The organism is Streptomyces sp. NPDC088730, from assembly GCF_044751215.1.
In the GTDB taxonomy this organism is placed as follows: Bacteria; Actinomycetota; Actinomycetes; order Streptomycetales; family Streptomycetaceae; genus Streptomyces.
Genome location: NZ_JBIVLK010000001.1, coordinates 1482484 through 1529758, shown reverse-complemented (window position 1 = coordinate 1529758; position 47275 = coordinate 1482484). Strand labels below are relative to the sequence as shown.

The window sequence follows — 47275 nt, the reverse complement described above, 5'->3', positions numbered from 1 at the left end:
TTCCTTTGTACTCACCGCAGAACATTTTCTGCGACTTTCCTCCGGGCGCTTCCCTTCGGTCTTGCGTTTCCGACTCTATCAGACTCTTTCGTGTCTGATTCCCGGTCGAAGCGGGATTGCTTTCCAGGAATTCGCTTTCGCGCTTTCCCTTTCGGCGTGTTCACTACTTTAGCCGATTCCCCCGGTGACTCATAATCGAGTCAATGGACCGGATTTCGGCATGCCGAAATCCGCACCCGCCGGGGTGAGTCGTAGGTAGTGGTTGGCCGCTTCGAGTTGCCCGGCATCAGGTCCGATGGACCAAACCGTTCGCTGTACCCGTGTCAAGCGGCTCGGACTACATTAGGCGCCCCGGATGGGCGAGTCAAGTTGACCTGCGGCGTGGTGCGTGTGCCCGGTACGGGCTCACGGTGGGATCGCCGTCGACCCAGAAGCGCCACGGGTGGGTGGCTCCGTCACCGCCCACTCCGGTGCGCGGACCGTTGCGTACCTGGTCGCGCGGTGGCGGGGTGCCGTGCAGTACCGAGAGGACGGCGCCCGGGTGGGCGATGGCGTCGGTGCCGTCGAGCGCACGGTCGATGTCCAGCGCGGTCGCGAGCCGGGCCGGCCCTTTGGCCAGTTCTCGGTCGTTGCGGGCCGAGAGTCGACGTTTACGGGTGAGCTCTGCGCCTGTGAGGACGGCACCCGCCCTCAGCAGCACACCGCTCGCCATGCCCTCCGGGCCGCACACCAGGTTGAGGCAGTGCCACATCCCGTAGGTGAAGTAGACGTACGCGTGGCCGGGAGGCCCGTACATCACGCCGTTGCGCGCGGTCCGGCCCCGGAAGGCGTGCGAACCGGGGTCGATCTCCCCCGCGTACGCCTCCACCTCGGTGAGACGCAGCTCGATGGGGCCTTCCGGCGTACTGCGGACCAGCGTCCGGCCCAGCAGATCCGGCGCCACGTCCAGCACGGGGCGGTCGAAGAAATCCCGCGTCAGCGGCGAACGTTCCTGGCCCTCGATCATGAAGTCCGAGGCTACCGGGAACCGGCTACGGTCATGGCGCGTATGTACGGGTCAGGACCTAGGAGGAGAAAACATGGGCTTCAAGCGGCTGCTCGCGAGCATGGGTGCCGGCGGCGCCTCGGTGGAGACGGAGCTGACCGAGCTCAACGTCGTACCGGGTGGGGTCGTCCAGGGCGAGGTGCGGGTCCAGGGCGGCTCCGTGGACCAGCAGATCGAGGGGCTCTCCGTCGGGCTGCAGGCCCGGGTCGAGGTCGAGGGCCAGGAGCAGGAGACCAAGCAGGACATCGAGTTCACCAAGCTGCGGCTCGGGGGCGCCTTCGAGGTCAGGGCGGGCGCGGTGCACGTCGTGCCGTTCGGGCTCGAAATCCCCTGGGAGACGCCGATCACGATGTTCGCGGGCCAGCACCTGCACGGCATGAACATCGGCGTGACCACGGAGCTGGAGATCGCACGGGCGCTGGACTCCGGGGACCTGGACCCCGTCAACGTGCACCCGCTGCCGGCGCAGCAGGCCATCCTGGACGCCTTCGGGCAGCTGGGCTTCGGCTTCCGCAGTGCCGACATGGAGCGCGGCCACATCCGCGGTACGCGTCAGCGGCTGCCCTTCTACCAGGAGATCGAGTTCTTCCCGCCGTCGCAGTACCGGGGGCTCAACCAGGTCGAGCTGACGTTCGTCGCGGACGACCGCGAGATGGACGTCGTGCTGGAGATGGACAAGAAGCCGGGACTCTTCAGTGAGGGCAGCGACTCCTACCGTGCCTTCAAGGTGGGTCTGAACGACTACCAGGGGACCGACTGGGCCGCTTATCTGAACCAGTGGCTCGCCCAGGTCGGCGGTCAGCGCAACTGGCTCTAGGGTCGGTGGGGAGACCTGCCGATACCGGAACCGGAACCGCTACAGGAGAGGTGCTGACGTGACCCAGCCGAAGAGGGCGCCGCTGCCGCACGACTTCCATCCCGAGGTCCCCTCGTTCACCGTGGTGAGCGAGGACCTCGCACCGGGAGCCGTGCTCGCTGACGCACAGGTGCAGGCGGCGGGGAACACCTCGCCGCAGCTGCGGTGGGAGGGGTTCCCGGCGGAGACGAAGAGTTTCGCCGTGACGTGCTTCGACCCGGACGCTCCGACCGGCAGCGGGTTCTGGCACTGGGTGCTTTTCGACATCCCCGCGTCCGTCACGGAGCTGCCGGCCGGTGCGGGCGGCGGGAGGTTCGACGGGCTGCCCGAGGGCGCCGTGCACGTTCGCAACGACTACGGGTCGAAGGACTTCGGCGGCGCGGCGCCGCCGCCAGGCGAGAACCACCGGTACGTGTTCACCGTGTACGCGGTGGACAGCGAGAAGCTCGGGCCGGACAGCGACGCGTCGCCCGCTGTGGTCGGTTTCAATCTGCGCTTCCACACGCTGGGCCGCGCCCAGCTGATCGGTGAGTACGCCGAGCCCGCCTGAAGCCCGCGAAGTCGATAGATCCCCCCTGTTTGCCCTGCCCTGGTCCTGGAGAGATCAGGGCAGGGCACTTTTTATTGCGTTGTCCATTGCGGCCTGCCCGGCCAGAGTTGATCCGGGCCTGCCAGGTGGTGGGCGGCACACGGGAGGTGGGCGGGATGCGGGACACGCTGGTGCTGAATGCGAGCTTCGAGCCGCTGTCGACGGTGACGCTGAATCGCGCGGTGGTGCTGATCCTCCAGGACAAGGCCGTCGTCGAGCAGTCCCATCCCGGCCTCCGCATGCGCGGTGCCGCCGTGGATATTCCGGTGCCCCGGGTGATCAGGCTCTGCCGGTACGTGCGGGTGCCGTTCCGAAGACACGCCCCGTGGTCCAGAAGGGGTGTGCTCATCCGGGACCAGCACCGGTGCGCGTACTGCGGGCGGCGGGCGAGCACCGTCGACCACGTGGTGCCGCGCGCCCAGGGGGGCCAGGACACCTGGCTGAACACGGTGGCCTCCTGCGCGGAGGACAACCACCGCAAGGCGGCCCGTACACCGGAGCAGGCGGGGATGCCGCTGTTGCGGCAGCCGTTCGTGCCGTCCCCCGCGGATGCGATGCTGCTGGCGCTGGGGGCCGGTGACCGGTCGGCGCTGCCGGAGTGGCTGGCGCAGTCCGCGGCGTAGCGGGTCTACGCCGGGTGCGGTAGCCGGGCCCGTCCCCGTACGGAGACGGGCTGCCGCGGATCAGCGGAGCAGCAGCTGGACGATGGCGGCCGTTCCGACCGTGACGATGAGGGCGCGCAGGACGACGGGGCTCAGCCGGCGGCCGACCTTGGCGCCGATCTGGCCGCCGAGCGCGGAGCCGACCGCGATCAGCACGACGGCCGTCCAGTCGAAGTCCGCGACGAAGAGGAAGAACAGCGCGGCGATGCTGTTGACGACGGCGGCCAGGACGTTCTTCACGGCGTTGAGACGCTGCATGGTGTCGTCGAGCAGCATGCCCATCAGGGAGAGGTAGATGATCCCCTGGGCGGCGGTGAAGTAGCCGCCGTAGACGCTGGCGAGCATCAGGCCGATGAAGAGCAGCGGGCCGCCGTCGGGGCGGGCCTGGACGCCGGTGTGTTCGCGGCGGCGCTGGACGGCTTTGCTGATGCGTGGTTGCAGGATGACCAGGACGAGGGCCATGGCGACCAGGATCGGGACGATGGTCTCGAAGGCCGTGGACGGCAGCGCCAGCAGCAGGGTGGCGCCGGTCAGACCGCCGATGAGCGCGCCCACGGCGAGCTTGAGAACGCGTGGGCGCTGCCCTTCGAGCTCCTTGCGGTAGCCGATCGCGCCGCTGATGGAGCCGGGGATCAGACCGAGTGCGTTGGAGACCGTGGCGGTGACCGGGGGCAGGCCGGTGGCGAGGAGCACCGGGAAGGTGATCAGCGTTCCCGAACCGACGATCGTGTTGATCGTGCCCGCGCTGATGCCCGCGGCGAAGACCGCGAGCATCTCCCAGATGGTCATCCCGGATCCCCCGTGGCTGATCGGTGCTTGGTGCCCTGATCATGCCCGAGTGGGTGTACACGTCAGTCGACGGGGGGCTGCTCCCGGCGCTCCTTGCCGGAGTCGCCGGTGTTGAAGCCGGGCATACCGGTACCGAGGTTGCCGAAGGCGCCGCTGAGGCCCTTGAGGGCGTCGCCGATCTCGCTGGGCACGATCCAGAGCTTGTTGGCGTCGCCCTCGGCGATCTTGGGGAGCATCTGGAGGTACTGGTACGAGAGGAGCTTCTGGTCCGGGTCGCCTGCGTGGATCGCCTCGAAGACCGTACGGACGGCCTGCGCCTCGCCCTCCGCGCGCAGGGCGGCCGCCTTGGCCTCACCTTCGGCGCGCAGGATCGCGGACTGCTTCTCGCCCTCGGCGGTGAGGATCGCGGACTGCCGCGTTCCCTCGGCCTGGAGGATCGCGGCGCGCTTGTCACGGTCGGCGCGCATCTGCTTCTCCATCGAGTCCTGGATGGAGGTGGGCGGCTCGATCGCCTTCAGCTCGACGCGGTTGACGCGGATGCCCCACTTGCCGGTCGCCTCGTCGAGGACTCCGCGCAGGGCTGCGTTGATCTCCTCGCGGGAGGTCAGCGTCCGCTCCAGGTCCATGCCACCGATGATGTTCCGGAGCGTGGTGACGGTGAGCTGCTCGATCGCCTGGATGTAGCTGGCGACCTCGTACGTCGCCGCACGGGCGTCGGTCACCTGGTAGTAGATGACCGTGTCGATGTTGACGACCAGGTTGTCCTGGGTGATCACCGGCTGCGGCGGGAAGGGGACGACCTGTTCGCGGAGGTCGATCCGGTTGCGGATCGAGTCGATGAACGGGACGACGATGTTCAGGCCTGCGTTGAGGGTGCGGGTGTACCGGCCGAATCGCTCCACGATCGCGGCGCTGGCCTGTGGGATGACCTGGATCGTCTTGATCAGAGCGATGAAGACGAGCACCACCAGAATAATCAGGACGATGATGATCGGTTGCATCGTTTCCTCGTGCCCTTCGGTTGCCGACGGATCGCGATGATCGAGGTCGAGATCGTGTGAGGGGCCGTGGGTCAGGTCGGTTGTCCTGCCGGTCCGGTTCTCATGATGATCGACATCGAGTCTGACAGAACGGGCTCTGCCGTGTGGGGTGTTCGGTCACATGACGACGGCTGTGGCCCCGTCGATGTCGACGACATCGACCTGTTGGCCGGGGTCGAAGCTCAGTTCCGCGTCCAGTGCGCGGGCCGACCAGATCTCCCCGGCCAGCTTGATGCGACCGCCCTCGCCGGTGACCCGTTCCAGGACGACGGCCTGGCGGCCCCTCAACGCGTCGATGCCGGTGGCCAGATGGGGCCGGTCGGATCGGTGCCGGTTGGCGATCGGCCGGACCACGGCGATCAGCGCCACCGAGACCAGGACGAAGACCAGTACCTGGGCCACGATTCCGCCGCCGAGAGCCGCGACCACCGCCGCGGCGACCGCTCCGACGGCGAACATGCCGAACTCGGGCATCGCGGTCAGGACGAGCGGGATGCCCAGTCCCACCGCGCCGATCAGCCACCACACCCATGCGTCGATGATGTCCACCCGGCCATCGTATGACCGGGAGCACCTCCGCCGACAGGGCGCAAGCGGGCGGGTACGCCCCCGCAGGGTCCGTCAAGTGCCGGGCTGGGCCCGGCGCCTCAGCCGAGCGGCAGGCCGCGGGCGGTGTAGCGGTCGCCCTGGTGCTCGACGACGAGCGGCAGGCCGAAGCAGAGGGAGAGGTTGCGGGAGCTGAGCTCGGTCTCCATGGGCCCGGCGGCGAGCACCTTGCCCTGGCGGATCATCAGGACGTGGGTGAATCCGGGGGCGATCTCCTCGACATGGTGGGTGACCATGATCATGGAGGGGGCGTACGGGTCACGGGCCAGCCGGCCGAGGCGGCGGACCAGGTCCTCGCGTCCGCCGAGGTCGAGACCGGCGGCGGGCTCGTCGAGGAGCAGCAGTTCGGGGTCGGTCATCATGGCGCGGGCGATCAGCGTGCGCTTGCGCTCGCCCTCGGAGAGGGTGCCGAACTTCCGGTCCAGGTAGTCGGTCATGCCGAGCCGGTCGAGGAAGGCTCGGGCGCGGTCCTCGTCGACCTTGTCGTAGTTCTCGTTCCAGGTGGCGGTCATTCCGTAGGCGGCGGTGAGCACCGTCTGCAGGACCGTCTGCCGCTTGGGCAGCTTCTCCGCCATGGCGACGCCCGCGATCCCGATGCGGGGGCGCAGGTCGAAGACGTCGGTTCCGACGCCGCCGAGCCGCTCGCCGAGGACCGTGGCGCTGCCCCTGCTCGGGAAGAGGTAGCTGGACGCGACGTTGAGGAGGGTGGTCTTGCCGGCGCCGTTGGGGCCGAGGATGACCCAGCGCTCCCCCTCCTTGACCGACCAGGAGACGTCTTCCACCAGAGCGCGTCCGTCGCGGACCACGGATACGTCCACCAGCTCCAGTACATCGCTCATGAGCGCGTTGTCTCCCCATGCAGTTTCGTGATCGTCGCGTGCCTGTGGGCACAGCTCCCAGGGAAAACCTACGCCACCGCGGGAGAGCTCCGGGCGCTGGGCCCGTCGTCGCGCGGTCCCCGGCCCGTCCCCGCACCGGGTCCGGGCGGGGTGAGACAGGGGCCGGGTCCGTTCCCTAGGGTGTTGCCATGCTTTCGGAACCACGCTCAGGGCTGCTGGCCGCTTGGGGAAACGCACTGCTGGCCGGACTCGTCTCGCCGGACGACGCGGCCCTCGCCATCGTCGGGGAGGACGCGGTGCACCGCGTCGAGGGGCTGCCGGGGGAGGCGGGGCCGGTGGGTCTCACGCTCGCCCTGGGGCGGCTGCGGGGGCTCGGGGTGACCGGTTTCCGGGTCGCTCTGCCGGTCCCCGGGCATCCGCTGGGGCTCAGCGGTCCCCCGGATTTCAACGCGCGGGCGCTGGAGGCCGAGGAGGCGGTGGTGACCTACGGCGCGCCGTACGGGCTGGTGCCGGAGGTGCGCGAGTCGGGGCCTGCCGGGGATCTGCACGTCGCCGTGGCGTGGCACTGCCTGGCCGTGCGGGAGGCGCCGCCGGCCGATGTGCCCTCGCTGGGCGAGGCGGAGCGGGAGCTCGCGGAGGCGTTGCGCGACGCGACGGCGGCGCTGTCGCGGCTCGACGTGGCGGGCTCAGGGCCGGCGGCAGAGGCGGCGCTGGACGCGTACCGGGCGCGGGCCGAGCAGGGACGCGAAGTGCTTGCCCCGGGGTATCCGCCACGGGCGGTGCGGGTGCTGGCACTGGCACAGCGGGTGGCGCTGCTGGTCGCGCTGGCGTACGAGAACGGCCCCGGCGGGGCGGTGAGCGCCTCGGAGATGGCGGCGCGGGGAGAGGCGCTGCGGCCGGTGGAGCGGGTGGCCAGGCGGGCGCAGGTGGCCGCGTACAACGCGTATGTGGAGGAGCGGGCCCGGTAGCGGGGCGGGGCTCGGGGCGCGGCTGTTGCCCTCGGCCGCTGGACGGCGGGTGCGGCCTGTTCCCTTCGGTCGCCGGGCGGGCGCGACCTGTTGCCCTAGACCGCCGGGCGGGCGCGACCCGTTGCCCTCGATCGGGTCGCCGGGCGGGTGCGACCTGTTCCCCTCGGTCACCCGGTGGATGCGACCTGTTGTCCTCGGCCGCCGGGCGGGTGCGATGTGGCGGGTCACGGGCCGGGCGCGCCTGCGTGAAGGCCCGTCCGGTCGTGACGCGGTATGCGTCGCGTCAGCCGTTCAGGCCGAAGTTGCCGAAGGCCGGGTTGAGCAGGCCGGTCACGTTGACCGTGTTGCCGACCACGTTCACCGTATGTCGCCCGGGACCTGCGCGAGGTTGCCGTCGGCCACGCCCGGCGAGTGGGTCGCGACACCGTGGGCGCCCGCACCGCTGTGACCGGTGGTGGAGGCCGCGCCGGCACCGTCGGCGGTGCTGCCACCGGCGATCATGGTGACGGCCGCGGCCCCCTCAGGTTCGGATACGCCGTTCGAGCGACATGCGCCCGACAGTACGATTTCGGTCCGGTCCCGGACGGCCCGGTCAGCCCGCCGCCCCGTGCCGCACCGCCCAGAGCGCGGCCTGGGTGCGGTCGGAGAGGTCCAGCTTCATCAGAATGTTCGAGACGTGCGTCTTGACGGTCTTCTCCGAGAGGACCAGCGCCCGCGCGATCTCCCGGTTGGAGCGGCCGTCGGCGATGAGGCCCAGCACTTCCCGCTCCCGTTCGGTGAGGGTGCTCCCCCGGCCCGTACCGCTGCCCGGGTCGTCCTGGGCGAGCAGTGCCCCCGCCACTTCCGGCTGGAGCAGGACATGGCCCGCGTACACCGAGCGGATGGCGCCCGCCAGCGCGTCCGGGTCGACGTCCTTGTAGACGTACCCCGAGGCTCCGGCGCGCAGGGCGGGGACGACGGTGCGCTGTTCGGTGAAGCTGGTGACGATCAACACCTTGGCCGGGTTCTCCAGCTCCCGGAGCCTGCGCAGCGCCTCTATGCCGTCGGTGCCGGGCATCTTGATGTCCATGAGCACCACGTCGGGGCGCAGCTCCTCGGTCCTGGCCACCCCCTCGGCTCCGTCGGAGGCCTCTCCGACGACCTCTATGTCGTCCTGGATCTCCAGGAACGTACGCAGACCGCGGCGGACGACCTGGTGGTCGTCGACCAGCAGCACCCTGATGATCCTGTCAGCCACCGGGTACCTCCATCTCGATCGTGGTGCCCTTGCCGGGCGCCGATTCAACGGTGAGGTTCCCGCCGACACCGCTCGCGCGGTCCCGCATCGAGACCAGGCCCAGATGGCGCCCCGCCCGACGGGTGGCCGCCGGCTCGAAGCCGCGGCCGTCGTCGGTGATCCGGAGCACCGTGCCGCCGTCGCCGCCGCGTACGAGGGTGACGCCGACATGCTCGGCCTCCGAGTGGCGCAGGGCGTTGTGCAGGGCCTCCTGGGCCACCCTGAGCAGCGCCTCCTCCTGTGCGGCGGGCAGCGCCCGTACGCCCAGGCTCTCGAAGGTGACCCGGGCCGTGTGGGCGCGGTCCAGGACCTGGATCTGGGTGCGGAGGGTGGCGATCAGGCCGTCCTCGTCGAGTCCGGCGGGGCGCAGTTCGACGACGGCCGCCCGCAGCTCGTCCACCGCCTCCGCCGCGAGGGCGGCGACCTGCTGGAGTTCGCCCTTGGCGCGGGCCGGGTCGCGGTCGACCAGGGTGGCGGCCGCCTGGGCGGTGAGCCGCAGGGAGAACAGTTTCTGGCTGACCGCGTCGTGCAGCTCGTGGGCGAGGCGGGAGCGCTCCTGCGCGATGGTGAGCTCGCGGCTGCGCTCGTAGAGCCGGGCGTTGGTGAGGGCGATCGCCGCGTGCTGGGCGAGGATGCCCAGCAGCTCCTCGTCACCGGCGGTGAATCCGCAGCTGCCCTCGGGCTTCGGACAGCGTTTGTTGGCGAGGAAGAGGGCGCCGATGATCTCGTCGCCGTCCCTGATGGGCAGGCCCAGGAAGTCGGACATGTCGGGGTGGGCGGACGGCCAGCCCTCGAAGCGGGGGTCCTTCCGGACGTCGGCGAGCCGTTCCGGCTTCGCCTCGTGCAGCATCGCGGCGAGGATGCCGTGCTGCCGGGGAAGCGGACCGATCGCCTTCCACTGTTCGTCGCTGACACCGTCGACGACGAACTGGGCGAAGCCGCCGTGGTCGTCGGGGACCCCGAGCGCCGCGTACTCGGCGTCGAGCAGCTCGCGGGCCGAGGCGACGATCGTCTTCAGGACGTCCCGCATTTCCAGGTGCCGGCTCATGGCAAGCAGTGCGGCGCTCACTGCCGCGAGGCCGCCCGCCGGTGGGCGATGGGTCATGGCCTCACCGTACCGGCGGGTCACAGGCCCCGTATCGGCCTGTGGGCGGCCACCGATTAGGGCGCGGGGACTAGGACCTCCGGGCCGAAACGCGGTGCCCCGGCATGGGGCGACAGGCAACCGGAAGCTAACACTCCGGATTGCTCCAGCAACGGTTGGTGAGATCGATACCCGGCCGATGTGAGGCCGCGCATAGGACCTGCGTCACTTACGAAGTCACCTAGTGGACAAATAAGGGCGATACGGGCGAGAACAAGACCGGTTTGTACGGTTCGACCCCGGGCCGGGCGCACTACCCGGCTTCGTACGTCACACCTTTGCCACACCATTTTGCGCTCGCTAAGAATTGCAATCGTCCCCGACGGAGATGCGATGCCGCTTCCCGTCTTCGTCCTCCGTGAGGACTTCCGCGATTCGAAGAGGTACCTGCATGTCCGCGTCCAGCATTCCCGGCCGTCTCCGTCGTATGAACAAGACCCAGAAGCTCTCCGTCGCCGGTATATCCGCCGTCGCCGCCGCTGCGCTCTCGTTGTCGCTGGTGCCCGGAAACGCGGACGCCGAGACCGAGCCGCAGGCCATCTCCGGCGCCCCCGTCGTCTTCGCCTCCGCCGCCGGCGCCTCGCAGGCCAAGACGATCCAGGCCAGCGTCATCGACCAGCACTCCACCGCCGAGCAGCTGATCAAGGCGTCCGACGCCGCGAAGGCCAAGAAGGCCAAGGCCGTCTCGAAGGCGAAGGCCAAGAAGGCCAAGGCGAAGGCCCACGCCAAGGCGGAGAAGGCCGCGGCCAAGCGCGGTAAGCAGGGGGCCAGCCGTTCCGAGTCCCGTAGCCCGGTCTTCTCGAACAACCTGGACGGCTGGATCAAGGAATCCCTGTCCATCATGAAGGCCAAGGGCATCCCGGGCACCTACGACGGACTGCACCGCAACATCATCCGCGAGTCCAGCGGCAACCCGAAGGCCATCAACGACTGGGACGTCAACGCGGTCAACGGTGTCCCGTCGAAGGGTCTGCTCCAGATCATCAAGCCGACCTTCGACGCCTACCACGTCGGCGGCACCCCCCACGACCAGTACGACCCGGTCGCCAACATCACCGCGTCGGCCAACTACGCCGCCGACAAGTACGGCTCGATCGACAACGTCAACAGCGCGTACTGAGTCCACTCCGGTACGCCGTGACACATGCCGAAGGGCGGCACCCCGTGCGGGGTGCCGCCCTTCGGCGTCGTACCGTGCGCGGCCGCGGGGCGGCTACTTGCGCATCACCTCGGGTTCGTGGCGGCGCAGCAGCCGCGCGACCGCGAACCCGCAGATCACACCGAGGAGGACCAGCACCCCGATGTTGATCCCCCACTGGCTCACCGAGTGCTCCCACAGCGGGTCCAGGTCGGTGGGGTTCTTCTGGTCCCACGGCGGCATGAGGTGGGCGAGGTCGAGGGTCGATCCCGCGGCCGCGATCGCCCAGCGGGACGGCATCAGCCAGGCGAACTGCTCCAGGCCCAGCGATCCGTAGACCTGGAAGAGGATGCCGGTGAAGACCACCTGGACGATCGCGAACATGACCAGCAGCGGCATGGTCTTCTCGGACGTCTTCACCAGCGAGGAGATCACCAGGCCGAACATCATCGAGGTGAAGCCGAGCGCGATGATCGTCACGCAGAGCTCGACGGCCGGCGGCATGATCAGGCCCTCCGCCGGCAGATCGCGGGTGGCGAAGCCGATGCCGCAGATGATGACGCCCTGGACGGCCGTGATCAGGCCGAGCACGATCACCTTGGACATCAGGTAGGCGGAGCGGGAGAGGCCGGTGGCCCGTTCCCGCTCGTAGATCACCCGTTCCTTGATCAGCTCTCGTACGGAGTTGGCCGCACCGGAGAAGGTCATGCCGATCACCAGGATCAGCATGATCGTTCCGGCGTCGCTGTTGAACCGGGACGGCGCCTTGGGCGGGCCCAGGCCGAAGTCCGACGGAATGACCACGCTGACCACGCCGAGCACCGCGGGCAGGATCACCATCAGCCCCATGAAGCCCTTGTCGGACGCGATCACCGACAGATAGCGGCGCATCAGCGTCCACAGCTGCGTCCCCCAGCCCTGCGGCTTCGGCGGGCGCATCTGCTGCGGCGGCGGCATGTGCACGGACTGCGCGGCGACGGAGTCGATGTCCGCGGCGTACATCTGGTAGTGCTGCGAACCGCGCCAGCGGCCCGCCCAGTCGTAGTCGCGGTAGTTCTCGAACGCGGAGAAGACGTCAGCCCAGGAACCGTAGCCGAAGAAGTTGAGCGCTTCCTCCGGCGGACCGAAGTAGGCCACGGCACCACCGGGCGCCATCACCAGGAGCTTGTCGCAGATGGCCAGTTCGGCAACCGAGTGCGTGACGACCAGGACGGTACGGCCGTCGTCGGCCAGACCGCGCAGCAACTGCATGACATCGCGGTCCATGCCCGGGTCGAGGCCGGAGGTCGGCTCGTCCAGGAATATCAGCGAGGGCTTGGTGAGCAGCTCCAGGGCCACCGAGACGCGCTTGCGCTGGCCGCCGGAGAGCGAGGTGACCTTCTTGTCCTTGTGGATGTCGAGCTTGAGCTCGGCGAGGACTTCCAGGATCCGGGACTGCCGCTCGGCCTCCGTGGTGTCGGCGGGGAAGCGGAGCTTGGCCGCGTACCTGAGGGCCTTGGTGACCGTGAGTTCCTTGTGCAGGATGTCGTCCTGCGGAACCAGGCCGATGCGCTGGCGCAGCTCGGCGAACTGCTTGTAGAGGTTCCGGTTGTCGTAGAGGACTTCGCCCTGGTCGGCGGGCCGGTAGCCGGTGAGCGCCTTGAGCAGGGTGGACTTTCCGGAGCCGGACGGGCCGATGACGCCGATCAGCGACTTCTCCGGGACGCCGAACGAGACGTCCTTCAGGATCTGCTTGCCGCCGTCGACCGTCACGGTGAGGTGGCGGGCCGCGAAGGAGACCTCGCCCGTGTCGACGAATTCCTCAAGGCGGTCACCGACCAGCCGGAACGTCGAGTGGCCGACACCGACGATGTCGTTCGCGCCGATGAGCGCGGAGCCGGACTTGGAGAGCGGCTGGCCGTTGACGTACGTGCCGTTGTGGGAGCCGAGGTCACGGATCTCGAAGCGGCCGTCGGGCGTCGCGTGGAACTCGGCGTGGTTGCGCGATACCTGGAGGTCGGAGACGACCAGTTCGTTCTCCAGCGCACGGCCGATGCGCATCACCCGGCCGAGAGCCACCTGGTGGAAGGTGGTCGGGCTGCGGTCGCCGTAGACCGGTGACGCCCCCGCCGCGCCGCCGGCCCCGCCACTTCCGGGGTTCTTCGCCGCGCCCTGCTGAGGGACGTGGGGCTGCTGCGGCGTCTGAGGCGCCTGCGGCCAGGCCTGCGGCTGCTGTCCCTGTCCCTGTCCCTGTCCCGGAATCTGCTGCCCGGGATTCTGCTGCTGCCCCGGCCAGCCGGGTCCTGCCTGCTGCGGCGGTGTCTGCCGCGGCTGCTGCGCCGGGGCCTGGGCCCCGGCGGCGGCCTGCCCGCTGTACACACCGGCGCCGGCCGGGGCACCGCTGAGGCTCAGCCGGGGCCCATCGGTGGCGTTGCCCAGGTTCACCGTGGAGCCGGGACCGATCTCCAGCTGGTGGATTCGCTGGCCCTGGACATAGGTGCCGTTGGTGCTGCCGTGGTCCTCGATGGACCAGCCCCGGCCGTTCCAGCTGATCGTGGCGTGCCGCCACGACACCCTGGCGTCATCGATCGTCATGTCGCCCTGCGGATCGCGTCCGAGGGTGTACGACCTGGACGGATCGAGCGTCCAGGTCCTGCCATTCAATTCCAGTACGAGTTCCGGCACTCCGCGCCCCACTAGTTGTCCCCCGATTACCCCCGTCGCAGGGAGTCTAGGGATGCTGAACATCGTGGGGAACTATTCCAGGAGCAGTCCCCGATACGAAAGCCGGGCGGGGGTTTGGCGCTGCCGAGACCTGCACTGTTATGGCTTTGACGCCAACAAAACGGTCATCTACCAACACAACTGGCCATGAACGATTGCGGATCGTGCGGAATTATCTGGTTGGGGGTATCGGGACGGGCTGTCCGGCCCTCGGGACGGACCTTCGGGGGCGCGTCGTGGACCGATACGGTGGGGACACCATGAGCGCATCTCAGCCACCTCAGTCCTCGCCGTCTCCTGAGTCCCCTGAGTCACGTCAGGGCAACGACGCACCGACCCTTCTCGTGAAGATCTTCGGGAAGGACCGTCCCGGTCTCACCGCCGGGCTGTTCGACACCCTCGCCGCCTACTCGGTCGACGTCGTCGACATCGAGCAGGTCGTCACCCGTGGTCGCATCGTCCTGTGCGCGCTGGTCACCGCCCCGGTCGCGGGCGGCACCACGGAGGGTGACCTGCGGGCCACCGTGCACAGCTGGGCCGAGTCGCTGAAAATGCAGGCCGAGATCATCTCCGGCACGGGCGACAACCGTCCCCGTGGCGACGGCCGCTCCCACGTGACGGTGCTGGGGCACCCGCTGACCGCGGAGTCGACCGCCGCCATAGCGGCCACCATCACCTCGACCGGCGGGAACATCGACCGGATCTTCCGGCTGGCGAAATACCCGGTCACAGCCGTCGAGTTCGCGGTGTCCGGCACCGGGACCGAGGAGCTGCGGACCGCGCTGGCCACCGAGGCCGCCGAGATCGGCGTCGACGTGGCCGTGGTCTCCGCCGGGCTGAGCCGCCGCGCGCAGCGGCTCGTCGTGATGGACGTCGACTCGACCCTCATCCAGGACGAGGTCATCGAGCTGTTCGCGGCGCACGCCGGCTGTGAGGCGGAGGTCGCCTCGGTCACCGAGCAGGCGATGCGCGGTGAACTCGACTTCGAGCAGTCGCTGCACGCGCGGGTGGCGCTGCTGGCGGGACTCGACGTCTCCGTGGTGGAGAAGGTCCGCGCCGAGGTACGGCTGACACCGGGCGCCCGCACCCTGATCCGTACCCTGAAGCGGCTCGGCTACCAAGTGGGCGTCGTCTCCGGCGGGTTCACGCAGGTGACCGACGATCTCAAGGAGCGGCTGGGGCTCGACTTCGCCTCTGCCAACACTCTGGAGATCGTCGACGGAAGGCTCACCGGCCGGGTGACCGGGCCCATCGTCGACCGGGCCGGCAAGGCCCGGCTGCTGCGCAGCTTCGCCGCGGAGGCCGGGGTGCCGCTGGCGCAGACCGTGGCGATCGGTGACGGGGCCAACGACCTGGACATGCTGAACACCGCGGGGCTCGGCGTCGCGTTCAACGCGAAGCCGGTGGTCCGCAGGGCCGCGCACACGGCGGTGAACGTGCCGTTCCTGGACACCGTGCTCTATCTGCTCGGCATCACCCGCGAGGAGGTCGAGGCCGCCGACGGTCTCGTCGAATAGGGAGCCGGCTCCGGGGGCAGTGCGCCCGGGACGGCGCCGAGGGCCCCGGTGCGCAAGCGGAAGCCTGCGCTCCGGGGCCCTCTCCACGATCGGTGGGGCGGACAGCCGTCGGCCGGGCCGACGGCAAGCGTCAGCCGTCAGTCGTTCGGGGTCCAGTACTCGGTGAGCTTGCCGACACCGTGCTCGACGCCCTTCCAGGTACCGGGGAACTCGACCACGGCGAACGCGGCGGTCGGGAAGCCGCCGCGGTTCATCCGGGCCAGGGCGTCGCCCTCCGAAGCCGCCGAGAGGGCGTCGGCGAGCGCGTGCATACCCGGGTTGTGCCCGATCACCAGCAGGTCGCGGACCTCCTCGGGCGTCTCGTTGACCAGGGCGATCAGCTCGCCGAGCGAGGCCTCGTACAGCCGCTCCTCGTACACGGTCCTGGGCCGCTCCGGCATCTCGTGCACGGCCAGCTTCCACGTCTCGCGCGTCCTGACGGCGGTGGAGCAGAGGGCCAGATCGAAGGCGATCCCGGAATCGACGAGTTTGCGGCCTGCCACGGGTGCGTCCTTGCGGCCGCGTTCCGCGAGCGGGCGCTCATGGTCGGAGTCCTGCGACCATTCCGCCTTCGCGTGCCTGAGAAGGACAATCCTGCGAGGTGTATCGACGCTCATACAGCTCAGCTTCGCACGAATTGTGCCAGCTGGCGCAGGGTGTTGGAGGCCCGGCCCGGGACGGGCCGGTGGCATCAGCGGGTCAGCAGGTCCACGATTCGCTCAAGCAACTGGCCCACCGCCGAACTGTCCGTCGCCGCGTGCGCCTGCCCCGGTGCGACGACCAGCAGCAGCAGCGCGCCGAAGGCGACAGCGGGCAGTGCGACGGCCCACCAGGGCAGCCGGATCTCGACACCGCCCGCATCCGGACGGGTGGACCGGGTGGGTGTACGGGCCGGCATGTCCGCCTCCGGGGGTCATCGGGTCTGATACCTGAGAACCTACGGACCCGGCTGCGTCCGGCCCATCCGGTGACCCACCCACTTCACCCTGACCCTGGCCCCCTAGGGGATGGTGGGGCTAACACCACCATCGTCCCGCCGGAGCCGGGCGGGCGCGAACCGTCAGGGGGAGGCGAGGGTGGCGATGACGGCGATGACGACCGAGATCAGCACCATCGCCCCGAAGACGAGCAGGAGCTTCTTCTGACCGTTCTGGGGATTCGGGTCGAGCACAGGAGACATGGCCCCAGTCTCGCATCTCAGCATTCGTCCTCGATCGTCCGGTCCCGGCCTGCCAGCGTGCCCGCCACCATCTGCGGCACCATCAGGGCCGCCATCAGACCGATCGGCAGCCCCCAGCCGCCGCTGTGCTGGTAGAGCACGCCGACCAGGAGCGGGCCCGGGATCGAGATCAGATAGCCGCAGGACTGGGCGAACGCGGACAGCCGCACCACCCCGGCGCCGCTGCGCGAACGCATGCTGATCATCGTGAGGGCGAGCGGGAAGGCGCAGTTCGAGACGCCCAGGAGCACCGCCCAGGCCCAGGCCCCGCCCGACGGGGCGAGGTAGAGGCCCGCGTAACCGGCCAGGCCGCAGGCGCCGAGGAGGACGACGATCGGGCCCTGGTTCCGCATCCGGGCCGCGACCCGGGGGATGACGAAGGCGAGCGGGACGCCCATCGCCATGGTGACGGCGAGCAGGACGCCCGCGGTACCGGCCGAGACCCCGGCGTCACGGAAGATCTGCGGCATCCAGCCCATGGTGATGTAGGCGGCGGTGGCCTGGAGGCCGAAGAAGCAGGCGAGGGCCCAGGCGGTGCGGCTGCGGGTGATCCGGAGCTCCGGTGTCCGCGCCTGCCGGGCGGAGGGCTGTCCGGAGGCGGCGTGGCGGTCCCGTACCAGCGGGATCCAGGGCAGGACCGCGGCGGCGGCGAGCACGGCCCAGATGCCGAGCCCCGCCTTCCAACTGCCGCCCATCGCCTCGGTCATGGGGACGGTCACGGCGGCGGCCAGCGAGGTGCCCAGGGCCAGCGCCATGGAGTAGAGGCCGGTCATGGAGCCGACCCGGTCCGGGAACCAGCGCTTGACGATCACCGGCATCAGGACGTTGCTTACGGCGATACCCATGAGGGCGAGCGCGCTCGCGGCGAGGAAGCCGGCCGTGCCGCCGACGAGGGGCCGGATCACCAGCCCCGCGGTGATGGCGGTCATGCCCGCGCAGACGACCGCGCCCGGGCCGAAGCGGCGGGCCAGCCGCGGCGCCATGATGCCGAAGACCGCGAAGCAGAGGGGCGGCACGGAGGTCAGGACCCCCGCGACGCTCCCGCTCATGTGCAGCCCGTCACGCACCTCTTCGAGGAGGGCGCCGAGGCTGGTGATGGCGGGGCGGAGGTTGAGCGCGGTGAGGACGAGCCCGACGGCGACCAGGCGGAGCACCCACGCCGCGGGACCGGCCTGGGCGGCGGGGGTGTCGGTTCCAGGGGTTCCAGGGGCCGTCGGAGTGGCGGGGCTCAGCGTCCCGGTCGGGGTCTGGGGAGGGGTTTCGTCGTCACGCATGAGGCCATCATAGAATCATGGGATGATTGATTGTCCAATCCTCGTCAATCCTCTGAGAGCATGCGGACACCCCGGGAGCGGCGCGATCGCCGAGAACCAGTCCCGGCCCCGGACACCCGAGCAAGGAGCACCATGGCGCTGACGTCCCCGCGGCGTTCGGCACTCGCCGACCAGGTGATTGCCCAGCTGAGGAACCAGATCACCTCGGGCGAGTGGCCCGTGGGCTCGCGCATCCCCACCGAACCCGAGCTGGTCGAACAGCTGGGGGTGGCCCGTAACACCGTGCGCGAGGCGGTGCGCGCGCTCGCGCACAACGGCCTGCTCGACATCCGGCAGGGCTCGGGCACCTATGTGGCCGCCACCAGCGAGCTGGCCGGGGTGATGCACCGCCGGTTCGCGTCCGCCGATCCGCGCCACGTCGCCGAGCTGCGCTCGACGCTGGAGTCGTCGGCCGCGCGGCTGGCCGCCGCCCGGCGCACCGACCGGGACCTGAAGCAGCTGGACGCGCTCATGCGGCGCCGGGAGGAGACCTGGGCCGCCGGGGACGCCGAGGCCTTCGTGGCGGCGGACGCCACCCTGCACCTGGCCGTCGTGGCCGCCTCCCACAACGACGTGCTGACCGGGCTCTACGCCGACCTGGGCGACCTCCTGCGGGAGCACGTCCGGGACGACGTCGGCCATGAGCTGCGGCCGGAGAACCACATGGACCACGGGCGGCTGGTCGAGGCGATCCGCGCCGGTGACGCGGAGACGGCGGCGGAGGAGGCCGCGAGCCACGCGCTCAACTGCCTGGCGGACCGGGTCTGAGGCATCGGCCCGGCTCCGCACGGGGTGGGGTCGCCGGGGCAGGACACCCGGCCAAGTCTCCAGGTCAGCTCGCCGGGGCAGGACACCCGTGCCAGGCCGCCGGGTCAGGTCGCCGGGCGGGTCTCGTTCGAGTGGGTGACCCAGGCGGAGCCGACCTCCTTCCAGCAGCGGTCGTCCAGCCGCACCGTCCGACCCGGTCCGACGGCGACCGGCCTGGAGTCCGCGTCGATGTCCCACCAGCGGGCGCAGTCGGTGTGCAGCCGCACCCGGTCGGTGGACGGGTACGGGTTGTGGCAGTAGGCGATGACCCGGGAGCCGTGGACCGACGTACGGCATTCGGCTCCCGAGGGTTCGGGCTCGGGCGCGGGCGGTGCGGCCGCCGCGGCGGCTCCGACGTGCCCGGCGGCGTACAGGGCGCCCGGGACGAGCAGTCCGGCGACGGCCGCGGAGGCCGCCAGCAGGGACCGGGTTCGGTGACGTGTGCCGCGCACAGCGATCTCCTCCCCTGGGGCCTTCTCCGCGGGCCGGGCCGGGCTAGCGCGCCCCGCACCGCCCGGAGAGAAGGCGCTCGGCCTGACCAGAAGTCCGGTTCCTCCACATTCTGCGGTGGATCGACCAGGTTTTCGACCTGAGCGCCGAGAGGCCGGGCGGGACACGGGAAACGGCCGCGCACACCTCCGGGGAGGTGGTGCGCGGCCGTTTCCGGAACGCTGCCGTACGGGGCCGAGGGTCAGGCGCCGATCATGTGCACGCCACTGTCGACGTGGATGATCTCGCCCGTGGTCTTGGGGAAGAAGTCCGACAGCAGCGCGACGATGGCGCGGCCGGCCGGCTCCGGGTCCGACATGTCCCAGGCCAGCGGCGCACGGGTGTTCCAGACCTCGGCCAGCTCGCCGAAGCCCGGGATGGACTTGGCGGCCATGGAGCCGAGCGGTCCGGCCGAGACCAGGTTGCAGCGGATGTTGTCCTTGCCCAGGTCGCGGGCGAGGTAGCGGGAGGTGGCCTCCAGCGCGGCCTTCGTCGGGCCCATCCAGTCGTACTGCGGCCAGGCGAACTGCGCGTCGAAGGTGAGGCCGACGATCGAACCGCCCTCGCTCATCAGCGGCTTGCACGCCATGGCGAGCGACTTCAGCGAGAACGCCGAGACGTGCATCGCCGTGGAGACCGACTCGAAGGGGGTGTTGAGGAAGTTGCCGCCGAGCGCGTCCTGCGGCGCGAAGCCGATGGAGTGGACGACGCCGTCGAGCGAACCGAGTTCCTCCCGCACCAGACCGGCCAGCCGGTCCAGATGCTCGGTGTTGGTCACGTCCAGCTCGATGACCTTGGCCGGCTTGGGCAGCTTCTTGGCGATGCGCTCGGTCAGCGTGGGCCGCGGGAAGGCGGTCAGGATGACCTCCGCGCCCTGCTCCTGGGCCACCTTCGCGGCGTGGAACGCGATGGACGACTCCATCAGCACCCCGGAGATGAGGATGCGCTTGCCGTCGAGAATTCCGCTCATGGTGATCAGTGACCCATGCCCAATCCGCCGTCAACAGGGATGACGGCTCCAGTGATGTACGACGCGTCGTCGGAGGCGAGGAAGCGCACCGCGGCGGCGATCTCCGCGGGCTGCGCGTACCGCGCGAGCGGCACCTGGGCGACGATGCCCTTGCGCTGCTCCTCGGTGAGCGCCTGCGTCATGTCGGTGTCTACGAAGCCGGGTGCGACGACGTTGAAGGTGATGTTCCGCGAGCCCAGCTCACGGGCGAGCGACCGGGCGAAGCCGACCAGGCCGGCCTTGGAGGCGGCGTAGTTCGCCTGCCCCGCCGAGCCGAGGAGGCCGACGACGGAGGAGATGAGGACGACCCGGCCCTTCCTGGCACGCAGCATGCCCCGGTTGGCGCGCTTGACGACCCGGAAGGTACCGGTGAGGTTGGTGTCGAGTACGGACGTGAAGTCCTCCTCGGTCATCCGCATCAGCAACTGGTCCTTGGTGACACCGGCGTTGGCGACCAGCACCTCCACATTGCCGTGCTTCTCCTCGATCACCTTGTAGGCCTGCTCCACCTGCTCGGCGTCGGTGATGTCGCAACGGACCGCGAGAACACCGGCCTCGGTGAGGGCCTGGGGCGGCTCGCCGGAGCGGAAGGTGATCGCGACCTTGTCGCCGTTGTCGACGAAAGCGCGGGCGATGGCGAGGCCAATGCCCCGGTTTCCTCCGGTGACGAGAACCGAGCGGCTCAACGGATCACCCTTTCCATAGCTGTCTGGTACCTCGAAAAACCTATCGGTACCGCCCGCCTCCCGAGCAATCGGCCTCTGACAGCGCCATCCCCCGGGCGCTGTCGGGTTCCTACAGTGCCGTTCCGGCCCCGCTCCGGCCCTGTTCCGGCCCGGCCCGGCCCGGGACCCGGGCGCAATTCGGCTGTGCCGCTCCTCCGGCCGTGCTTCACTGCCCCGTAAACGAACCGAGGGTATGTGACGCAGAGGAGAGGCCGCTCGTGCCCCATGAGGTAGATCAGTCGTTCCTGGCCCTGCCGCTGAGGCCGCTGGCCGACGCGGCGCTCGCCCGCGCGCGGGCGCTCGGGGCCGTGCACGCCGACTTCCGCTTCGAGCGGGTGCGCAGCGCCACCTGGCGGCTGCGGGACGCCCGCCCGGCCGGGGCGTCGGACAGCACGGACCTCGGGTACGCGGTGCGGGTGGTGCACGGCGGGGCGTGGGGGTTCGCCTCCGGGGTGGACCTGACGATGGACGCGGCGGCGAGGGTGGCCTCGCAGGCCGTCGCCATGGCGAAGCTGTCCGCGAAGGTGATCGCGGCCGCCGGTTCCGACGAGCGCGTGGAGCTGGCCGACGAGCCGGTGCACGGGGAGCGGAGCTGGGTCTCCTCGTACGAGATCGACCCGTTCGACGTACCGGCGGAGGAGAAGGCGGGGCTGCTCGCCGAGTGGAGCGGCCGGCTGCTGGGCGCGGCGGGCGTCGCACATGTGGACGCCTCGCTGATGACCGTCCACGAGAACAAGTTCTACGCGGACACGGCGGGCACGGTCACCACGCAGCAGCGGGTCCGGCTGCATCCGCAGTTCACCGCGGTGGCGGTGGACGCGACGAGCGGTGAGTTCGACTCGATGCGCACGATCGCGCCGCCGGTCGGACGCGGCTGGGAGTACCTGACCGGGACCGGCTGGGACTGGGACGCGGAGCTGGAGCGCATTCCGGGGCTGCTGGCCGAGAAGATGCGGGCCCCGAGCGTCGAGGCGGGCACGTACGACCTGGTCGTCGACCCCTCGAACCTGTGGCTGACCATCCACGAGTCGATCGGGCACGCCACGGAGCTGGACCGGGCGCTGGGGTACGAGGCGGCGTACGCCGGGACCTCGTTCGCCACCTTCGACAAGCTGGGCAAGCTCGCGTACGGCTCCCCCGTGATGAACGTGACGGGCGACCGCACGGCCGAGCACGGGCTCGCGACGATCGGCTACGACGACGAGGGCGTCGAGGCCCAGTCGTGGGACCTGGTGAAAAACGGCACGCTGGTCGGCTACCAGCTGGACCGCCGGATCGCGAAGCTGACGGATCTGGGCCGGTCCAACGGGTGCGCCTACGCGGACTCGCCGGGCCATGTCCCCGTGCAGCGGATGGCGAACGTGTCGCTGGCGCCGGACCCCGGCGGGCTGTCCACCGACGATCTGATCGGCGGGGTGGAGCGCGGGATCTACGTGGTCGGTGACCGGTCGTGGTCCATCGACATGCAGAGGTACAACTTCCAATTCACCGGGCAGCGGTTCTTCCGGATCGAGAACGGCAAGCTCGCCGGGCAGCTGCGCGATGTCGCCTACCAGGCGACGACGACGGACTTCTGGGGCTCGATGGAGAAGGTCGGCGGCCCGCAGACCTACGTCCTGGGCGGCGCCTTCAACTGCGGCAAGGCCCAGCCCGGTCAGGTCGCGGCCGTCTCGCACGGCTGCCCCTCCGCCCTCTTCCGAGGCGTGAACATCCTCAACACGACGCAGGAGGCCGGACGATGAGCCGCGTCAGCAAGCCGTACGAGATCGTCGAGCGCGCTCTCGGACTGTCCACCGCCGACGGCTGTGTGGTCATCGCCGACGAGGAGTCGTCGGCCAACCTGCGCTGGGCGGGCAACGCGCTCACCACGAACGGGGTGACCCGGGGCCGCACCCTGACCGTCATCGCGACCGTGGACGGGGCCGAGGGCACGGCCTCCGGAGTGGTGTCCCGGTCCGCCGTCACCACCGAGGACCTGGAGCCGCTGGTGCGGGCCGCCGAGGCGGCCGCCCGCGGGGCCGGGCCGGCCGAGGACGCGCAGCCGCTGGTCACCGGGGTGCCGTCGTCCCCCGGCTTCACCGAAGCGCCGGCGGAGACGGGCTCCGACGTGTTCGCGGCCTTCGCCCCCGCGCTCGGGGACGCCTTCGCGCGGGCCAGGGCCGGTGGCCGGGAGCTGTACGGCTTCGCGAACCACGAGATGACCTCGACCTACCTCGGTACGTCGACGGGGCTGCGGCTGCGCCACGACCAGCCGAACGGCACGCTGGAGCTGAACGCCAAGTCGCCCGACCGCTCGCGCTCGGCCTGGGCGGGGCGTGCGACCCGTGACTTCAAGGACGTCGACCCGGCGGAGCTGGACGCCGAACTGGCCCGGCGGCTCGGCTGGGCGGAGCGCCGGATCGAGCTGCCGGCCGGACGGTACGAGACGCTGCTGCCGCCGACCTCCGTGGCCGATCTGCTGATCTACCAGCTGTGGTCCGCGACCGCCCGGGACGCCGCGGAGGGCCGGACGGTGTTCTCCAAGCCGGGCGGCGGCACCCGGCTCGGCGACACGCTGTCCCCGCTGCCGCTGACGCTGCGCAGCGACCCGCACGCCGCGGGGATCGAGTCCGCGCCGTTCGTCATCGCGCACTCCTCCGGTGACGGCGCCTCGGTCTTCGACAACGGGCTGCCGCTGACCCGCACCGACTGGATCAGGGACGGGCGGCTGGAGCAGCTCACGACGACCCGGCACACGGCGGGCCTGACGGGGCTGCCGCTCGCCCCGGCGATCGACAACCTGGTCCTGGAGGGCGGCGGTGAACGGTCGCTGGAGGAGATGGTCGCCGCGACGGCCGGCCCCGCGCTGCTGCTGACCTGCATGTGGTACATCCGCGAGGTCGATCCGGCGACGCTGCTGCTGACCGGGCTGACCCGGGACGGGGTGTACCTCGTGGAGGGCGGCGAGGTGATCGGTGAGGTGAACAACTTCCGCTTCAACGAGTCCCCGGTGGACCTGCTGTCGCGGGCCACGGAGGCGGGGCGCACCGAGAAGACGCTGCCGCGCGAGTGGGGCGACTGGTTCACCCGGGCCGCGATGCCCGCGCTGCGCATCCCGGACTTCAACATGAGCTCGGTGAGCCGGGGCGTGTGACCGGCCTAGACTGGCCGATGCCTTTCGATCCACGTATCGATACACGTAGATCCACGGATCGATACACGTAGCTGAGGAGACACGGAACCGTGACGGACATCGTCGACGAGCTGAAGTGGCGCGGGCTTTTCGCCCAGTCCACTGACGAGGACGCCCTGCGCAAGGCTCTCGCGGACGGTCCCGTCACGTTCTATTGCGGCTACGACCCCACCGCGGCGAGTCTGCACGTCGGCCATCTGGTGCAGGTGCTCACCATGCGCCGGCTCCAGCAGGCCGGGCTGCGGCCGCTCGCCCTGGTGGGCGGGGCCACCGGCCAGATCGGTGACCCCCGGCCGACCGCGGAGCGCACGCTGAACGACCCGGAGACCATCGCCGCCTGGGTGTCGCGGCTGCGGTCCCAGATCGAGCCGTTCCTGTCCTTCGAGGGCGAGAACGCCGCGGTCATGGTGAACAACCTGGACTGGACCGCGGGCATGTCCGCGATCGAGTTCCTGCGGGACATCGGCAAGCACTTCCGGGTCAACAAGATGCTCACCAAGGAGTCCATCGCCCGCCGGCTGGAGTCCGACGAGGGCATCAGCTACACCGAGTTCAGCTACCAGCTGCTCCAGAGCATGGACTTCCTGGAGCTGTACCGGCGGCACGGCTGCACCCTCCAGCAGGGCGGCAGCGACCAGTGGGGCAACCTCACCGCGGGTCTGGACCTGATCCACCGGCTGGAGCCGGGCGCGGAGGTGCACGCGCTGGCGACACCGCTGATGACGAAGGCGGACGGGACCAAGTTCGGCAAGTCGGAGAGCGGGGCCGTCTGGCTCGACGCGGAGATGACCACGCCGTACGCGTTCTACCAGTTCTGGCTGAACGTGGACGACCGGGACATCTCGCGCTACATGCGCATCCTCAGCTTCCTGAGCCCCGCCGAGCTGGAGGAGCTGGAGAAGGTCACGAAGGAGCGGCCGCAGGCGCGGGCGGCGCAGCGCGCGCTGGCCGAGGAGCTGACGACGCTGGTGCACGGCGCGGACCAGTGCGCCGCGGTCATCGCCGCGTCGAAGGCCCTGTTCGGCCAGGGTGAGCTGGGCGGGCTGGACGAGGCGACGCTGAGCGCCGCCCTCTCCGAGGTGCCGCACGCCCGGGTCACCGAGCTGGGTCCGCTGGTGGACCTGCTGGTGGAGGTCGGTCTGGCGCCGAGCAAGTCGGGTGCGCGCCGCACGGTCAAGGAGGGCGGCGCGTACGTGAACAACGTCAAGGTCACCGACGGCGAGGCGGCGCCGGCCCGCGAGGAGCTGCTGCACGGGCGCTGGCTGGTGCTGCGCAGGGGCAAGAAGAACCTCGCGGCCATCGAGGTCACGGCGGGCTGAGCCGGGTCGGAGAGCACCGGACGGCTGCGGCCGGTCACGCGTGACGCGTGACCGGCCGCAGCCGTTCGGTGTCCGGGCGCTCAGGCGGCCGGACGCCCGGGTGCGCGGGTGCTCAGGCGCTCACGTCTTCTGTCGCCTGCTTCCTCGGATCGATGCCCACAGCATGTCCCCCACACCGACCACCACCACGGCGCCGATCAGCTGGAGCACATGGCGCGTCCAGTCGATGCCCTTGGTGTCGTTGACACCGATCCAGGTGGCGACAGCATTGCCGAGGATGCTGCCGATCATGCCGAAGATGACCGTCAGCCAGAGTGGGATCTCCTGCTTCCCCGGCAGGATCGCCTTCGCGATCAGGCCGAGAACCAGGCCCACGATGATTGCCCACAACCAGCTCATACCGCCTCCTCGTGCGACGCGGTGTCGCGATGTGCGACCAGTCTCCGGCCTGGATGTGCTCACCGCATGCCGGAGAGGTCCGTACGTGCGGTGAACGGGATCGCGGCGTGCCCCGGTCTCGAAGGCGCCGGATGCCGGGCGTACCGTGGGAGCGGCCCGGATCCGGGGAGCGTCCGGCGTGGGAACAGGGTCTCCCCCGGTTCGTGCGCGGGCGGGGCAGGGACGCGAGCGCGGGGAAGATGGGTGGAGACGGGATGAGCAGGCGGAGCGGTTCCGAGGTCTTCCGGATCACGGGGGCCCGGCAGGGGCTCGCGGAGGATGTGCGCGGCAGGCAGCGGCGCTACGTGATCTCGATGTCCGTGCGCACGGTCTCCGTGGTCGCCGCGGCGGCGCTGTGGAACGTGGAGCGCTATGTGGCGATCGTGGGGCTGGCGCTGGGCGTTCTGCTCCCGTACATCGCGGTCGTCATCGCCAACGCGGGCCGGGAGAACTCCCCCGCGCTGCCCTCGACCTTCGTCCCGGCCCCGACGCGGCTCGCGCTCGGCGCCGCACCGGTGGCGGGGCACGCCGAAGCCGGCCCGGAGGCGGAGCAGGCCTTCCGTTCCCCTGATCCGCAGGGTCAGAGCTGACCCGGCATGCCCTGATTCGGTATGGTTTCACGACGGATCCAAGCTCAAGAAAAGCTCAGATCAATCATGAAGTTCCAGTGCCCCGCACCCCTGTCTGCGTGACATACTTCAGAGGCGCTCCGCATCCCCCGTCGGAGTGACGGACCGACGCCGGGCAGCTCCCCCCGTGGCTGCCCGGCGTCGCCCTTTCTCCGGCAGGGGATGCGCCGGGCCGGCCGCTCCCCTGCGGCCGGCCGGATGGAAGGCTCTAGGGTTGAGTCCGTGAACTCCCCTGAATCCGCGGCCGAGAGCGCTGCCGAAGCCCCCGTCTGTTCCGCCAAGGGCTGTCGTGCCGACGCCGTGTGGGTGCTCGCGTGGAACAACCCGAAGCTGCACACCCCGGACCGCCGCAAGACCTGGCTGGCCTGTGACGAACACCGGGAGCACCTGTCCTCGTTCCTCGGCGTGCGGGGCTTCCTGAAGGACGTGGTGACACTCAAGGAGTGGGAGTCGCCCGCCTGACGCCACCCCCGGCGCGCTAGCCGCCGATCGCCGACATCGGGCGGTCGGGCTGGAGGAAGGAGGGGTCGTCCAGGCCGGAGCCGGCCTTCTTGCCCCACATCGCGAGCCGCCAGATCCGGGCGATCTCGCTGTCCGGCGCGTCCGACCGCAGTGCGCCGCGCAGGTCGGTCTCCTCACGGGCGAACAGGCAGGTGCGCACCTGTCCGTCGGCGGTGAGCCGGGTGCGGTCGCAGGCCCGGCAGAACGGCCGGGTGACCGAGGCGATGACGCCGACCCGGTGCGGGCCGCCGTCGACCAGCCAACGCTCCGCGGGGGCCGAGCCGCGCTCGTCCCGGCCCTCGGGGGTCAGCTCGAAGCGGGTGCGCAGCGACTGGAGGATGTCACCCGCCGTGATCATTCCGTCGCGCTTCCAGCCGTGCTGTGCGTCGAGCGGCATCTGCTCGATGAATCGGAGCTGGTAGGCGTTCTCCACGGCCCAGGCGAGCAGCTCGGGGGCCTCGTCGTCGTTGAGTCCCGGCATCAGGACGGTGTTGACCTTGACCGGGGTGAGCCCGGCCTCCCGGGCGGCTTCGAGGCCGGCCAGGACGTCGTGGTGCCGGTCGCGGCGGGTGAGGGTCTTGAAGACGTCGGGGCGCAGGGTGTCCAGCGAGACGTTGACCCGGTCCAGCCCGGCGGCCTTGAGCGCCGCGGCGGTCCGCTTCAGCCCGATCCCGTTGGTGGTGATCGACATCTTCGGGCGGGGCTCCAGGGCCGCGCACTGTCCGACGATGGAGACGAGTCCGGGGCGCAGCAGCGGCTCGCCCCCGGTGAAGCGGACTTCGGTGATGCCGAGCTGCGTGACGGCGATGCGGACGAGGCGGACGATCTCGTCGTCACTCAGCAGGTCCGGCTTGGCCAGCCATTGCAGGCCTTCCTCCGGCATGCAGTACGTACAGCGCAGGTTGCACCGGTCGGTGAGTGACACGCGCAGGTCGGTGGCGACCCGGTCGTAGGTGTCGATGAGCATGGTGGGCCCCCTCCTCCGGCTGAATTCCCGGTTGCGGTTACTGGCTCTTTCGAGACTACGCGAGGCGTGTGACATCGCAGGGGCCCGTTTGACACGAGGTACGCCCCGGCCGCGTCGTAGGACTCTACGACGCGGCCGGGGCGGAGGAATGGTGCGAAGGACGAACCCCTGGGTGAACTTCCGCTCTCAGTGGGCTCCGATGCCGGTGAGGGACTTGACCTCCAGCTCGGCGTACTTGCCCTTGTCCGGCTCCTCCTTCGACAGGAGGGAGCCGAGCCAGCCGAGCAGGAAGCCCAGCGGGATCGAGATCAAGCCGGGGTTCTCCAGCGGGAACCAGGCGAAGTCGACGCCCTTGAACATCGAAGTCTTCTCGTTGCCGGAGACGACCGGCGAGAACAGCACCAGGATCACCGAGCTGGCCAGGCCGCCGTAGATCGACCACAGCGCGCCCTGGGTGGTGAAGCGCTTCCAGAAGAGGCTGTAGAGGAGCGTGGGCAGGTTGGCGGAGGCGGCGACGGCGAAGGCGAGCGCCACCAGTCCGGCGACGTTCATGTCGCGGGCGAAGGCGCCCAGCAGGATCGCGGCGGCGCCGATGAAGACGGTGGCCCAGCGCGCGGCCCGCATCTCCTCCTTCTCGCTCGCCTTCCCCTTGCGGATGACGTTGGCGTAGATGTCGTGCGCGAAGGACGAGGAGGAGGCGAGGGTGAGGCCCGCGACGACGGCGAGGATGGTGGCGAAGGCGACGGCGGAGATGACGGCGAGCATGACGGCGCCGCCGGTGGAGCCGACCCCGCCGAGGTACTCGGCGAGCTGCGGGGCCGCCGCGTTGCCCGCCGGGTTCTTCGCGATGATCTCCTTCGGTCCGATGAGGGCCGCGGCGCCGAATCCGAGCGCGATCGTCATCAGGTAGAAGGCGCCGATGATGCCGATGGCCCAGTTGACGGACTTACGGGCGGCCTTGGCGGTCGGCACCGTGTAGAAGCGGATCAGGATGTGCGGCAGGCCCGCGGTGCCCAGCACCAGGGCGATGCCGAGGGAGAGGAAGTCCAGCTTCGAGGTGCCGGTGGCGCCGTACTTGAGTCCGGGCTCCAGGAACGACGCGCCGTGGCCGCTCTTCTCCGCGGCGGTGCCCAGCAGGTCCGAGACGTTGAAGTCGAACTTCCAGAGCACCATGAAGGTCATCAGGATGGCGCCCGCGATGAGCAGCACGGCCTTGACCATCTGCACCCAGGTGGTGCCCTTCATGCCGCCGATGGTGACGTAGACGATCATCAGTACGCCGACCAGCGCAACGATGAGGATCTTTCCGGCGTCGCTGGTGATGCCGAGCAGCAGGGAGACCAGCACACCCGCGCCGGCCATCTGCGCCAGCAGGTAGAAGATCGAGACGATGATGGTGGAGACGCCCGCCGCGGTGCGTACGGGACGCTGCCGCATCCGGTAGGCGAGGACGTCGCCCATGGTGTAGCGGCCCGAGTTGCGCAGCGGTTCCGCCACCAGCAGCAGGGCGACCAGCCAGGCGACGAGGAAGCCGATCGAGTAGAGGAAGCCGTCGTATCCGAAGAGGGCGATGGCTCCGGCGATGCCGAGGAACGAGGCGGCTGACATGTAGTCGCCGGAGACCGCGAGTCCGTTCTGGAAGGCGGTGAACTGCCGTCCGCCGGCGTAGAAATCGGAGGCGCTCTTGGTCTGCCGGCCGGCCCAGACGGTGATGCCGAGCGTCGCCGCGACGAAGACCGCGAAGAGCGTGATGATCAGCGGCCGGTGCTCGGTGGTGGAGGAGGCGGCGAGTACGGCGGTGTGGGAGTGGTACGCGGCGCTCATACGTCGGCCTCCATACGGGACTTGATGGCCTCGGCCTTCGGGTCCAGCTTCGCGTTGGCGTGCCGCGAGTAGACCCAGGCGATGAGGAAGGTGGTGAGGAACTGGGCGAGGCCGAAGACGAAGGCCACGTTGAAGTTGCTGTACACCTTGGTGCCCATGAAGTCGCCGGCGTAGTTGGACAGCAGTACGTACAGCAGGTACCAGAGGACGAAGGCGATGGTCAGCGGAAAGGCGAACGAGCGGTACGAGCGGCGCAGTTCGCCGAATTCCGCGCTCTCCTGCTCCGCGACGAAGGCCTCGGTCGTGGGCTGGGCCGGCCCTGTCTCCGTACTGCCCTCGGGCGGCGGTGCATCGGTAGCCACGGAATCTCCTCGCGACGCGGGTGCGGTGGTGGTGGGAACGGTGGATTTCACTGGGGACCTCGATATCGGGGGGTGATGGTGCGCCTCCCCTGACAACGGCACGCGGCCCGCGGCGAAGCGGTTCAACGCAGGTGCGCACTCTTCCGCCGGTCTCCGGATCACCCCTTCGGACGCCTCGGCGGAGACGGGTTCTCCCGAACTCATTGATGAGCCGGGATGATCAGCGATAGCTTCACTGGTCATGTACGCGACTGGACACGCCCGTGTCCGGTCGACCGGCACGGATGATGTGGAGACCCCATGGCTCATCTGAGATCCGGACGGACGCGCGCACTGGCGCTGCCCGTCGGATTGGCCCTCACCGTCTCGCTCGGCTTCCTGCCGACGGGTTCCGCGTCCGCCTCCGGGGTGGACGGCCGGACCGCGGCAGCGGTACCCGCGGACGGACCGAAGCTGTCGTACGTGGTGAACACGCGGGGCGGTCCCGGCACCGTCAAGCAGGTGCGCAAGGCGGTGGAGCGGGCCGGCGGCACGGTGGTGATCGCCTACGACCGGATCGGCGTCCTCGTCGTCCACTCGCAGAACCCGGACTTCGCGCCGTCCGTCCGCAGGGTCAGGGGCGTGGATTCGGCGGGCGCCACCCGCACCAACCCGATCGTCCCGCAGGCCACCAAGGACATCGGGGTCGAGCAGCCGCTCACCGCCGAGCAGGAGCGGACCGCCGCGGCGCGGGCGACGGCGGACCAGGACCCGATGGAGCCGCTGCAGTGGGACCTGCCCGCCATCAAGGCGGACAAGGCGCACCAGAAGTCACTGGGCAGCCGGAAGGTCACGGTCGCGGTCATCGACACGGGTGTCGATGACACCCATCCGGACCTCGCGCCCAACTTCGACCGGTCCGCCTCGGCGAACTGTGTGACCGGCGCCCCGAACACCACGCCCGGCTCCTGGCGCCCGAAAGCCGGTGAGAGCCCGCACGGCACCCATGTCGCGGGCACCATAGCCGCGGCGAAGAACGGCATCGGGGTGACGGGCGTCGCGCCGGGGGTGAAGGTCGCCGGTATCAAGGTGGCGAACCCGGACGGGTACTTCTACACCGAGTCCGTCGTCTGCGGCTTCATGTGGGCGGCGGACCACGGTGTCGACGTCACCAACAACAGCTATTACACCGACCCGTGGATGTACAACTGCAAGGACGACCCGGACCAGGGCGCACTGGTCGAGGCGGTCGCCCGTGCCACCCGGTACGCGGAGAGCAGGGGCACGGTCAACGTCGCCGCCTCGGGCAACTCGGCCGAGGACCTGGCGGCCGACACGATCGAGGACTCGGGCAGCCCGAACGACGGCGACACCACCACCCGGACCATCGACCCGAAGAAGTGCTTCGACATCCCGACGATGCTCCCGGGTGTCGTGACGGTCTCGGCGACGGGCGCGAAGGGCCTGAAGGCCTCGTACTCGAACTACGGGAACGGCGTCATCGACGTGGCGGCCCCGGGCGGTGACTCGACGGCCTACCAGCCGCCCGAGCTCCCCGCGACGAGCGGTCTGATCCTGTCCACGCTGCCGGGCGGCCAGTACGGCTACATGGCCGGTACGTCGATGGCCTCCCCGCACGTGGCGGGCGTGGTGGCCCTGATCAAGTCGAGGCACCCGTACGCCTCCGCGTTCGCGGTGAAGGCCCTGCTGACGGCGGAGGCCGACGCCACGGCGTGCGGCGCCCCGTACGACATCGACGGTGACGGCACCGTCGACGCGGTCTGCGAGGGCGGCAAGAACCGCAACGGCTTCTACGGCGCCGGTGTGGTGGACGCGCTGGACGCGGTCCGCTGGTAGCGGGTCCGGTGCGGGGGCCGGCGATCGCACCGGCCCCCGCACCGGCCTCACCGGTTCACGGCTTGATGAGGACCTTGAGCGCGGTGCGCTCGTCCATCGCCTTGTAGCCGGCCGGTACGTCGTCGAGGCCGATGGCGAGGTCGAAGACGGGCGACGGGTCGATGGCGCCGGACAGGACGTCGGGGAGCAGCTCCGGTATGTAGCCGCGCACGGGGGCGACCCCGCCGCGCAGGGCGATGTTCCGGTCGAACATGACGCCGAGGTCCAGTCCGGTGCCGCTGCCGTGCGGTACGCCGACGTAGCCGATCGAGCCGCCGTCGCGGGTGATCTCCACGGCCGTGCGCATGGACTGCTCGGTGCCGACGGCCTCGATGACCGCCTGGGCGCCCTCGCCGCCGAGCAGTTCCCGTACGGCGGCGACGGCGGCCTCGCCGCGCTCCGCGACGACGTCGGTGGCGCCGAAGGTGCGGGCGATGTCGGTGCGGGCGGTGTGGCGGCCGAGCGCGATGATCCGCTCGGCGCCGAGCCGCTTGGCGGCCATCACGCCGCACAGGCCGACGGCGCCGTCACCGACGACGGCGACCGTGGAGCCGGGCTTCACACCGGCGCCGACCGCCGCGTGGTGGCCGGTGCCCAGGACGTCGGAGAGCGCCAGCAACGCGGTGAGCAGGCGGTCGTCGGAGGCCGCGGCGGCGGGGAGCTTGACCAGGGTGCCGTCGGCGAACGGGACGCGGACGGCCTCGCCCTGCCCGCCGTCGGAGCCGGCCGAACCCCAGAACCCGCCCTGCGGGCAGGAGGTGGTCAGGCCCTCGGCGCAGTAGGCGCAGGTGCCGTCGGACCAGACGAAGGGGGCGACGACCAGGTCGCCCACGGCGAAGCCGTTGACGCCGGAGCCGGCCTCCTCGACGATCCCGAGGAACTCGTGGCCGATGCGCTGGCCGGGCTTGCGGGCGGACTCGCCTCGGTAGGCCCACAGGTCGCTGCCGCAGATACAGGCCCGCAGGACCCTCAGCACCACGTCGGTGGGCTGCTGGATCACCGGGTCCGGAACCTCCTGCACGCGGATGTCGTGGGGGGCGTGGATGACGGTGGCGCGCATGCGTGGGAGTCCTTGCTGATCTCAGATGCCGGTACGCCGTCCACGGTACGCCCCGGGCCCGGCGCCGGTTTCTCGCGCACCCGGGGCCAGCGCTCCCAGGGTCAGCAGCAGCTGGGCCGCCACGTAGGTGAGCATGACCCAGAAGTCGGGGGCGGGCAGCTGCGGCCGGTCCGCGATGCCGGTGGCGATCAGGGCGTCGGAGAGCAGGAAGAGCGCACCGCCGGCCGCAGCGCACCGGCCGAGGACGCGGGACCGGTAGGCCATGGCCGTGAGCAGCAGGCTGTAGCCGGCCAGCGGCAACCGCAGACCGCCCGGCAGCCCGCCCCAGATCAGGGCGAGGAAGGCGGCCAGGACCACCGCGTAGAGGACTGCGGGCAGCAGCGCGCCGCGGGCCCGCCCGAAGAGCCTGAGGTAGCAGAGGTGTCCGGCCGCGAAGCCGCCCATCCCGATGAGGAAGGCGGCATCGGCGTCGGCCAGCAGGAACGTGTCGCCCACCCAGCCGCAGAGCAGTGCGGCGATCAGCGGCCGGGGCCCGCGCCGGGCGACGGCGTACCCGGCCAGCAGCGGCATCAGCAGCGGCTTGGCGACGAGGTGCGCGAGGCCGCTGCCGGCGAGGACCGCGACCAGGTCGGTGGCGCAGACCGCGAGGAAGGCGATGAGCAGGGGGCGGACGAACCGCTCCCGCCGGTCCGGGAACGGTGCGGCGTTCGTCAGCGGCCCGGCGGCGCTCATCCGGTGCGCTCGCGCCGGACGGGAGCGGCGGCAGGGCTGACGGGGGTGGCAGTGGCAGGCGTCGCGGGGGCGGCCGTCCGGCCGGCGGGCTGCCAGCCGGGCCCTCGGAAGACCCGTCCGGCCCGCTCGCCCCAGCTGCCCGCGGCGCGCACGTCGCGGGCGATGGCCGCGTACTCGTGGGTGGCGACCCGCAGCGGGTTGAACGTGTCGATGTTCTTGGTGAGCCCGAACACGGGCCGTTCCGTCTCCGCCGTGAAGGAGCCGAACCAGCGGTCCCACACGATCAGGATGCCGCCGAAGTTCCGGTCGAGGTAGCCGCCCTGGGAGGCGTGGTGCACCCGGTGGTGGGAGGGGGTGTTCAGCACGTACTCGAAGGGCCTGGGCAGCTTGCCGACACGTTCGGTGTGCACCCAGAACTGGTAGACGAGGTTGGCCGACGAACAGAAGGCGAGCGCCGCCGGGTGCACACCGCAGGCGATGAGCGGGAGGTAGAACGGCCAGACGGTCAGCGAGGTCCAGGGCTGGCGCAGCGCGGTGGAGAGGTTGAACTTCCGGCTGGAGTGGTGGACCACGTGGCAGGCCCAGAGGATCCGGATGACGTGGTGGCCCCGGTGCGACCAGTAGTAGAGGAAGTCCTGCCCGAGCAGCATCAGCGGGACGGTCCACCACAGCACGGGCACGCGCAGTGGCGTCAGCTCGTACACCGCCGTGTAGACGGCGACGATGGGCACCTTCCACAGCAGGTCGAAGACCAGGCTGCCCAGCCCCATGGTGATGCTGGTGGCGGCGTCCTTCGCCTTGTACCCGGCGGCCTCCTCGTCGGGGTGGAAGTGGTGGAGCGCCATTTCCAGGACGGTGAGCAGGACGAAGGCCGGTATGGACCAGAGCACTACATCGGGCAGGTTCGTCGGCATGTCAGCACCGTAGAGCCGCAGGTCGGCCCGCGAACAGACGTTGTTACCAACAAGTATGCGAGACATGGCGTCAGCAATCTTTGGTGACTTCTGACAGCGCGGCCGTCGTACGATCCCTCTACCAGGGTCCGACAGGGGGAGGAACCGCGGTGGCGGGTACGGAAGTTGCGCTGGTCCGGCTCGCGACGACGGTGCTCGCCGCGGTGGCCAAGTCACTGCTGGCGCCGAAGCCCGGCGCGGGACTGGTCCCGGACCCGGTGCGCCCGCTCCCCCGCCCGGCGAAGCCGGACCGGCTGGCTAAGGTGCTCGGCGGCCGGCTGGAGGCCTCGTACGCCGGCCTCCCGGAGCACGAGCGGCTGGCGGCCGTGGAGGCGGTCAAGGACGCCTTCGCGGCGGCGGGCGCACTGACGGCGGACCGGCTGTTCGCCGTGAACCTCGATCCCGAGCGGCTGGCCGCCGGATTCCCGGCCGCCCCGGCCGGGCTTTCCGAGCACGCGGCCGGGCTGTACCGGGAACTGCTGGAGCGGTGCTGCGCGCACGTCGTGGAGCAGCTGACCGCGGAACCGTCGTTCATCGCGCGGACGGCGGTGGAGCAGGTGCGCGAGGCCGGACGGACCCTGGCCCTGGTGGAGGACGTACGGGACCGGCTCGGCCCGCGCCCGGACGCGTCGGCACTGGACTTCGAGCGGCGGTACGCGGAGTTCGTGGCCACGACGCACAGCCGGATGGGGCTGTTCGGGCTGACGCTGGGACGGTCGGCGGGTGAGTGGCCGCTGGAGACGGCCTACATCAGCCTGTCGGTGAGCAGCGAGACCGTCCGCCAGGACGGGGTGGAGCACCCGGCCGCGGTGACGGTCTCCGTCGAGCAGGCGCTGTCCGGGACGAGGCGTCTGCTGCTGCGTGGCCCGGCCGGATCCGGCAAGAGCACCCTGGTGCAGTGGCTCGCGGTGAACACCGCCCGGCGGACGTTCGGCAGCGAGCTGGCGGACTGGAACCGCTGCGTGCCGTTCGTCCTGCGGCTGCGCGCGTTCACCTCGGACGAGCGGCTGCCGGGCCCGGAGGACTTCCTGCGCGCGGCCGGCGTTCCGCTGCACGGCGCGGCGCCTTCGGGCTGGGCGGACCGGCTGCTGTCGGAGGGGCGCGGGCTGGTGCTGGTGGACGGGGTCGACGAGGTGCCGATGCGGCTGCGCCGGCGCACCGAGAAGTGGCTGAAGGACCTCATCACGGCGTACCCGGAATCCCGGTACGTGGTGACGACCCGGCCGTCCGCCGTTCCGGAGAGCTGGCTGTCCGGCTCCGGATTCGAGGCGCACTCCCTGCTGGCGATGGGGAAGAGGGACATCCGCGCCTTCATCGAGCATTGGCAGGCCAGCGCGTCCCAGCTCCGGGAACTCCACGGGGCGCCGGGTTCGCACCGGATCCGCCAGCTCTCCCTCGACTCGCTGGGCGATCTGGACCTGACCGTGGTGGCCGGGCTCCCCGCCCTGAGCATGCTCTCCCTCAACCACTGCAGGCCGGCTCAGGGGCTGGCCCCGCTGCGGGAACTGCCCGCGCTGACCCAGCTCACCCTGTCCGCCAAGGCCGAGGCCGACCCGTACGACCTGACCCCCCTGGCCGGTCTCGACACCCTCACGATCACCCTGGGCGGCGACACACCGGCCATCGGGGACGAGCTGTTCCCACCCGAGCGGATCATCCGCCTCCGCTAGGGCCTGTCCGACCCTGATCCGCCGGACAGGCCCTAGCGGACCTACACCCCCGCCGCCCCCAGCAACTCCCCCGCCGCGTACGTCACCGCCATCGCCAGGGCTCCCCCGCCCATGTTCCGCACCACCGCCGGGCCAACCGCCGCCTCGCCCAGCCGGGCGCTCCCCCAGCCCGTCAGGGCGAGCGCGGCGAGCACCGACGCCACGGTCACCAGCAGCCGCAGCGAGGTCGGGGGCAGCACGATGGCCAGCAGCGGCAGCAGCGCGCCCGCGGTGAACGCCAGGAAGCTGGCGCCCGCCGCGTGCCAGGGGTTCGTGAGGTCGTCCGGGTCGATGCCCAGCTCCACCTCCGCGTGGGCGCGCAGCGCGTCGCGTTCGGTGAGCTGGACAGCGGCCTCGCGGGCGACCTCGCGGCTCAGCCCCTTGCCCTCCAGCAGTCCGGTGAGCTCGGCGAGTTCCGCCTCCGGCGTCTCCTGGAGCTCGCGCTTCTCCGTGGCGAGCGCGGCCTTCTCCGAGTCCCGCTGGGTGGAGACCGAGACGTACTCGCCCGCGGCCATCGACATGGACCCGGCCAGCAGCCCGGCCAGTCCCGCGGTCAGCAGGGTGCCGCGGTCGTCGGTTGCCCCGGCGACGCCGACGACGAGACCCGCGGTGGAGACCACACCGTCATTGGCGCCGAGCACGGCGGCGCGCAGCCAGTTCAGCCGCGCGCCCATGCCCGTGCTGTGCGGTTCGTGGTGCGCCTGGGGATCGCTCATCCGGGGATGATCTCACCTCGGCGGCGGCGCCGGGCCGAGCCGCAGGTCAGCACGTCCCCGTCGGCGCCAGCGAGCGGACGTCCTGCGCCGGAATCCGTCGCAGCGCCTTCCGTCCGGCGCTCCTGAGGGTCACCGCGGCTCGGTCGCTCAGCACCAGCTCACCGCATACGGTGCCGGCGGTCGTGGAGACGACGACCGTGGGGCCGACCGGTTTGGGCTTCTTGTCCTCCTGCGCCGGAACGACCCAGGTCACCGCGATGGCCGCGACGACCGCCACAAGGCCGGCGACCGAGCAGCGACGCGCGGTGGCCAGGACGTCCTGGGTGCGCTCGACCTCGTCCTGGACGGCGGTGAGCAGTTCGTCCCCGGTCAGCCAGGTGCCGTGCCCGAGCTGCCCGTGCGCGGCGCGTACGGCGGACAGGGCTCCGGTGAACAGCAGGAGGAAGGCCAGGACGAGCAGCACGGCGGTCGTCCAGCGCCAGGCCGCGGACATGCCGGCCACGCTGTCCGGCCCCTTGAGGACGAAGACGACTCCGATGAGCCCGGTCAGCGCGGTCAGCCCGTTGCGCCAGCCCTCCGCCTGTCTGCGGACGGCCGTGAGCTGTTCCAGTCCGAGCTGCTGGCCGAGCTGGGCCATCCGCTTCCTGGTCAGGTCTGTCATGGCACCGGCACATCCCAGAAGGCGCCGCAGCCCGTGTCGGGGGACTCGGCGGGCCGTTCCGGATGCGGGAACCCGCACTGGCAGTAGACGAGGATGCTCCCGGTGAGCTTGTCCGGGGTCCTGCCTCGGCCGAGGAACCGCCGCCCCTTGTGCGGGCCGAGCAGTCCGTAGGCCACGCGGAAGACGCTGCTCGCGTGGCAGTTCGGGCACGGGCCCGTGACCGTGTACCAGCGGCCGTCGGCGGAACGTACGACGGCGGGGCTCCCCGCGGGCGCGAGCTCCTGTTCGCGGAACGGTGTCAGATCATGCGCGGGCGGCATCCGGCTTCCTCTCCTCCTGTGCGGGGCGGTAGGGCGTGGCGGGCGGGATCGCGGCCGGGGCCGCGGGGTACGTCCGCGGCACTTCCAGGCCGAACACCCTGGCGTACAGCCGCAGCCGCTCCACGACCCGGTCCGTGGTCCATTCGAGCTCCCGGGCGGTGACCGCGACGCGGTCTCCGGACACGGGGCCGTGGAGTGCCGGGGCGCGGCCGGTGTACTCCTCGGTGAGCAGGATCAGGTCCTGCCACAGCGGGATGTCGGAGAACTCCGGCCGCCCCACGAGCAATTCGACACCGAAGGGCCGGTAGAGCGCGAGACGGTCCCAGGCGCGGTCCATGGGCCAGCCGAAGCGGGCGGCGACCCGCAGCAGGTCGATCGCCCCGACAGGCCGGTCGCCGGCCAGGTCGTCGTCGAACATGGCGCTGTCGTGCGGGGTGGGGCGCCAGTTCGCCCACTCCGCGCCGGCCGCGTCCTCCCGAGGCTGCCACGGGCTGCCGAGCGGGGCGAACCGGCTCAGCTCGTCCAGGCTTTCGCCGAGCGTGCCCTGTCTGGTGAACCCGTGCCGTGCCAGGCCGACCACCCGGGGCTCCGGCAGCCAGCGCACTCCCTCGGGTGCCCACTCGCAGCTGGCGGCCGCGTCCGCGGCGCGGACGATCACGTCGGACAGGATGTCGGGCAGGGGCTCCAGCGCGCACTCGACGCCCAGCAGGGGGGCCAACTCGGTGAGTTTCGCGTAGACCGTCCCCAACGGAAGGTGGCAGGAAGAGGCTGCCAGGAAGGCGTACGCGGAGTCCAGCCGGGGCGGGCCCCCCGGGTTGTCGATCCCGTCGAGCCCCCACGACCAGGGCATGACGAGCTTCATGTCCTCCTGCGGGATCCGGAGCCAGCGGTCGACGAGCCCAGCGGCACGGGCGTCCACGAGCCCGGACTCCGCCAGGCTGCTCAGCGCCTCGGCCGCGTCCGCGCGGTCCGCCTGCGACGAACGCACGGTCACGGCGATCTCGACGAGCGGAGCGAGGTGAGGCGACTCACCTGGGCGCATCACATAGGGCCGGTAGCGCTCGATGGGCTCGGACGGGTCCGCGACCAGGGCCGCCTCCAGGTTGGTGAAGGTCCGGTCCTTCATACGCTCCAGATCGGGAATGATCAGACCCACCTGTTCGAAATAGCCCGCACAGCGCTCGCGGACCTCCCCCACCGTCATCGATGTCCTGGCGGCGGCCGCCGCCCACAGGCGCGGGGACGGGGCGAGGCCCAGCTCCCCTCCCCAGGACGTGCGCTGGAACGCGTCGTCCACCTCCTGCCACATCGTGTCGTGCAAGGACACGCTCTCGGTCTCGGCCATCCCGACGTCCTGCGCCAGCCCGAGCCACTCGTATCGCCGGACGGTCCGCTCGAACTCCTCGGGTGAAGGAGGGTCCTCGGGCTGCGCCTTCTTCCCGTCTCCCGCGAGGGAGGGGTGCAGGGCCAGCACCACCAGCTCGCGCCGGGTCGCCCTCGGACCCACCGGAATCCTGTCGGTGTCCACTCGCAGGGGTGGCAGCGGGAGCCCGGCGGAGCCGAGTCGCGCGGCCCTCGTCAGTGCCTCCCGCCACGAGAGCTCGGCCTGGACCGAGAATTCGCGCAGGACGGACAGCACCGGGTCGGGGCCCTGCTCCCCGTCCTGGCCCGCCTCCTCATCGTCCGGCACCAGGAGGTAGTGCCCGGCGTCGCCGAGCAGCACGCAGTCCGTGGCGTCGAGTTCGACCGCGTGAGCGGCCTCAAGGTCGGCGACCGCGAGGACCCGAAGGCCCGCGATGGCGTACCTGCGGATCCTGCCGAGCAGTCCGGCGACGGTTTCCGGCCGGTCTCCGGGCCGTGGCACCACGGCCGCCGCCAGGGCGACGCTCTCTCCGTACTCGTCCGCGGCCACCCTGCTCTCGTACGGGAGCGGCGGCGGGTACCCGGCCAGCGAGTCCGGCACCGGCACGTCCTTCCACTGGGGCCCGACGGGGATGCGTGCCGCGCGCAGGGCGGCCACCCGCCAGGCCAGCAGCCCTGGCGGCACCTCTTCGAAGTAGTTGTGTTCGAGTCCGCCGGCCTTCTCGCCCGTGTGGAGCACGAGGTCCATCGGAAGGCACCCGACCTCTCGCACGGCGACTCCCCGGGACCGGTCCCAGCCGGTCGTGCTGGGCACCCGCGCGTCCGAGTCGAGGAGCCTCCTCAGCAGTGGCTCCACGCTTCCGGGGCGGCTGTGCGCGAAGTTCCACAGCCACTCCACGCTGAACCAGTCGGGGATGTCCATGTGTTCCGTCAGGGCACGGACGTGGTCCCTCAGCCAAGCCTCGTCGTAGGCGAGAATGCGCGTCCGGCTGGCGTTCAGCTCCGCGGAACGGTTCTCCCTGAGATCGACCACGTGCCCGAACATCTTGTTGGCCCGGCCGTAGTCGATCCGGAGGAACCCCTCGCCGGCACTCGGCCCGTCTTCCTCCGAGGGTGTCCAGATGCCGTCCGTGAGCAGACAGCCCCGGCCAGGAACCCACCAGACATTGCGGTCGGCCCTGACCGGGCTGGTCCGGTCGCGGTCGTAGTAGAGGACGTCCTTCTCCCACTCCTCGACCACCTCCTCGTCCCGCTCGACGCGCATCGCGAAGTCGCACCGCCACACGTACGTGGCCAGTTGCTCGGCCACGTCGATCTCGTCGTCGTTGAGGTGGAGCCGCACCTTGGTCCCGCCGCCGAGCTGCGAGGCGTCGCTCTCCCTGATGCGGAAGAGGCTTCCGCTCGACGCGATGTCCACCCGCAGTCCGCGGCCGGACTCGGGGCGGCCGAACTCGTCGGTGACACGGGTCCAGATGCTGATCTCGTCGGCCAGCATGAAGTAGCTGAACACCCCGATACCGAAACGGCTGTTGGCGAAGAGCCTGAATTCGGGGTCCACCGCCCGCCAGCGGGCCTGCTCCCTCCGGTACTCCCTGGACTGCTCGAACCTGCGCCCGGCTCTGGAGAAGGTGCTGCGCAGCGCGGTCCGGCTCATGCCCACGCCGTTGTCCTCGCACTCCACGTACGCGCGCCCCTGCTCGTCGATGCCCTGCCGGAAGACGATCTCGCCGTCCCACTCCTGGCGGATGTCCTGCTTCAGCACGCCGTACCGCACCCGTGCCTGCCGGTACCGGCAGGCGTCCAGGGCGTTCTGGTAGAGCTCGCGCAGGGCCAGCATGCGGTTCCCGTACAGCTGCGAGCCCATGAGGAGTTCGCGGATCTCGTCCTCGGCGAGACTGAAACGCATCAGCGGCAGTCCGTAGGCCTCGGCGCGCTCGGCGGCGTCGTACTGCGGGCGCAGCTTCCGGCAGGTGACGCGTTCGGGCAGGTGCGCGAGCGGGCCGGTGGGCTCGCCCGGTGCGAGGTGCTGCTTGATGTGCTGGACGGCGTCGTCGGCCCAGCCCGTCATCGTCTCCAGGGCGGAGTGCACGGCCGGGTGCGGGCAGGGCAGGTCCAGGTCGAGGGCGGTGCCGAGCCGGTCCCTGGACCAGCGCAGGTCCTGGACGGCGGTCACGGCCTGCGCGGGCACCAGGCCGTCCGTGACGCCGATGTTGTCCACCATGACCCCCGGCATGCCCCGCAGGTCGCCGCCGAGCAGCCCCGCCAGGCCGATCAGCCAGGACAGCTCCCTGGGCCGCCACCGTTCGGCGGGGCCGGAGCGGAATGCCAGCTCCGACGACCGCTGCGGCTCGTCAGCGCCTTCACGCTCCCCCGCGTACGGCTGCGACGGGGGCACGGCCGTCTGGCGGCAGACCCGCAGCAGCCCGTCCAGGAGCTCCGCGAGCCGGGGGGACTCGTCGGCGGTGCCGAGTATCGCGGCGGCCAGCGGGCGCAGGAGGCCCGGCGCGTAGACGTCCCAGAGCTCCTCACGGCCCAGTACATGGCGGTGCATCAGCCAGGCGGCGACGGCATCGGCCTCCTCCGTCGCCTCCCGGCCCGCCAGTTCGCGTCCCTTGCGCCAGATCAGCGGGTGCGCGGCGTACGTGTGCTCCAGGTCGATCCGGGCCGCGTCGTCCGCGAGCCCGCCCGACGCCGGGTCGAGCCGGAGGGGTTCGGTGTGTGCCGCCTCCTTGATCCCCATGGCGAACACGGCCTCGCGGACGAAGGGGGCCGCCATGAGCGCGGCCAGTTCGCAGGGGTCCAGCGTCGGGCCGCCCCGGGTGACCGACGGGGCGAGCAGGGGGCGCAGCCCGGTGGTCAGGACGCGTACCGGATAGCCGTCGTCGGCCCACGGGTCGGGGATCCTCGCGAGGGCCGCGGCCCGCAGCCCGGCGCACTCGGCGGTGAGCCGTGCCAGCGCCTGCTGGAGTCCGCTCCTGCGCTCCTCCGTGCACTGGACGGCTGTCCACAGCTCGGGGTCGCGCACCGCGACCGCCCACTCCTCCTGGAGGGTCCGCCCGGAGCAGAGTTCGACGCCGGAGATCGCGCCGGGCCCGCTCGGCGCGTACTGCGGATGGGGCCGCTGCTCGTGCTGCGCGGCGCGGGCGAGCTCGGCGGTCCTGCGGACGGTGTGGGCGATGACGTCGCCCACGGTCCGCGGTGAGCTGTCCGCGGCCAGGGCCTCCGCGAGCGCCCGGGTGAAGTGGCTGCCCTCGTGGTCGTCGGAGCCGCAGGTCTGGCCCGCCGCGCAGCCGAAGACGACGGCGACCCGGTCGCGCCAGGAGGGGAAGTTGGTCGCGGGGCCGCCGAAGGACGACTCCGCGTCGGGGAGCGCGTCGCGGCAGGCATCGACGGTGAGCAGGACCGTGCCGGCCCGGCAGCCCTTGAGCAGGGTGGTGAGGTCGAGGCCGATCAGGCTGTCGGCGTCCACGTGGGGCGGGTCCGTCGACCAGTTGAGCTGGGCCTCGGAGGGAACCAGGTAGTCCGATCCGTCCACCGAGAGCCCGTGACCGGTGAAGTGGATGAGGACGGTTCCGCCCTCCGGAGCCGTGCAGCAGACCCGGCTGATGGCGCTGATGATCCGGGACCGCAGCGCCGGACGGTCCGAGGCGAGGCCGAGGGTCTCGACGGTGTATCCGGACGAGCGCAGCGCGGCGTCCATCAGCTCCACGTCCTTGACCACCGCTTGGGTCAGGTCCGGAAAGTGGTCGTTCAGTTCGTACTGCGGTACTGCGATGAGCAAGGCGTGCCTGCTGTCGCCCACGACCGTCGTCGCCTCCCCCGTCGGGCCGGATCGGTGCAGATCACCATGCCACAGACGGCCCTTCGGCCTGACGGGTTCGGCGACTCCCGGTCACCAGACGCGGACCGACCCGCCCGGTGCGAACGCGGGGCTGGTCGCGCCCGCGGGAACCTCCTTCAGGGGTTCGGCGATCTCCTCGACCGTCGGGCCGACGGTGGCGGCGATCCGGTCCAGGACGGGCAGGTCGAATCCGTAGACGCGGGCCGCGTTGCCGCCCGTCATCGCCGCGACCTCGGCGGGCGGCAGCCCGGCGTACGCGATGCGCAGGCCCTCCCGTGAGTAGGGGGCGGTGCCCTCGTCGTGCGGGTAGTCGCTGCCCCACATGATCTTGTCGAGGCCGATCCGGTCGCGCAGCGGCACCTCGTGCGGGCGCATGAAGCTCGCGCCCACGTAGCAGTTCTCGCGCCACACCTCGCTGGGGCTCGCGCCCATCGAACCGGCCAGTCCCGCACCGAACTTGGACTCCGCGGTGGCCGCCCGGGAGGCCGACGCGACCAGCCGGCCGTGGTAGTAGTCGAGCATGTCCATGATGCCCGGGATCCAGCCGGAGCCCTGTTCGGTGAGGACGAGCCTCAGCCCGGGGTGACGGCGGAACGCCCCGCCGAAGATCAGGTGCCACAGCGCCCGGTGCGAGAACCAGGTGGTCTCGACCATGAAGACGGCACGGGCCGCCGGTTCGTCGCCCAGCGGCGGCGAGGCCGAGCCGCCGTGGTGGTTGACGGGTACGTCCAGCTCGGCGCAGGCCGCCCAGAGCGGGTCGTACGCCGGGGAGTGCAGCTCCGGTACGCCGGAGCCGGGCGGGGCGCCGGGCAGCAGGATGCCGCCGGTGAGCCCGGCGTCCTTGGTGCGGCGGACCTCGCGGGCCGCCTCCTCCGGGTCGTTGAGGAGGATCTGCGCGACGCCCGCGCGCCGGCCGGGCGCGGCCGCGCAGAAGTCGGTGAGCCAGCGGTTGTGGGCGCGCAGCCCGGCCCAGCGCTGTTCGTACTCCGCGCGGGAGGGTGCGGGTGCCATCAGGGAGGCGGAGGGGAAGAAGGGCGGGATGGTGTTGGGGAAGACGACCTCGGCGACGATGCCGTCCGCCTCCAGCTCCGCGAGGCGGCGCTCCGAGTTCCAGTTGCGGTCGGCGGTGTCGGCCACCAGGTCCTCGTACGGGTTGACGTAGCCGGCCGCCCAGGCGTCGAAGTCGTCGTGGTACGCCGACTCCAGGTACGGCTTGTAGTCGAGGAGGTCGGCGCCGGCGTGGCAGTCGGCGGAGATGACGGTGTAGCGGTCCGTCATGACGCCCCCAGGACCGGGAAGTCGTGGCCGGTCAGCCAGTGCCGGCCGACCTCGCGCGAGCGGGCCCAGGATGCCTCCACCGCCGCCTGGTCGGCGCTCTGGCCCAGGTCCGCGGGGGTGGGTCCGATGCGCGCGGCCACGGGCGCGAGCTTGTCCGTGTCGAAGCCGAAGACCTCGGCGGCGGCCAGGCCGAGCATCCGGCGGGTCTCGGTGACGGGGATGTCGTGGAAGGTGTCGCGCAGCCAGTTCGCGGTGTTGGGCCAGGTGCCCTCGGGGTGCGGGAAGTCGCTGCCCCAGAGGATGTTGCCGACGCCGATCTCGTAGCGCTGGGCGAGCTCGCGGCGTTTGGTGTTGGTGGCGCAGATGAACACCTGGCGGTCGAGGTACTCGTGCGGCGGGCGCTTCAGCTCCGCGAACGGGGAGAGTTTCTTGCCGCCGTGGGCGCCGAGGTAGAGCCGGTCCATGAACCAGAGCAGGTTGGGCAGCCACCAGCAGCCGGACTCGGCCACGCCGAACCTCAGCCCGGGGTGGCGTTCGAAGGCGCCCGACCAGAGGAGGAACCAGAGCGGGCGCGAGGGCCACCAGGTGACCTCGGAGACGTAGATGCCGAGGTGGTCGCCGTACTCGTGGCGGGGGGCCACGCCGGAGTGGGTGACGACCGGCATCCCGGTCTCGGCGGCGGCCGCCCAGACGGGGTCGTAGCGGCGGTCGTGGTACGGGGCCTTGTCCACCCACATGGACGGGATCATCAGGGCGCCGAGGCCGGACTCCTTGGCCCGGTGGATCTCCGCGACGACCCGGCCGGTCTCGCCGGTGACGGGCAGCAGGGCGACCCCGCAGTGGCGTTCGGGGTGCTGGGAGACGAATTCCGCGAGCCAGCGGTTGTGGGCCTGCGCTCCGGCCATGCCCAGCTCGGGGTCCTGGTCGCCGGAGAGGCCGAGGCCGACGCCGAAGGGGGCGGCGGTGCGGCTGTCCACGGCGTCCGCGTCGGGGAAGACGACCTCGGCCGCCACCCCGTCGCCGTCCAGCTCCTTGAGCCGCTGCGCGGAGTCCCAGCCGCCCCTGAGCCCTTCCTCGTTGTCCTGGAACCACTTGTCGGCGAAGGCCTCGTTGCGGACCCCGAGGCGGGTCATCTCCTCGCGGCGGCGGTCGCGTCCGGCGAGGAACTCGTCGAACTCGCGGTGGAAGCGGCTGTCGAGGTAGGGGCGGTACTCCTCGGTGGGCAGTCCGGCGTGGCAGTCGGAGGAGATGATCAGGTACGGGTCGTCATCGGTCATGGCTCACTCCTCAGTCGAGTATGAAGTTCTCCAGGTACGACGGGTTGGACCGGCCGAGCATCGACTGCGACCTGGCCCGGATCTGGCTGTCGCTTCGCTCGCTCTCGGGGAGCATCCAGAAGCGGTCGGCGCGGATGCCGTCCACGACGGTCGCGGCGACGTCCTCCACGGGGGTGAACTCCACCTCCTGGCCCGCCGCCCTCATCGCGCTCTCCCACTGGTCGAGGCTGCGGTACGGGGTGCGGCGCGGGCGCTCCTTGGCGTACCGCTCGGGGCGGTTGCGGTGCGACTCCCACAGTCCGGTGCGGAGCATGTGCGGGCCGGGGAAGAGGACGGAGGCGCCGACCGCCGCGCCCTCCGCCCGCAGGTGCGCGTAGAGCGATTCGGTCATGGTGACGACGGCGGACTTGGTGACCGCGTACACGGAGGCGGTGGGCAGCGGGGCGATCCCGCCGTCGCCGGAGGAGGTGTTGACGACATGGCCGGGGGCGCCGCCCGCGAGCATGCGCGGCACGAAGGCCTGGATGCCGTGGAAGACGCCCCACACGTTGACCGCGAAGGCCCACTTCCAGTCGTTCGGCTCGTGCTCCCACATCCGGCCCTCCGCGCCGGAGCCGACCCCGGCGTTGTTGCACAGCACGTGCACGGCGCCGAAGGTGTCGTAGGCGGCCTCGGCCAGCGCCCGCACGGAGTCGCGTTCACTGACGTCGGCCGGCCGGGCCAGCACCCGTGCGCCGTCCTCGCGCAGTTCACCGGCGGCTTTGTCGAGCGCGCCCTCCTCCACGTCGGCGAGGACGACGTTCAGTCCCTCGGCCGCGAACCGGCGGGCCATGGCGAGGCCGATGCCGCTCGCGGCCCCGGTGACGACGGCCGTCTGGCCCTCCTCCAGCCTCATCGGACGCTCCCCTCCGGCGGTCCGTCGTGGATCTGCTGCGGATCGTCGTAGCGCTGGTGGACGTACGGCAGCAGCGCGTCGGCGCTGACCCGCTCCGCCGCCCTGCCCCGCTGGTCGCTGGTCTTCTCCCCGATGGTGAGTTCGAGCAGCCTGCGGACGGGCAGGTCCGCGACCGGGTCGTACACCGACTCGCGCAGCACCACGTCGCCGGTGATCCGCTCCAGCCTGCGGACCTTCTCGTGCCGGGTGCAGTGGATCAGCAGCGGTCCTGAGTCGAAGCCGTCGCCGTCCACGGCGGGCAGGAACTTGAAGTAGAAGTCGAGCTTCGTGGCCGGTTCCGGGAGCGGGAGCGGTCCGTCGACGGCGCCGCGGATCTCGACGAAGGCGATGCCGTGGCGGACGAGGGCGGCCCGGACGACGAGACCCTCGCGCTCGACGCTCACCTCACCCAGCTTCTTCGGTTCACCGAACACCTCGCGGCCGCCGGTCAGCGCCCGCTCGTGGGTCATCGGCATGACCAGCGGGTACCAGCCCTCGTGCCCGTCGTGCACGGCGGCGACGGCGACGGAGCCCGCGCCGAGCGGATAGCCGGGCAGGTCGACCTTGCTGAT

Annotated in this window: 43 protein-coding genes and 2 pseudogenes (1 of these 45 cut by a window edge); 14 read left to right on the top strand and 31 right to left on the bottom strand. The window is 70.9% G+C overall.

Features of this window, described 5'->3' with window-relative positions:
* Nucleotides 1-364: 364 nt before the first annotated feature.
* Nucleotides 365-1006, bottom strand: a complete 642-nt coding sequence (locus ACIP89_RS06910) for a DNA-3-methyladenine glycosylase (RefSeq protein WP_401925941.1) — start codon at nucleotides 1004-1006, stop codon at nucleotides 365-367.
* A gap of 73 nt (nucleotides 1007-1079) precedes the next feature.
* On the opposite strand from ACIP89_RS06910, the gene ACIP89_RS06905 reads away from it, so the two are divergent.
* From ACIP89_RS06905 to ACIP89_RS06895, 3 genes are all read left to right on the top strand, one after another.
* Entirely contained in the window at nucleotides 1080-1862 is a 783-nt protein-coding gene (locus ACIP89_RS06905) for a sporulation protein (RefSeq protein WP_401923633.1), read from the top strand.
* A gap of 58 nt (nucleotides 1863-1920) precedes the next feature.
* Nucleotides 1921-2451 carry a YbhB/YbcL family Raf kinase inhibitor-like protein gene (locus ACIP89_RS06900; protein WP_402113425.1) on the top strand — a complete coding sequence of 177 codons (531 nt, stop codon included), beginning with the start codon at nucleotides 1921-1923 and terminating at the stop codon, nucleotides 2449-2451.
* 155 nt (nucleotides 2452-2606) lie between these two features.
* Entirely contained in the window at nucleotides 2607-3113 is a 507-nt protein-coding gene (locus ACIP89_RS06895) for an HNH endonuclease (RefSeq protein WP_024490345.1), read from the top strand.
* Nucleotides 3114-3173: 60 nt separating this feature from the next.
* Here the strand turns inward: ACIP89_RS06895 and ACIP89_RS06890 are convergent, their stop codons facing one another.
* The 4 genes from ACIP89_RS06890 to ACIP89_RS06875 form a co-directional block, all read right to left on the bottom strand.
* Complete coding sequence (locus tag ACIP89_RS06890; RefSeq protein WP_401923629.1) at nucleotides 3174-3941, bottom strand: sulfite exporter TauE/SafE family protein; 768 nt, start codon at nucleotides 3939-3941, stop codon at nucleotides 3174-3176.
* 62 nt (nucleotides 3942-4003) lie between these two features.
* Complete coding sequence (locus tag ACIP89_RS06885) at nucleotides 4004-4942, bottom strand: SPFH domain-containing protein (RefSeq protein WP_371773992.1); 939 nt, start codon at nucleotides 4940-4942, stop codon at nucleotides 4004-4006.
* 156 nt (nucleotides 4943-5098) lie between these two features.
* The gene (locus tag ACIP89_RS06880) at nucleotides 5099-5530 is read right to left on the bottom strand and encodes an NfeD family protein (RefSeq protein WP_402113422.1); all 432 of its coding nucleotides are present in this window, start codon (nucleotides 5528-5530) and stop codon (nucleotides 5099-5101) included.
* Nucleotides 5531-5628: 98 nt separating this feature from the next.
* A complete protein-coding gene (locus ACIP89_RS06875) occupies nucleotides 5629-6426 on the bottom strand; it encodes an ABC transporter ATP-binding protein (RefSeq protein ID WP_401923625.1) in 798 nt (265 codons plus the stop codon).
* Nucleotides 6427-6614: 188 nt separating this feature from the next.
* Between ACIP89_RS06875 and ACIP89_RS06870 the strand changes: the two genes are divergently transcribed.
* The gene (locus ACIP89_RS06870) at nucleotides 6615-7394 is read left to right on the top strand and encodes a hypothetical protein (RefSeq protein WP_401923623.1); all 780 of its coding nucleotides are present in this window, start codon (nucleotides 6615-6617) and stop codon (nucleotides 7392-7394) included.
* A 283-nt stretch (nucleotides 7395-7677) separates the two neighbouring features.
* On the opposite strand, the pseudogene ACIP89_RS06865 reads toward ACIP89_RS06870, so the two are convergent.
* The 3 genes and pseudogenes from ACIP89_RS06865 to ACIP89_RS06855 all read right to left on the bottom strand — a co-directional run bounded on the left by ACIP89_RS06865 (nucleotide 7678) and on the right by ACIP89_RS06855 (nucleotide 9775).
* A pseudogene (locus ACIP89_RS06865) lies at nucleotides 7678-7895 on the bottom strand (chaplin family protein).
* Between the two features lie 91 nt (nucleotides 7896-7986).
* A complete protein-coding gene (locus ACIP89_RS06860; protein ID WP_123469011.1) occupies nucleotides 7987-8631 on the bottom strand; it encodes a response regulator transcription factor in 645 nt (214 codons plus the stop codon).
* Complete coding sequence (locus tag ACIP89_RS06855; protein WP_401925932.1) at nucleotides 8624-9775, bottom strand: GAF domain-containing sensor histidine kinase; 1152 nt, start codon at nucleotides 9773-9775, stop codon at nucleotides 8624-8626. Before ACIP89_RS06855 ends, ACIP89_RS06860 begins: the two co-directional genes overlap by 8 nt.
* 430 nt (nucleotides 9776-10205) lie before the next feature.
* Between ACIP89_RS06855 and ACIP89_RS06850 the strand changes: the two genes are divergently transcribed.
* Nucleotides 10206-10934 (top strand): transglycosylase SLT domain-containing protein, encoded by a 729-nt coding sequence (locus ACIP89_RS06850; protein ID WP_401923619.1) that lies wholly within the window; start codon nucleotides 10206-10208, stop codon nucleotides 10932-10934.
* A gap of 93 nt (nucleotides 10935-11027) precedes the next feature.
* Here the strand turns inward: ACIP89_RS06850 and ACIP89_RS06845 are convergent, their stop codons facing one another.
* Nucleotides 11028-13628 carry an FHA domain-containing protein gene (locus tag ACIP89_RS06845; protein WP_402113420.1) on the bottom strand — a complete coding sequence of 867 codons (2601 nt, stop codon included), beginning with the start codon at nucleotides 13626-13628 and terminating at the stop codon, nucleotides 11028-11030.
* A 287-nt stretch (nucleotides 13629-13915) separates the two neighbouring features.
* On the opposite strand from ACIP89_RS06845, the gene serB reads away from it, so the two are divergent.
* A complete protein-coding gene (serB, locus tag ACIP89_RS06840) occupies nucleotides 13916-15172 on the top strand; it encodes a phosphoserine phosphatase SerB (protein ID WP_401923615.1) in 1257 nt (418 codons plus the stop codon).
* Between the two features lie 137 nt (nucleotides 15173-15309).
* On the opposite strand, the gene ACIP89_RS06835 is transcribed toward serB, so the two are convergent.
* From ACIP89_RS06835 to ACIP89_RS06820, 4 genes are all read right to left on the bottom strand, one after another.
* Nucleotides 15310-15828, bottom strand: coding sequence for a SixA phosphatase family protein (locus ACIP89_RS06835; protein WP_401923612.1), 519 nt, complete (start codon nucleotides 15826-15828; stop codon nucleotides 15310-15312).
* Nucleotides 15829-15902: 74 nt separating this feature from the next.
* Complete coding sequence (locus ACIP89_RS06830; RefSeq protein WP_402113418.1) at nucleotides 15903-16109, bottom strand: hypothetical protein; 207 nt, start codon at nucleotides 16107-16109, stop codon at nucleotides 15903-15905.
* 162 nt (nucleotides 16110-16271) lie between these two features.
* Nucleotides 16272-16382, bottom strand: coding sequence for an SGM_5486 family transporter-associated protein (locus tag ACIP89_RS06825; RefSeq protein ID WP_311307912.1), 111 nt, complete (start codon nucleotides 16380-16382; stop codon nucleotides 16272-16274).
* 26 nt (nucleotides 16383-16408) lie between these two features.
* Complete coding sequence (locus ACIP89_RS06820) at nucleotides 16409-17704, bottom strand: CynX/NimT family MFS transporter (protein ID WP_401925922.1); 1296 nt, start codon at nucleotides 17702-17704, stop codon at nucleotides 16409-16411.
* A gap of 132 nt (nucleotides 17705-17836) precedes the next feature.
* Between ACIP89_RS06820 and ACIP89_RS06815 the strand changes: the two genes are divergently transcribed.
* The gene (locus tag ACIP89_RS06815) at nucleotides 17837-18511 is read left to right on the top strand and encodes a FadR/GntR family transcriptional regulator (RefSeq protein WP_371773984.1); all 675 of its coding nucleotides are present in this window, start codon (nucleotides 17837-17839) and stop codon (nucleotides 18509-18511) included.
* A 104-nt stretch (nucleotides 18512-18615) separates the two neighbouring features.
* Here ACIP89_RS06815 and ACIP89_RS06810 read toward each other — a convergent pair whose 3' ends face one another.
* The 3 genes from ACIP89_RS06810 to fabG all read right to left on the bottom strand — a co-directional run bounded on the left by ACIP89_RS06810 (nucleotide 18616) and on the right by fabG (nucleotide 20734).
* Nucleotides 18616-19002 (bottom strand): hypothetical protein, encoded by a 387-nt coding sequence (locus ACIP89_RS06810; protein WP_402113415.1) that lies wholly within the window; start codon nucleotides 19000-19002, stop codon nucleotides 18616-18618.
* 239 nt (nucleotides 19003-19241) lie between these two features.
* Complete coding sequence (gene fabI / locus ACIP89_RS06805; protein ID WP_401923603.1) at nucleotides 19242-20009, bottom strand: enoyl-ACP reductase FabI; 768 nt, start codon at nucleotides 20007-20009, stop codon at nucleotides 19242-19244.
* Nucleotides 20010-20014: 5 nt separating this feature from the next.
* Nucleotides 20015-20734 (bottom strand): 3-oxoacyl-[acyl-carrier-protein] reductase, encoded by a 720-nt coding sequence (fabG, locus tag ACIP89_RS06800; protein WP_401923601.1) that lies wholly within the window; start codon nucleotides 20732-20734, stop codon nucleotides 20015-20017.
* 257 nt (nucleotides 20735-20991) lie between these two features.
* Here fabG and ACIP89_RS06795 point away from each other — a divergent pair, with 257 nt between their 5' ends.
* The 3 genes from ACIP89_RS06795 to tyrS all read left to right on the top strand — a co-directional run bounded on the left by ACIP89_RS06795 (nucleotide 20992) and on the right by tyrS (nucleotide 25264).
* Nucleotides 20992-22515: a TldD/PmbA family protein gene (locus tag ACIP89_RS06795; protein WP_401923599.1), complete on the top strand. Its 1524-nt coding sequence runs from the start codon at nucleotides 20992-20994 to the stop codon at nucleotides 22513-22515.
* Complete coding sequence (locus ACIP89_RS06790; RefSeq protein WP_401923596.1) at nucleotides 22512-23906, top strand: metallopeptidase TldD-related protein; 1395 nt, start codon at nucleotides 22512-22514, stop codon at nucleotides 23904-23906. Before ACIP89_RS06795 ends, ACIP89_RS06790 begins: the two co-directional genes overlap by 4 nt.
* Before the next feature lie 89 nt (nucleotides 23907-23995).
* Nucleotides 23996-25264, top strand: coding sequence for a tyrosine--tRNA ligase (gene tyrS / locus ACIP89_RS06785; protein WP_402113412.1), 1269 nt, complete (start codon nucleotides 23996-23998; stop codon nucleotides 25262-25264).
* Between the two features lie 120 nt (nucleotides 25265-25384).
* On the opposite strand, the gene ACIP89_RS06780 is transcribed toward tyrS, so the two are convergent.
* Nucleotides 25385-25663 (bottom strand): GlsB/YeaQ/YmgE family stress response membrane protein, encoded by a 279-nt coding sequence (locus tag ACIP89_RS06780; RefSeq protein WP_024490366.1) that lies wholly within the window; start codon nucleotides 25661-25663, stop codon nucleotides 25385-25387.
* 254 nt (nucleotides 25664-25917) lie between these two features.
* Here ACIP89_RS06780 and ACIP89_RS06775 point away from each other — a divergent pair, with 254 nt between their 5' ends.
* Both ACIP89_RS06775 and ACIP89_RS06770 read left to right on the top strand, forming a co-directional pair.
* Complete coding sequence (locus tag ACIP89_RS06775) at nucleotides 25918-26292, top strand: DUF3099 domain-containing protein (protein WP_401923591.1); 375 nt, start codon at nucleotides 25918-25920, stop codon at nucleotides 26290-26292.
* 261 nt (nucleotides 26293-26553) lie between these two features.
* Nucleotides 26554-26793 (top strand): hypothetical protein, encoded by a 240-nt coding sequence (locus ACIP89_RS06770; RefSeq protein WP_402113409.1) that lies wholly within the window; start codon nucleotides 26554-26556, stop codon nucleotides 26791-26793.
* Between the two features lie 16 nt (nucleotides 26794-26809).
* Here ACIP89_RS06770 and moaA read toward each other — a convergent pair whose 3' ends face one another.
* From moaA to ACIP89_RS06755, 3 genes are all read right to left on the bottom strand, one after another.
* Nucleotides 26810-27799, bottom strand: coding sequence for a GTP 3',8-cyclase MoaA (gene moaA / locus ACIP89_RS06765; protein ID WP_401923585.1), 990 nt, complete (start codon nucleotides 27797-27799; stop codon nucleotides 26810-26812).
* Between the two features lie 186 nt (nucleotides 27800-27985).
* The gene (locus ACIP89_RS06760; protein WP_401923582.1) at nucleotides 27986-29623 is read right to left on the bottom strand and encodes a cation acetate symporter; all 1638 of its coding nucleotides are present in this window, start codon (nucleotides 29621-29623) and stop codon (nucleotides 27986-27988) included.
* A complete protein-coding gene (locus ACIP89_RS06755) occupies nucleotides 29620-29985 on the bottom strand; it encodes a DUF485 domain-containing protein (protein ID WP_401923580.1) in 366 nt (121 codons plus the stop codon). The genes ACIP89_RS06760 and ACIP89_RS06755 overlap by 4 nt, the downstream gene beginning before the upstream one ends.
* Nucleotides 29986-30285: 300 nt before the next feature.
* Here ACIP89_RS06755 and ACIP89_RS06750 point away from each other — a divergent pair, with 300 nt between their 5' ends.
* Nucleotides 30286-31821: a S8 family peptidase gene (locus ACIP89_RS06750; protein WP_402113406.1), complete on the top strand. Its 1536-nt coding sequence runs from the start codon at nucleotides 30286-30288 to the stop codon at nucleotides 31819-31821.
* 55 nt (nucleotides 31822-31876) lie between these two features.
* On the opposite strand, the gene ACIP89_RS06745 is transcribed toward ACIP89_RS06750, so the two are convergent.
* From ACIP89_RS06745 to ACIP89_RS06735, 3 genes are read right to left on the bottom strand one after another with little or no spacing between them, the layout of a single operon-like run.
* The gene (locus tag ACIP89_RS06745; RefSeq protein WP_401923575.1) at nucleotides 31877-32920 is read right to left on the bottom strand and encodes a zinc-dependent alcohol dehydrogenase family protein; all 1044 of its coding nucleotides are present in this window, start codon (nucleotides 32918-32920) and stop codon (nucleotides 31877-31879) included.
* 21 nt (nucleotides 32921-32941) lie between these two features.
* Complete coding sequence (locus ACIP89_RS06740) at nucleotides 32942-33652, bottom strand: lysoplasmalogenase (RefSeq protein ID WP_401925905.1); 711 nt, start codon at nucleotides 33650-33652, stop codon at nucleotides 32942-32944.
* Complete coding sequence (locus ACIP89_RS06735; RefSeq protein WP_402113403.1) at nucleotides 33649-34566, bottom strand: sterol desaturase family protein; 918 nt, start codon at nucleotides 34564-34566, stop codon at nucleotides 33649-33651. The genes ACIP89_RS06740 and ACIP89_RS06735 overlap by 4 nt, the downstream gene beginning before the upstream one ends.
* A gap of 149 nt (nucleotides 34567-34715) precedes the next feature.
* On the opposite strand from ACIP89_RS06735, the pseudogene ACIP89_RS06730 reads away from it, so the two are divergent.
* Nucleotides 34716-35942: pseudogene (locus ACIP89_RS06730) on the top strand (NACHT domain-containing protein); the annotation flags it as partial.
* 374 nt (nucleotides 35943-36316) lie between these two features.
* Here the strand turns inward: ACIP89_RS06730 and ACIP89_RS06725 are convergent.
* The 8 genes from ACIP89_RS06725 to ACIP89_RS06690 form a co-directional block, all read right to left on the bottom strand.
* Nucleotides 36317-37030 carry a VIT family protein gene (locus ACIP89_RS06725; RefSeq protein ID WP_402113400.1) on the bottom strand — a complete coding sequence of 238 codons (714 nt, stop codon included), beginning with the start codon at nucleotides 37028-37030 and terminating at the stop codon, nucleotides 36317-36319.
* Between the two features lie 46 nt (nucleotides 37031-37076).
* Nucleotides 37077-37691 carry a hypothetical protein gene (locus ACIP89_RS06720; protein WP_402113398.1) on the bottom strand — a complete coding sequence of 205 codons (615 nt, stop codon included), beginning with the start codon at nucleotides 37689-37691 and terminating at the stop codon, nucleotides 37077-37079.
* Nucleotides 37688-38011: a hypothetical protein gene (locus ACIP89_RS06715; RefSeq protein WP_402113395.1), complete on the bottom strand. Its 324-nt coding sequence runs from the start codon at nucleotides 38009-38011 to the stop codon at nucleotides 37688-37690. Before ACIP89_RS06715 ends, ACIP89_RS06720 begins: the two co-directional genes overlap by 4 nt.
* A complete protein-coding gene (locus ACIP89_RS06710; protein ID WP_402113392.1) occupies nucleotides 37995-43154 on the bottom strand; it encodes a caspase family protein in 5160 nt (1719 codons plus the stop codon). The genes ACIP89_RS06715 and ACIP89_RS06710 overlap by 17 nt, the downstream gene beginning before the upstream one ends.
* 111 nt (nucleotides 43155-43265) lie before the next feature.
* Nucleotides 43266-44492, bottom strand: a complete 1227-nt coding sequence (locus ACIP89_RS06705) for an amidohydrolase family protein (RefSeq protein WP_402113389.1) — start codon at nucleotides 44490-44492, stop codon at nucleotides 43266-43268.
* Entirely contained in the window at nucleotides 44489-45769 is a 1281-nt protein-coding gene (locus tag ACIP89_RS06700; protein ID WP_402113386.1) for an amidohydrolase family protein, read from the bottom strand. Before ACIP89_RS06700 ends, ACIP89_RS06705 begins: the two co-directional genes overlap by 4 nt.
* Nucleotides 45770-45779: 10 nt before the next feature.
* Complete coding sequence (locus tag ACIP89_RS06695; protein WP_402113384.1) at nucleotides 45780-46664, bottom strand: SDR family NAD(P)-dependent oxidoreductase; 885 nt, start codon at nucleotides 46662-46664, stop codon at nucleotides 45780-45782.
* Nucleotides 46661-47275, bottom strand: partial view of an acetoacetate decarboxylase family protein gene (locus tag ACIP89_RS06690; RefSeq protein ID WP_401923550.1) — the 3' portion only. The gene runs 186 nt beyond the window's last position; the window shows 615 of its 801 coding nt (coding positions 187-801); the start codon falls outside the window, past its right edge; its stop codon occupies nucleotides 46661-46663. The genes ACIP89_RS06695 and ACIP89_RS06690 overlap by 4 nt, the downstream gene beginning before the upstream one ends.

Bases quoted from the DNA above. Each gene is read 5' to 3' on its own strand.
- ACIP89_RS06750 (WP_402113406.1), top strand. From the start codon at position 30,286: ATGGCTCATCTGAGATCCGGACGGACGCGCGCACTGGCGCTGCCCGTC.
- ACIP89_RS06905 (WP_401923633.1), top strand. From the start codon at position 1,080: ATGGGCTTCAAGCGGCTGCTCGCGAGCATGGGTGCCGGCGGCGCCTCG.
- ACIP89_RS06855 (WP_401925932.1), bottom strand. From the start codon at position 9,775: ATGACCCATCGCCCACCGGCGGGCGGCCTCGCGGCAGTGAGCGCCGCA.
- ACIP89_RS06695 (WP_402113384.1), bottom strand. From the start codon at position 46,664: ATGAGGCTGGAGGAGGGCCAGACGGCCGTCGTCACCGGGGCCGCGAGC.
- ACIP89_RS06720 (WP_402113398.1), bottom strand. From the start codon at position 37,691: ATGACAGACCTGACCAGGAAGCGGATGGCCCAGCTCGGCCAGCAGCTC.
- ACIP89_RS06815 (WP_371773984.1), top strand. From the start codon at position 17,837: ATGGCGCTGACGTCCCCGCGGCGTTCGGCACTCGCCGACCAGGTGATT.
- ACIP89_RS06910 (WP_401925941.1), bottom strand. From the start codon at position 1,006: ATGATCGAGGGCCAGGAACGTTCGCCGCTGACGCGGGATTTCTTCGAC.
- ACIP89_RS06895 (WP_024490345.1), top strand. From the start codon at position 2,607: ATGCGGGACACGCTGGTGCTGAATGCGAGCTTCGAGCCGCTGTCGACG.
- ACIP89_RS06760 (WP_401923582.1), bottom strand. From the start codon at position 29,623: ATGAGCGCCGCGTACCACTCCCACACCGCCGTACTCGCCGCCTCCTCC.
- ACIP89_RS06735 (WP_402113403.1), bottom strand. From the start codon at position 34,566: ATGCCGACGAACCTGCCCGATGTAGTGCTCTGGTCCATACCGGCCTTC.
- ACIP89_RS06705 (WP_402113389.1), bottom strand. From the start codon at position 44,492: ATGACGGACCGCTACACCGTCATCTCCGCCGACTGCCACGCCGGCGCC.
- ACIP89_RS06885 (WP_371773992.1), bottom strand. From the start codon at position 4,942: ATGCAACCGATCATCATCGTCCTGATTATTCTGGTGGTGCTCGTCTTC.
- ACIP89_RS06715 (WP_402113395.1), bottom strand. From the start codon at position 38,011: ATGCCGCCCGCGCATGATCTGACACCGTTCCGCGAACAGGAGCTCGCG.
- ACIP89_RS06875 (WP_401923625.1), bottom strand. From the start codon at position 6,426: ATGAGCGATGTACTGGAGCTGGTGGACGTATCCGTGGTCCGCGACGGA.
- ACIP89_RS06850 (WP_401923619.1), top strand. From the start codon at position 10,206: ATGTCCGCGTCCAGCATTCCCGGCCGTCTCCGTCGTATGAACAAGACC.
- moaA (WP_401923585.1), bottom strand. From the start codon at position 27,799: ATGCTCATCGACACCTACGACCGGGTCGCCACCGACCTGCGCGTGTCA.
- ACIP89_RS06740 (WP_401925905.1), bottom strand. From the start codon at position 33,652: ATGAGCGCCGCCGGGCCGCTGACGAACGCCGCACCGTTCCCGGACCGG.
- ACIP89_RS06835 (WP_401923612.1), bottom strand. From the start codon at position 15,828: ATGAGCGTCGATACACCTCGCAGGATTGTCCTTCTCAGGCACGCGAAG.
- ACIP89_RS06870 (WP_401923623.1), top strand. From the start codon at position 6,615: ATGCTTTCGGAACCACGCTCAGGGCTGCTGGCCGCTTGGGGAAACGCA.
- ACIP89_RS06780 (WP_024490366.1), bottom strand. From the start codon at position 25,663: ATGAGCTGGTTGTGGGCAATCATCGTGGGCCTGGTTCTCGGCCTGATC.
- ACIP89_RS06890 (WP_401923629.1), bottom strand. From the start codon at position 3,941: ATGACCATCTGGGAGATGCTCGCGGTCTTCGCCGCGGGCATCAGCGCG.
- serB (WP_401923615.1), top strand. From the start codon at position 13,916: ATGAGCGCATCTCAGCCACCTCAGTCCTCGCCGTCTCCTGAGTCCCCT.
- fabI (WP_401923603.1), bottom strand. From the start codon at position 20,009: ATGAGCGGAATTCTCGACGGCAAGCGCATCCTCATCTCCGGGGTGCTG.
- ACIP89_RS06700 (WP_402113386.1), bottom strand. From the start codon at position 45,769: ATGACCGATGACGACCCGTACCTGATCATCTCCTCCGACTGCCACGCC.
- ACIP89_RS06790 (WP_401923596.1), top strand. From the start codon at position 22,512: ATGAGCCGCGTCAGCAAGCCGTACGAGATCGTCGAGCGCGCTCTCGGA.
- ACIP89_RS06745 (WP_401923575.1), bottom strand. From the start codon at position 32,920: ATGCGCGCCACCGTCATCCACGCCCCCCACGACATCCGCGTGCAGGAG.
- ACIP89_RS06820 (WP_401925922.1), bottom strand. From the start codon at position 17,704: ATGCGTGACGACGAAACCCCTCCCCAGACCCCGACCGGGACGCTGAGC.
- ACIP89_RS06830 (WP_402113418.1), bottom strand. From the start codon at position 16,109: ATGCCGGCCCGTACACCCACCCGGTCCACCCGTCCGGATGCGGGCGGT.
- ACIP89_RS06725 (WP_402113400.1), bottom strand. From the start codon at position 37,030: ATGAGCGATCCCCAGGCGCACCACGAACCGCACAGCACGGGCATGGGC.
- ACIP89_RS06775 (WP_401923591.1), top strand. From the start codon at position 25,918: ATGAGCAGGCGGAGCGGTTCCGAGGTCTTCCGGATCACGGGGGCCCGG.